Origin of the sequence: Pseudomonas sp. GD04091, from assembly GCF_029836165.1 — a bacterium.
In the GTDB taxonomy this organism is placed as follows: Bacteria; Pseudomonadota; Gammaproteobacteria; order Pseudomonadales; family Pseudomonadaceae; genus Aquipseudomonas.
The window spans coordinates 1-57,015 of sequence record NZ_JAOEBG010000012.1 but is presented as its reverse complement, the minus strand read 5'-3'; the positions used below and the strand labels follow the sequence as shown (position 1 = coordinate 57,015).

Sequence of the window (57,015 nt, the reverse complement as noted above, 5' to 3'; positions counted from 1 at the left end):
ACCAGCGAGGGCACCCAGTCCTACGCCGCGCGCGCGGTGACCATCGGCAAAGGCGTGCATACGCTCAAGGAGACGCCGCAGGCGGTCACCGTCATGACCCGCAAGATGCTCGACGACCAGAACCTCAACACCCTGGAACAGGTGCTCGACAAGACGCCCGGCATCACCGTCTACGACTCGCCCATGGGCGGCAAGTATTTCTATTCCCGCGGCTTCAACCTCGACGGCCAGTACCAGTACGACGGCGTGCCGCTGGACGTGGGCGGCAACTATGTGCAGGCCAACAGCTTCTCCAGCGACATGGCGTTCTACGATCGCGTCGAGATCCTCAAGGGCGCTGCCGGCATGATGAAGGGGTCAGGATCCTCCGCCGGTGGCGTGAATTTCGTGCGCAAGCGCGGTCAGGAGAAGGCCCAGACCACGCTCACCCTGTCCGCCGGTACCTGGGACAACTACCGTGGCCAGGTGGACGTGGGCGGTCCGCTGAACGAATCGGGCACCGTGCGCGGCCGCGCCGTGGCGACCCTGCAGGACCGCCAGTACTTCTACGACAACGCCAAGCGCCAGGACCAGGTGCTGTATGGCGCCATCGACTGGGATATGACACCCGACACCAGCCTGGGCGTCGGCCTGGCCTATGAAGACATCGACGCCTCGCCCTGCTACACCGGGCTGCCCCGCTACGCGGACGGCAGCGACCTCAAGCTGTCGCGTTCCACCTGCCTGGGGGCCCGCTGGAACGACCTGCAAAGCCAGCGCATCACAGGCTTCGCTGATCTCAAGCATCGTTTCAACGACGACTGGACCCTGAACTTCGCCTCGGTCTACACCCACAACAACCAGAACATCGAGTACGGCTACGCCGAGGGCGCGGTGCCGGTCGGCACAACCAGCGCTGGTGTCCGTCGTCATGTCGGCCGGTTCGACTATGACCAGGACGACTACGGCTTCGATAGCTACGTCGACGGCAAGTTCGAGGCGTTCGGCCTCGTGCACGAACTGATCGTCGGCGCCAACGCCAGCCGGCAGAAGACCCACGATTACTTCGCGCTGATGCCGCTCGGCGGCACACAGAACCCCTTCGACCCGTCACCGGCCTTCCCGCACCCGTCCAAGGACGAGTTCCTGGCCAATCCCAGCCGTGGCGGCAGCGAGCCCACCGACTCCACCACCACGCAATACGGCACCTACGCCACCCTGCGCCTGAAGCTGGCCGAGCCGCTGACTCTGGTGCTCGGCACCCGGGTCAGTTGGTACCGCAACCAGAGCGATTCCTATACCCAGGCCTGGGATTACTGGGTCCACAACCGCAGTCAGGAAAACGGCCAGGTCACGCCGTTCGCCGCCGTGCTCTACGACCTCGACGACGAGTGGACTGCCTACGCCAGCTACGCCGACATCTTCCAGCCGCAGAGCAACCTGGTGAATGCCCAGGGCCAGGCCTTGCAGCCCAAGACCGGCGCCAACTACGAGCTGGGCATCAAAGGCGAACTGTTCGGCGGCGCCCTCAACACCGCCTTCAACCTGTTCCGTACGATCGAGGAGCACCGTGCGGAAACCGACTTCGCCAACACCTGCCTGGGCTCGGGTGACCAGTACTGCTACACCGACAGCGGCAAGGTGCGCGCCCAGGGCTTCGAGGCCGAAGTCAGCGGCGCGCCCATCGAGCGCTTGCAACTGCTGGCGGGCTACACCTATACCCAGACCAAGTACCTGAGCACCATCAACCAGACCGACCCCACCGAGCTCAACTTCACCTCCAGCTTCATCCCGCGGCACATGCTCAAGGTCTGGGGCGACTACCAGCTCGCCGGTGCGCTCGAACGCTGGGCCGTGGGCGCCGGGGTTTCCAGCCAGAGCGACAACTTCCGCCGCCAGGGCAACCTGAGCATCGAGCAAGCAGGCTACACCCTGTGGAGCGGCCGCGTGCAGTACCGCCTCGACGAGCACTGGAGCCTGGCGCTGAACGGCAACAACCTGCTGGACAAGCGCTACTACAGCACCATAGGCGCAACAGGCTGGGGCAACTTCTATGGAGAACCGCGCAACTTCATGCTGACCCTCAAGGGCAGTTTCTGACGAACGCGGACTTGCCGCGCGCTGCGCCTGGTATCGGCGGGACGGGCCGTGCGGGCGCGGCAACGCTGCACCGCCCTGCCCATCCGTCGCGACCAAACCACGGTCGCGACGGGGCCCCGCTTTCAGACCGCGACGCCTGAAACAGCATTGACCCCCTCCAACGTCGCAAAGGACATGTCCTTTGCGGTGAGCAGGAAATCGCTCACATACGGCACTTCGAGCATGTCGCTGCGGATAGCCGCGTAAAGCTTGGCCTGCAGCCCTTTCTCCCCCAGCCGCTTGGCGGTCACGTAGCCACGCGAGCTGTACTCGTGCACGGCCCAGTTCGGCAGGCAGCACACACCACGGCCGCTGGCCACCAGCTGCATCATCATGATCGTCAGTTCCGAGGTGCGTACCTGGGCCGGCTCGATGTCGGCCGGGTCGAGGAAGCGGGTGAAGATATCCAGTCGGTTTCGCTCGATCGGATAAGTGATGAGGGTCTGGGTGGCGATGTCAGTGGGCTCGAGGTAGGGCCTTTCGCGCAAGACGTGATGGTTATCGATGGCCAGCAATGCCTCGTAACCGAACAGTGGCACGTAGGTGATCCCCGGCAACTTCACCGGGTCTGACGTCACCACCAGGTCGAGGTCCCCGCGCTCCAGCGCCGGCAGTGGAGCGAATGCAAACCCCGACGCCAGGTCCAGTTCAACCTCCGGCCAGGCGCCGCGGAATTCGTCCACCGACGGCATCAGCCACTGGTAGCAGCTGTGGCACTCGATCGCGATATGCAGCCGCCCGGCCGTGCCGACCGCCAGCTTGCCCAGGTCGCGCTCGGTCGCGCGCATCAGCGGCAGCACCTGCTCGGCCAGCTGCAGCAGCTTGAGCCCGGCACTGGTGAAGCGCACCGGCTTGGACTTGCGCACGAACAGCGGCATGCCGATGCGATCCTCCAGCTCCCGGAACTGATGCGACAGCGCCGACTGTGTCAGGTACAGGCGCTCGGCGGCTTCGTGCAGGCTGCCGGTTTCGCGCAGGGCGTGAATGGTGCGCAGGTGCCTCAAGTCGATCATGAGAAAAACTACATTTGAATGCAAAAAAAATGAGTTTGTCTCATGACGACCAGATCCTGACAATCCCCCTCATTGAATTTTCCGTTAGCGAGACAGGGCATCGTGACACTGGCACACAACCTCCGCTTTTCGCGCAGCGGTCCCGACCGCCTTTGCGGGGAATGACCGTGAGCATCGTCGTTCGACCAAGGCTGACCCTGCCGGGTGGCGCTGATCGCCTGCTGCTGCACTCCTGCTGTGCGCCGTGCTCCGGTGAGGTGATGGAGGCCATCACCGCTTCCGGCATCGACTACACCCTCTTCTTCTACAACCCCAACATCCACCCCGAGCGTGAGTACCTGCTGCGCAAGGAAGAGAACATCCGCTTCGCCGAACAGCACAACGTGCCGTTCGTCGATGCCGACTATGACACCGACAACTGGTTCGTCCGTGCCAAAGGCATGGAACACCTGCCAGAGCGTGGTGAGCGCTGCACGATGTGCTTCGACATGCGCTTCGAGCGCACCGCCCTGTACGCCCATGAACATGGCTTCCCGGTGATCAGCAGCTCGCTGGGTATATCACGCTGGAAGGACATGCAGCAGATCAACGGCTGTGGTCATCGCTCGGCGGCCAGGTACCCCGGAATCAGCTACTGGGATTACAACTGGCGCAAGGGGGGTGGGGCCGCCCGCATGGTAGAGATCAGCAAGCGTGAGCATTTCTATCAGCAGGAATACTGCGGTTGCATCTACTCGCTGCGAGATACCAATCACCACCGCAAGGCTCAAGGCAGGGACATCATCCGCATTGGCGTGAAGTACTACGGCGATGAAGAAGATGAGCAAGGCAGCCACTGAGCGTTGGCAACATCGGTGTGGAACATCTCCATTGGCCCTCATGCCGTGGGGCTGCGCAAAACACTTATCAGACCCAGCGTGCGCAAAAGCCTGATCCGCCGAACATCAGCGAGAAACATCAGGGCGCACGAAAAATCACAGAGCAGGTCAGGCCAACATGAATAACGCGTTCACCTTCGCCATCAAGCGTATCTGTTTCGATGAAAGCTATCGCCCGTCGGACAATACACGTATCACAACGAACTTCGCCAACCTGGCGCGGGGTCAACGTCGCCAGGAGAATTTGCGCAACACCTTGCAGATGATTGACAACCGTTTCAATTCCCTGGCGCATTGGGACAACCCAGAAGGCGATCGCTACACGGTGGAGCTCGAGATCATTTCCGTCGAGATGAATCTCGATACCGCAGCGAACGACCCGGCACTCCCCTTGATTGAAATCTTGAAAACGACGGTTGTCGATCGAAAAACCAATACGCGCATCGACGGCATTGTCGGGAACAATTTTTCATCCTACGTGCGCGACTACGACTTCAGCGTGCTGTTGCTGGGCCACAACAAGGACCAGTCGACATTCAGTACGCCCGAAGGTTTCGGCGACCTGCATGGAAAACTATTCAAGTGTTTCATAAACTCGAGCGCCTACCAGGATCACTTCAACAAGCCGCCGGTCATATGCCTGAGCGTTTCGAGCAGCAAGACCTACCATCGCACTGAAAACCAGCACCCTGTACTGGGTGTCGAGTACCAGCAGGACGGATACTCGCTGACCGATGAGTACTTCAAGAAAATGGGCTTGAAGGTACGTTACTTCATGCCTGCCAACAGCGCCGCGCCCTTGGCCTTTTATCATGTCGGCGACTTGCTTGGTGATTACACCAACCTCGAACTTATCAGCACCATCAGCACGATGGACACCTTCCAAAAGATCTACCGGCCCGAGATATACAATGCGAATTCCGCAGCCGGTCAATCCTATCAACCCAGCTTGCAGCACCAGGACTATTCGTTGACTCGTATTGTTTATGATCGAGAAGAACGCAGCCGCCTGGCCATCGAACAGGGGAAGTTTGCCGAGGAGCACTTCATCAAGCCCTACCACGCTGTTCTTCAGCAGTGGTCCGCCCACTACGCGCTCTGACTCACGCCAGTACAAGGTCATTCACCATGAAAAAACTGCTACCCACTTCAACTGCCGGCAGCTTGCCCAAACCCTCTTGGCTTGCGCAACCCGAGACAATCTGGTCGCCGTGGAAACTGCAGGAAGAGGCATTGATCGAGGGCAAGCAAGATGCCTTGCGCCTGGCATTGCACGAGCAACAGCAAGCCGGCATCGACATCGTCAGCGATGGTGAGCAGACGCGCCAACACTTTGTCACGACCTTTATCGAGCACCTCAGCGGCGTTGATTTCGAGAAACGCGAGACGGTCAGAATCCGTGATCGCTACGATGCCAGCGTGCCGACGGTCGTGGGTGCCGTGGCTCGTCAAAAGCCGGTTTTCGTCGAGGACGCCAAGTTCTTGCGTCAGCAGACCAGACAACCGATCAAATGGGCACTGCCTGGCCCCATGACGATGATTGATACGCTCTACGACAGCCACTATAAAAGCCGTGAAAAGCTGGCCTGGGAATTTGCCAAGATTCTCAACCAGGAAGCCAGGGAGCTGGAAGCCGCCGGCGTCGACATCATCCAGTTTGACGAGCCCGCCTTCAATGTCTTCTTTGACGAGGTGAATGACTGGGGGGTGGCCACATTGGAGCGGGCCATCGAAGGGCTCAAGTGTGAAACCGCTGTGCATATTTGCTACGGCTACGGCATCAAGGCCAACACCGATTGGAAAAAGACGCTGGGATCAGAGTGGCGGCAATATGAAGAGGCCTTCCCCAAGCTGCAGAAGTCCAGTATCGATATCGTCTCGCTGGAATGCCACAACTCGCATGTGCCCATGGAGCTCATTGAACTCATCCGAGGCAAGAAAGTGATGGTGGGCGCCATTGATGTGGCGTCCCATACCATCGAAACACCGGAGGAAGTCGCCGCCACCCTGCGCAAGGCACTTCAGTTTGTCGAGGCCGACAAGCTCTATCCTTGCACCAACTGCGGCATGGCGCCCTTGCCTCGTAAAGTAGCGAGCGGCAAGTTGAATGCGTTGAGCGCAGGCGCGCAGATCATCCGCAGCGAGCTCTCGAACCGCTGCTGAGCCAACGGCGAACGTGGTACGCGGCAGTTTGAAGACGGTGCCGCTTTCAAAGCGGCACCGGACGGTTTCAGGCCCGCCTTGGCACTTTCGAGCGGCACCCAATACCCAGGACCTACCATGTCACTTCCTAGCACTGCCATCGCGCCATCGCGCTTTCGCCAAGCGCTCGGGCACTACGCCTCCGGGATCACGGTGATTACATCCCGCATCGATGGCGACCCCCTTGGCTTCACGTGCCAGTCGTTCTACAGCGTGTCGATGAGCCCGCCGCTGGTGTCCTTCAGCGTCATGTCCAGTTCGGCCAGCTATCCCCACATTCGCCAGGCAGGTCGATTCGCGGTCAACATCCTGTCGGACGAGCAGGTCGATATCTCCAACCAGTTCGCTCGACGCGGCACGGACAAATGGCACGGCGTCGAATGGCAGGAATCACCGCTGGGCAACCCGATCATTGCTGGCAGCCTGCACTGGCTTGATTGCGAAATTCACGCCGAACACACCGCAGGTGATCACCTGATCGTGATTGGTGAAGTAAAAGCGTTGAATCTGCAGGAAGCGGCGGCTACGCAGCCGCTGCTGTATTTCAAGGGACAGTATTGCAACCTCGCCGCGCTTGGCGCGGTTTAAGCCCTTAGCCTTCTCCCTCTGAACTGTTCACCAGCGGCCGCGGGGACCAGCAGCGGCCGTTCTACTCAGGGCCTGTCATCGATCTTGCTGATGATGACTATCGAGCAGCCCGCCTGTGCGCTGGTCGAAGCCGACACCTATAATCGCCCCCCATTTTTCCCTTCTCCCTCGCCTGCCCAGGCGACATTCGCCCTTTGGAACCCAGACCCATGCCGAGCGCCAGCCAAGCCCCCCACAGCCCCCCCGAACATAATCAACAGAGCGTCAAGCAGCAGTGGCTGGCGATTCTCTCGGTCGCCGTGGGCGCCTTCGCCCTGGTGACCAGCGAGTTTCTCCCGGTGGGCGTGCTCAACGACGTCGCCAGCGATCTGGGCATCAGCGCCGGCCAAGCCGGCCTGATGGTGACCCTGCCCGGCATCATGGCGGCCCTCGCCGCGCCCTTACTGTCGGTGGGCATCGGCGCCATGGACCGACGCTACCTGCTGATCGCCCTGACGCTGATCATGATCGTCGCCAACACGGTGGTGGCCTACGCCAGCGACTTCAGCCTGCTGCTGTTCGGCCGGGTATTGCTGGGCATCAGCATCGGCGGTTTCTGGGCGACGGCGATTGCCCTGAGCGGGCGTCTGGCGCCCAAGGGCGTGGGCGTGGCCCAGGCCACCTCGATCATCATGGTCGGCGTGACCCTGGCTACCGTGCTGGGCGTGCCCGTTGGCACCTGGCTCAGTGGCTTGATGGGATGGCGCATGACCTTCCTGGTCACCGCGCTGCTGGGCGTGCCGGTGCTGCTGGCGCAAGTCCTCCTGCTGCCGCGGCTCAACCCGGAGAAGGCCATCCGCATCAGTGACCTGCCGGCGCTGTTCGTCAATCCACAAGCGCGGATCGGCCTGATCGCGGTGTTGCTGATCGGTCTGGCGCACTTTGCCGCGTACACCTATGTCGCGCCCTTCTTCAAACACAGCGCCGGCTTCGATGGGCCGACCATTGGTTCGTTGCTGCTGCTGTATGGCGTGGCCGGGGTGCTGGGCAATGTCTTCGCCGGTTTCGCAGCCAACCGGAGCGTGCGTCACACCCTGTTGCTGGTCGCGTTGATGATCGGCGTGGGCACCGCGCTGTTCCCCCTGTTCGCCACCAGCCTGACCGGCGCCGCGATGCTGATCGCGCTGTGGGGCTTCGCCTTCGGCGCCTTCCCGGCCTGCGCCAGCATCTGGATGTTCGTCGTGGCGCCCAAGGACGTGGAACGCGGCATGCCGCTGTTCGTCGCGATGTTCCAGGTGATCATTGCCCTGGGCTCTTTCTTCGGCGGGCGGATCGTCGACCAGATGGGCAGCGCGGTGCTGTTCAGCCTGGCCACGGCCCTGGTGGGCTGCGGCTTCGTCACGGTGCTGGTGCTGGGGCGCAGCGTCAGTAATCGTCTGGCGGCGCAACCTTCCTGAAACATCGATGCCACCAACCGGGCGGCCCGTTCGAAGCTGGTTTGAGTGGCACCCTGTGGGAGCGGGTTCATCGGGGCGCCGAACCGCCGCGAAGCAGGCAGTGCGGTGGATGGCACCGGCTTTGCCGGTGCTCGCGGGTAAACCCGCTCCCACAGGGGCAGGAACAGGGGAGGAAACGGTGGGTCGGGGACGATCTTGAGCAGAAACACCTCGCAATGCAGATTCGCTTATGTAGGACCGCACACATCAACTGCCCGATTTATCTGCGCGGCGCTCGACTTGCCGACGCCATTTCCGTCTGCAGAAACTCCAGCAACCCCTGCGCCGCCGGCGACAGGCTCCGCCCCTTGCGGGTCAGCATGCCGATCCGTCGCTCCACCTTCGGCTCCGCCAACGGCAAGAACGCCAGCTTCTCGTTCTCCAGGGGAAACGCCAGATACGGCAAGGTGCTGATCCCCACCCCCTGCTCCAGCATCGCGATCAGCGAAATCATGTTGGACACGAACAACCGGCTATCTTCCAGCAACCCTTCGGCCTCGGTGCCTTCGAGCAGCCGCGAGGTGCCGTTGCGGATCATCGGCAGCCCGCGCAGCCGCGACCAGTGCAGCGCCCCGCCCGCCTGCAGCAGCGGATGGTCGGCCCGGCACACCACGCCCACCTGATCATTGACGATGGGCGTCATCGCCAGCTGCCCATCGTCCTGCCACAGGCTGCCGATGCCGAAGTCCACCAGCCCCTGGGCCAGCAGTTGCTGCACGCTTTCGGCCGTGCCGTCCTGAATGCTCACCTGCACGTTCGGATGCTGCGCGACGAAACGCGCCAGCGGCCCGGGCAACAGGCGGCTGGCCACCGACGGCACGGTGGCGATGCTCACTTGGCCGATCTCGTGACGGGCCAGCAACGTGGCCTCGCGGGCGATGCGGTCGTGATGCTCGATCAGGCCCCGGAACAGCGGCAGGCAGTGCTGACCGAACGGCGTGAGTTCCAGGCGCCCGCCGCCCTTCTCGATCAAGGCCTGATCGAGCTTCTGTTCCAGTTCGCGCACCGCCAGGGAAATCGCCGGTTGGGTGCGGCACGCCTGGCGGGCGGCGGCGTGGAAACTGCCAAGTTCGGCGACCAGCACGAAGTAGCGCAGTTGGGCGATCTTCAGCTCGGGCAACATGGTTAGCGATCCTTATCAAAGCATATTTTTTATTAATTTTATTTTGCTCGATATTGCTCGCAAGATGACAGCCAGGCAATCGGAGGCTTCATCCATGTCACTCAATACCTACAAGAACTACATCGATGGCCAGTGGTGCGAAGGCCACGCCACCCTGGCCAACCACAGCCCCTCGGACACCCTGGATGTGATCGGCGATTACCACCAGGCCAGTGCCGAGCAGACCCGCCAGGCCATCCAGGCCGCCCGCGCCGCACAGCCGCGGTGGGCGCTCACCGGGCTCGAAGCGCGCCAGCAGGTGCTGATGGCTATCGGCGACGAGCTGATCGCGCGCAAGGACGAACTCGGCCAGCTGCTCTCCCGCGAGGAAGGCAAGCCACTGGCCGAGGGCATCGGCGAGGTCGCCCGCAGTGGCCAGTTCTTCCACTACTACGCCGCCGAAGTGCTGCGCCAGATGGGCGAGACCGCCGCTTCGGTGCGCCCGGGCATCGACATCGAAGTGCACCGCGAACCGGTGGGCGTGGTGGGCATCATCACCCCGTGGAACTTCCCCATGGCCACCGCCGCCTGGAAGATCGCCCCGGCCCTGGCCTTCGGCAACGCCGTGGTGTTCAAGCCGGCCAACCTGGTACCGGCCAGTGCCTGGGCGCTGACCGAGATCATCAGCCGCCAGGGCCTGCCTGCCGGTACCTTCAACCTGGTCATGGGCAGCGGCGCCAGCGTCGGCGAAACCCTGGTCAACTCTGCCGAAATCGACGCCCTGACCTTCACCGGCTCGCTGGCCACCGGTCGCCAGGTGGCGGTCGCCACCGCAGGCAACCTGGTGCGCTGCCAGCTGGAGATGGGCAGCAAGAACGCGCTGGTGGTGATGGACGACGCCGACCTCGACCTGGCCGTGGACTGCGCGCTCAACGGCGCCTTCTTCGGCACCGGGCAGAAGTGCACGGCGTCGTCGCGGCTGATCGTCTGCGACGCCATCCACGACCGCTTCGTCGAGGCCCTGCGCCTGCGCATGCGTGCGCTCAAGGTCGGCCATGCGCTGGAGCCGGGCGTGCAGATCGGCCCGGTGGCCGAGGCCCGTCAGTTGGAACAGAACCTGGAGTACCTGCGCCTGGCCGAGGCCGAAGGCGCGAGGCTGGTAGAGGGCGGCGAGCGCCTGCAACTGGACAGCGACGGCTACTACATGCGCCCGGCGCTGTTCATCGACAGCCGCAATGACATGCGCATCAACCGCGAGGAAGTGTTCGGGCCGATAGCCTGCGTGATCCGCGTGGCCGATTTCGAGGAAGCCCTGGCCACTCTGAACGACACCCCGTACGGCCTCACCGCCGGCATCGTCACGCAGTCGCTACGCCATGCCAGCGCCTTCAAGCGCCGTGCCCAGACCGGCTGCGTGATGGTCAACCTGCCCACCGCCGGCACCGACTACCACGTGCCTTTCGGTGGGCGCAAAGCTTCCAGCTTCGGCCCGCGTGAACAGGGGCAGTACGCCCGCGATTTCTACACCGTGGTCAAGACCACCTACGTGCGGCCTTGAAGGAGTGCTTGCCATGCAGGACCTACTGATGATCGATGGCTTGCAGTATTCCAACTGGAGCCCGGAAATCTTCCAGCAGATGCGCGACGGTGGCCTGAGAGCGGTACACGCCACCATCGCCTACCACGAGAACGCCCGCGAGACCCTTTCGCGCCTGGGCGAGTGGAACCGGCGCTTCGAGACCTGGCCCGAGCTGATCCGCCCGGTGCGCACCGCCGGCGACATTCGCGCGGCGCAGCAAGAAGGCCGGGTCGGGATCTTCTTCGGCTTTCAGAACTGCTCGCCGATCGAGGACGACATCGCCCTGGTGGAGGTGTTCCGCCAGCTCGGGGTGTTCGTCATGCAGCTGACCTACAACAACCAGAGCCTGCTGGCCAGCGGGTGCTACGAGCAGGAAGACAACGGCATCAGCCGCTTCGGCCGCCAGGTGATCGCCGAGATGAACCGGGTCGGCATGCTCATCGACATGTCCCACAGCGCCGAGCGCAGCACCCTGCAGGCCATCGAGCTGTCCAGCCGGCCGGTGATCGTCTCCCACGCCAACCCGTCGAGCTTCCACGCCGCCAAGCGCAACAAGTCCGACGCGGTGCTGCGCGGCATCGCCGAATCCGGCGGGCTGCTCGGTTTCAGCACCTATCCGTTCCACCTCAAGGGCGCCTCGGCGTGCAGCCTGGAGAGCTTCTGCGACATGGTCGCGCGCACCGCCGACCTGATGGGCGTTGCGCATATCGGTATCGGCACCGACCTGTGCCAGGCGCAACCGCTGTCGGTGCTGGAGTGGATGCGCAACGGCCGCTGGAGCAAGGAGAAGGACTACGGCGAAGGCTCCAAGGACAACGCCAACTGGCCGGCGCCGCTGCAGTGGTTCCGCGACAGCCGCGATTTCCCCAATATCGCCCGGGGCCTGCGCGCCCGGGGCTTTGCCGAAGACGATGTACGCAGGATCATGGGACTGAACTGGTTGCGCCTGCTGGAGACCGCCACCGCGGCGCAGGCCTGACCCACCCCGCACGGACGGCTGAACAATAACAACAAACGCAGGTTCCGGAGGCTTCATGAAAAACCCAACCACCCTGCCAGCGCAAGGCCAGACCGTGCCCCTGCCCTTGGCGCGGGACATCGACTGGCCGCTGTTCCTGATCAGCGGCGGTTTCCTCGGCGCATTCCTGGTCGCCGCGCTGGTCGACATCGACGCGGTGTCGGCGCTGGTCAACACTTTGTTCGCCTGGTCGACCCGCTTCTTCGGCCTGTACTGGCAGGTGCTGATGCTGGCCACCTTCGCCGTGAGCCTGGTGATCGGCTTCTCGAAATGCGGGCGCGTGCGCCTGGGCGGCGTCACCCAGCGCCCGGACATCAGCACCTTCAACTGGATCGCGGTGATCATGTGCGCCCTGCTGGCCGGGGGCGGGGCCTTCTGGGCCGCGGCCGAACCCCTGATGCACTTCGCCAGCCCACCGCCGTACTTCGCCGGCGTGGCACCGCACAGCGAGGCGGCGGCGACCGCGGCGCTGGCGCAGTCCTTCGTGCACTGGGGCTTTCTCGCCTGGGCGGTGCTCGGCAGCCTGCTGGCCATCGTGCTGATGCACCTGCACTACGACAAGGGCCTGCCCCTGGCGCCGCGTACCCTGCTCTACCCGCTGTTCGGCGAGCGCGCGCTGAAGGGGCCGATCGGCACCCTGGCCGACGCCAGCTCGATCATCGCCGTGGTCGCCGGCACCATCGGCCCGATCGGTTTTCTCGGCCTGCAGATCAGCAGCGCCCTGCACGCGGTATGGGGGGTGCCCAACGACCTGCTGACCCAGTCACTGACCATCGTCCTGGTCACCTTGATGTACACCGTGTCCTGCCTGGTGGGGCTCAAGGGCATCCGCTTCGTCAGCGAGATCAACGTCTGGCTGATGCTGGGCCTGGCGCTGTTCATGGTGGTGTTCGGGCCGACGCTGTTCATCCTCGCAGGCTTCCCCTCGGCCTTCGCCCTGCACCTGGAGCACTTCATCCCGCTGACGCTGTACCACGCCGATCCGAAGTGGCTGGACTGGTGGACGGTGTTCTACTGGGGCTGGTTCATCGGCTACGCACCCATGGTCGCGCTGTACGTGGCGCGGATCTCCCGGGGCAGGACCATCCGCGAGATCATCGTGACCCTGTCGATCGTCGCGCCGCTGGTGACCATGTTCTGGTTCACCGTGGTCGGCGGCAGCGGCATCGGCATGGAGCTGCAGTCGCCCGGCATCGTCACCGCCCATGGCGCCCAGCCCGAAGACCTGCTGCTGGGGGTCACCCAGAATTTGCCACTGGGCGGCCTGATCAGCGCGCTGTTCCTGTTCCTGAGCTTCATCTCGGTGGCCACCAATGGCGACGCCATGGCCTTCACCGTGGCGCTGGCGATGTCCAGCAGCGACAAGCCGAAGAAGTGGCTGCGCGGCTTCTGGGCCATCGGCATGGGCCTGGCGGCGGTGGTGCTGATCACCATCGGCGCGGGCGGCGTCACCGCCCTGCAGTCCTTCATCGTCATCACCGCGGTGCCGGTATCGCTGGTGATCCTGCCGGCGCTGTGGGATGCGCTGCGCATCGCCCGGCACATGGCCCGTGAACAAGGCGTCTGAACATGATGCATCCTGGTACGACAACAATGACCGACACCGTGCTTGCCCCCTACCCGCTGCGCCGCGCCGGCCAGGTCATGGACCTGGCCCGGCTGGGCAGCCACTTCCAGAGCCCGCTGAGCTTCGTGCGCGCCAGCATGCGGCGGATGATGAACCAGCACTGGCAGATCCGCCGCGCCCGCTTCGACCTCGACGGCGAGGGCTTTGGCACCGCCATCTACCGCATCGACACGCCGAACGCCCACTACCACTGCGTGATCTTCTCGGCCTACCTGCCGCCGGAGAAACGCAGCGACCGGGTCATCGCCGACCAGTGGGACGTCACCTTCGTGCTGGTGGCCGGCGACGTGGATGCCGCGCAACTGGCCGACCTGCAACGCAACGTGCCGCTGCAGGAGGCCGGCCGCTTCGATGCCCGGGTGCTGGTGCTGTCCCGTGCCAACCGCAGCCTGCGCAACTTCGACCGGTTCCTCGCGGCTCTGGCCGAGGGGCAGCAGCCGGACCCGCGCCAGCTGGCCGAGGTGGGCTACCTGTATCGCACCACCGCCGTGTACGGCAACGGCAAGTTCGGCATCGCCGACTTCGCCTGCCTGCAGGGCAACGAGGACTTCGCCCAGCCGTTCAGCGCGCAGATGTTCACCGTCTACCTACTGCGCCACTTCAGTATCGAGCAGATCGAACACATGGCCCGGGCGCTCGCCCCGCAACGGGCGGTGCGGCTGGCCCCTGCGCTGCAGCGCTACCTGGGGGTCGGCAACGCCACCGGGCTGGGCATGGCGCCGTTCCTGATCAACCATCCGCAACTGCTGGAACGCTGGATCGCCATCCGGGAAACCGCCCTGGCCCAGGTGCTGGCGCAGCCGGCACAGCCTGCCTTGCTCGTGCGCATGCAGGCCTTGCTGGCACGTGCCGAGCAACACCTGGCCCAGACCCAGACCGAAGATCCGCGCCAGCACGCGCAGAACCGGCAGACCCTGGCCGAACTTGCCGCGCTGACCGACTGGCTGGCCCGCCAGCCCTGCCGCGATGACCTCTGGCCGCGCTTGCTGGCCTGGAGCGAAGCCCATGGCGGCGTCGGTTGCCAGGAGCTGCTGGTGAGCGTGTTGCTGGAACTGTATCCCGATCAGGTCACGCCCCTGGCCGAGCAGATGGGCGTGACCGAAGGCTGGCGCCTCGATGCGCAGATGCCCCTGGCGCAGCTGGGCGAGCTGATCGAGCAGCAGTACGACTGGGCCTTGGCCTATGACTTCAGCGACCTGCGGGCCGAGCACTTCTTCTGGTATCGCTCCGCCGAAAAAGAAGAGCCAAGGCTGGGCATGCGCCACGAAGAACCGGGGGCCGAGAAGGAAATGCAGCTGGGCATCGCCCGCAATATCCAGCGTTGCCACACGGCGCTGCGCGAGTACCTGCACAGCCACCCGCAGGCGTTGACCGCGCACTTCCTGATCGCCCATCCGGCGTTCAAGGGCACGGTGCGTCGCCTGCAGGGAATGGCCGGCACCGCCTATGGCGAGATCCGCACCAACCTGCTGGCCCAGGACCTGCTGCCGATCCACCTGCTGCGCTGCAAGCTGGCGTTCTTCGGCGCCGGCAAGTTCGACCCCAAGTCCAGCCGCTGGGTGCGCATCACCCTGTTCCAGGGCGCGCCGCTGGTCAGCGACATCGGCCAGCCGTTCGCCGACGACTGGAACTTCGCGGTGCTGCCGCAGGGGGACCACTGACATGCGCGTTTCGCTCAACGAAATACAGGTGATGTGCCGCAAGGCCTTCGAAGGCATGGGCTTCGCCGCAGGCGATTGCGAGGACGCCGCGGACCTGGTCGGCTGGCTGCAGCTGCAAGGGCTGGACGGTATCGGCACGCTGGCAAAGGCCCTGGACTACCTGCAGCGTGAAACCGCCCGGGACTTTGCCCTGCGCTACGAAGACCGCGCCCTGCTGGTGCTCGACGCCAATGGCCAGAGCGTGCTGCGCTGCGCCGCCACCGCCGTGGAAATGGCACTGGCCAAGGCGCTGCGCGGGGGGCAGGCGGTGCTGCGTATCCATCACTGCCACAACCGCATCCTGTTGCTGGGCCTGCTCAGCCGGGCGGCTGAAACTGGCCTGGAGGTACAGGCCCACTGGCACGATGCGCGCCAGCGGCACCGGGCGGCATTTGCCGCCGGCGCCGCACAGCTGCAACTGGACAGCGCGGCCAACGCGAACGACGGGTTCGAGCAGAGCATCACCGTGCTGTTCAGCAGGCAGGCCGCTGGCCCTCGACCGCTGGCCAGCCCCCTGCCCGCCTCCCCTCAGGGCTTCGTCGTCGATGAGGCCGTCTGGCAACGACTCAGGCAGCTGGCCGAACAGATCCTGGTCGAAAGCAGCGAAGCCTCGCGCCGGCACGGTGCCGGAGGGGGTAGCGATGCCGACTGACCTTCATTCAGGAACAAGCCCCATGAAACATGCGATCAAGACCGACCTGTACGCCTCCAAGGCCCCGCTGGAATGGGCCGTGATCGGCAACGGCACGCTCTATACCGCGCAGATCCCCATCGATGCCCAGGGTCAGGTGGTCGAAGGTGGCATCGAAGCCCAGACCCGCCAGACCCTGGACAACCTGCGCCACACCCTGGAGGCCGCCGGCAGCTCGCTCGATGCGGTGACCCAGGTGCTGATCTACGTGACCGACCGCAGCTACCTGGCCTCGGTCAATGCCTTGTACGCGCAGTATTTCCAGGCGCCCTACCCCAACCGCGCGGCGCTCGTGGTGGCAGGGCTGGCGCGGGAGGAAATGCTGGTAGAACTGGTGGTGTACGCCTGCGTGCCGATGCCGGCCTGAAGCGGCAAATTTTCTGTAGGAGCGGCCTTGCGTCGCGAAAGGGCTGCGCAGCAGCCCCAGCAATTTCGATGGTGGCTCGGAATCTGGGGCCGCTGCGCGCCCCGTTCGCGACGCAAGGCCGCTCCTACAGCGGTGCGACGCAATGATAGCGTTATGCCTTCAAGCACATTACTCTTGCGCCGGTTAAAGGCCCAGTTCCGTTCGCTGGGCCTCTACCTGAACCCCGTATCCACACGCTTTTACAGGAAGTGATCCGTGCGCAAAGTGCTCGCCAGCTTGTCGCTGGGCATGGCCGTTCTGCTCTCCGGCTGCAACACCACCCCCTATGACCGGGCCACCATCTACTACGACCGGGCCCAGTTCGCGACACAGGTCACCAAGGACTTCCCGGATATCAAGGGCCCGATCCTGCAGCACGGCCGCTGTTCGTTGCTGATTTCCACCCCCGGCTCCACCACCGGCACCTACCATTTCTGCACCTTCGCCCTGACCCAGGACGAACTCCGCGTCCTCGGCTGGGATGCTTCGACCCTCAAGTACACGGAACTCCTGCGAGTCGACCTGACGACACTGAACAAGGTCGCGCTGGAGTCGTATTTCCGGACCAATCAGGTACAGCTCATGGAAGAGCGCCGCCAAAGCGCGTTGAGCGTGATGATCGATGACGGCGGGTATCACGACACCGGCGCCACCGAGCGCGTGTATGAAACCCTCCGCAAGCGCGGAATCCAGGTGGTGAAAAGTGAAGGGATGATGACACCGCCGGCGCCGCCTACGCCGATCATCGTTCCGGTGGTCCTTCCTCGCTGAGCAAAGCACTTAACCACTCTCGCCTCCTGCAACTGGCGAAGGTGAAAATCAGACGACCTTCGATTGCGCCTACGTTTCATAGAAGAGTTCTGCGATCATCTGCTTATGGAAAATTTGACATCAATCCTCTCTGCTTATGAGCGAGAGGAATCGCGCAGAGCACTCGGCGGCATCTATGCCTTGGCTGGATTCGATTACCAGTTGCGTTGCTACCTGGCCGAGTTTGCCGAATCTCTTGGAGGTGAAGGGCGGGCGCTCGATGAGGGCGGCCAGCTGTTCCTGGAAGCGCTTTCAGACCTGGCCAGACAGACCGAAGGTGAGCGTTTGGTGTGCATCCAGGTCAAGCGAACCTTGACGGGGGAAACCCTCAAGGATGCCGCCGCCGAAGTCAAAGCCATCGACAGTTTCCTGGCGAAGCAGTACCCGGACCTGCGCGATCAGGTGAAGTTCGAGCTTGTCGCGTCCAAGGGCGATGCCGCGTTGCAGTGGAGCCATGTTTCGCACTCGCACCCCGCACGTTCGACTATCGATGCACTTCTTCAAGAAGGTCGGCTTTTACCACCACGTCTGGAGTCTGATCCATGGTGGAGAGCGATTGTCACTGTATGGAAGCACTTGGAAGATCCTTACGGCTTCCTGCGTTTCGCGCTGGATCGTGCCTTGAGTCGTGCACCCAATCCTGCAGACGCACAGCGTCTTCGTGACGAAATTTTCGAACGTTTCACGCAAGCTCGGCAGAGGCCGGGGCTACCAGGGCAACTGCTGACTTCAGCGGATTTTCGATGCAGCGATAAACCCAGCCAGTCGCTGGAGATCGGGCGTGAGATCACATTGGCACGAATGCGCGACCAGCAATACATGCCGCGCTCCCATCGTCTGGATGCACTGCATGCCACACTACTGGCGCGCAAGGACCTTAGCCTGCGCGACCTCAAGAGCGAGGCGCGCGTCTTCTGGCTGAGCGGTCGCTCCGGTGTCGGCAAGAGTGTGTTGCTGTTGCAGGCAGTAGAGCGACTGGTCAACGAAGGTTGGCGAGTTCTCTGGCTCAAAGGGCAAGCCGAACTGTTGGAACCTGCCATGCGGGCCATCGCCAAAGCTCCTGCCGATTGGTGGCCGGACTTCATTGCCATCGATGATCTTTACGACCGCGATGCGCGTACTCGGATTGATCTAGGTCGCCTGGGCGAGTTCATCGACGAACGTGGTCACCAGGCATGGCCGATGATCCTGACGTGTGGCCCTGCTGAGTTCGCGGACGCGTTCAAGGAGGACTCCGCCTACCGTGGTTTCGATCTTCATCGTGAAACCGTGGAAACCATTGCCGCAAACGAAGCAGCCGAAATCGAGGTTTGGTATCGCGAACGCACCGGTCAGGCGCCACGACACGGCCCAGCCTTTTCCCAAGCGTCAAGAGACGATAATGGCCTGTTCGTCTCGCTGGCAGTGGAGCTGGCGCACGGTGATCTGCAAGCCTTTGCAAAGCGTTTTGCCGAGCGGGTGCATCTCAATGGTCTCGATGAAGCGCTACGCCTGCCTTTGGCGATGAATCGACTCTACCTTCGTGCGCCCTATGATTGGTTATCCGACAAAGACCGCGAAAATCTGGCGACCTTGAATGGAGAAGGCGACTTCAGCCTGCTGGAGGCAGAAACTGAAGGAAAAATCGTTCGCCTTACCCATCCGCATCTGGCCGATGCCTTGTATCGTTCATTGCGCAAGCCAGCCAATGCCGAAGCTTTCACCAACGATCTGATAGCCATCTTCCGGCGGGCGCTCGCCGAGCGTGGGAAAAGCTTGATATCACAACTGCTGCGCGTGTTTTCTGCGCGCGAGGACGCTCTGACAAGTGAACGCTTGAACACCGTGGACCGCACCCGCTTGGCCCGCGAATGCGCCAGGTCATGGGCTACCGAACATGCGCAACTGGCACTTGACGAGGACGGCGTAGCGGACGCAACCACCAGCTGGGCATGTTGGGCGACGACAACACCCTGTATTGCCGAAGTGCTAGGCGCAGATTTGCTCGACAAGGCGCTGATTAGCCTGGATTCAGCATACAAGGTCTGGTCAAGCTGCTGGAGTCGCCTGGCCGAAAGCTATCCGCATCATGATGAGCTGTTTGCTTGGGCTTCTGAACACTTAGCGGACCCATTGAAGATTTCCCATCCTAATTGGTCTTTGGATTGGGAACATTGCCTACAGCACGATCCTGGTCGTAGTTCTGCCTGGCGGGAAATGGGACTGGGTTGGCTTCAAAGCCATCTCCACCGTCCTGATTGGCATTTTGTGTGGAAGAAACTACTGCCTGCTAACAGTAGATTGGATTGGGAAGCCGATCCTGTACTGACGTTGGGTCTTGTTCGTCTGCGTGCGAAAGACGGCCCCGACTGGGCTTATGTATTCGAAGATCTGTATGCCCTGGCGCAACAGAGCAAGCTACGGGTAGATGAACTGGCGGCTTTGGCACGGACATGGCTGATCGGCCGCGAAGACCGGGCCGAATGGAACTATGTCTGGCAAACCTTGCTTGCGCAGCCAAAAGGCATGCTGCTCAACGAGTTGCTACGCCTGGGCGCAAGATGGCTGGAGGGGCGTGAAGACCGGACTGAATGGCGCCATGTCTGGTGCGCCTTGCTGACGCAGTCTGAATCTCTACCCGATGATATGCCGCTCGACGAGTTACTACGCCTCGGCGTGGCCTGGCTGGCCGGGCGTGAAGACTGCGCCGAATGGAGCTACGTCTGGCAAGCCATGCTAGAACAGGGTGAGTCACTGCCCATAGACAACGACGAGCTCCTGCGCCTCGGCAGAGGCTGGCTGCCTGGACGCGAAGATTGGGCAGAGTGGAGCTATGTCTGGCGAGCCTTGGTGGACCAAGGTGAGGTCTTACCAAAAGACATGCCACTCGACGAGTTACTGTGCCTCGGCAAAAGGTGGTTGGCCGGCCGTGAAGACCGAGCCGAGTGGAGCTATGTCTGGCGAGCCTTGGTGGACCAAGGTGAGGTCTTACCAAAAGACATGCCACTCGACGAGTTGCTATACCTCGGCAAAAGGTGGTTGGCCGGCCGTGAAGACCGAGCCGAGTGGAGCTACGTCTGGCAAGCCATGCTGATACAGGGTAAGTCACTACCCCAAGATACTCCACCCGACGATCTGCTTCGCCTCGGAGTAGATTGGCTGCCTGGACGCGAAGATCGGACCGAGTGGAGCTATGTCTGGCGAGCTTTGCTGGCACAGGGCGACTCTTTGCTTGAAAGAATGCTATTCAGCTACGTGGTTCGTCTCGGAGTGGAGTGGTTGGCCGGGCGCAACGACAGGGCCGAGTGGAGCTTTATCTGGCAAGAATTACTAACTCAGGAAAAGTTCCTGCCGAAAGAAATGGCGCTCGGCGAGCTACTGCGCCTCGGCGCAGGATGGCTGGTCGGACGTGAAGACCAGGCCGATTGGGCACATGTCTGGCAAGATTTACTGGCGCAGGGTAAATCCCTACCCCAAGACATTTCGTTCGAAGAACTATTGCGCCTTGGTGCAGGGTGGCTGGTCGGGCGAGAAGATACCAAGGAGTGGGGATTTGTTTGTGAAACGATGCTCACTCAGCGCTTCGAAGCTACTGACTTCATCGAGCAGGCTGCAGCTTGGCTTGAAGGCACCAAAATCAAACCCGAGTGGCCACTCCTCGCTGCAAAATTCATTGCCGTAGCCCCCCGGCATCCAGCATCCACGGATTTCGCTCGAAACTTGGGAGATCGCATAAAAGCTTGTCCAAATAGCGGGCACTGGTTCAGAACGGTGACGTTGGTAAGTCACCTGAAGACTGACACCGGGCTTCTGCCCGAAGTCCGTGATTGGTTACAAGTATTACACTCACGTAGAGAGTTACCGGCGTGGGCTGAAGCACACCGCTGCCTAGATGAGCAGCTACCCGTGAAAGGGACTGTAATGGCTGTCAAGCCTAGTGCTTGTTCCGTTGAACTGGAGATCGGGCTGGCGGCAGTTTGGCCAAATAGTCGCGGTAGCGTTCGCCGAGTAAAAGGACGTGAATATTCCTTTTTTGTCCATGCGCTAAATCCGGATAGAGATTTTGTTCAGGTCAGTATGGACAAGCCTGGCTTGACGACGGACAACAGCCCAGAGCCTCTGACCATCGGCGACACCTACGAAGGGCATGTGACGGGTGTAAAGGACTATGGCATATTTCTGCGGATTGGCGGTCATAACGGTCTGCTCCACCGCAGCAAACTGCCTGCCTCTCCGACTGTGCTAAGCCATTACTCCGTGGGGCACATACTTCGCGTTCAACTGACCGAAATCCGAGCTGATGGAAAACTTGAGTTTTCCTTGCCAGCTCGCAAGTGCGCCGGCGATACCTCAGACGCAACCTAAAGGGTGCGGACCAGAACCATCGAACGGCCTGGTGTGATAGCCCGGCCTATACATCAGCTATCTGGAACGCCCCCGAACTGCCCCAGCCAATACGCCACATCCACCTCATCGATCTGCTCGGGCCGCAAGAACCGCTCGGCATACGCCCGGTGCACCCCGCTGCCGAGAAACAAGCGCAACAGCTGCCCATCGATGTGGCCGTCCCGTGCCATGCCCACCAGGATCTTCACCGACTCCGACAGCGTCTTCGGCGCTTTGTACGGCCGGTCCGCCGCGGTCAGCGCTTCGAAGATATCGGCAATCGCCATCACCCGTTCGGGAATGCTCAGGTCGGCCTGGCCAAGCCGGCGCGGGTAACCGCTGCCATCCATCTTCTCGTGGTGGTTGCCGGCGATCGCCGGCACACGCCGCAGTTGGCGAGGGAACGGCAGCGCGCTGAGCATGATGATGGTCTGCACGATGTGCTCGTTGATCTTGAATCGCTCCTCGTCGTTCAACGTGCCACGGCGGATCGACAGGTTGTACAGCTCGCCATGATCGCTAGCATGGGCGGGCAGGCGCATGTCGAAACCCCAGGTGTTGCGTGGGTCGTCCTTGCTCACCGGCGGTTTGCGCGTTCCCCACGGCACGCGGTGTTCGGGACGGTCGGCCAGCAACGGCTCGTCCACCGGCAACGGCAAAGGTGACGCGCCGGCAAAACGTGCCTCTTCGTCGCGAGAAATGCCCAAGCGGTTGTCGAAGTGGCGCCGCCAGCGCCGCTCGCCGATCTGGCGCAGGCGCTCGATGTCCTGCTCCTGCATGAACTCACCACCGATATTGGCTTTGGCGACGAAGGCAAATTCTTCCCGCAGTTGCGCATGGCAGTCGTCGAGCGTGCGTTGCAGCACCGCTTGATCTGCGCCGCTGGCCAGGCCCTGCCAGTAGGCCAGTTCGGCGTCGCGCCAGAGCACCTCGAAACGCATGCGGATTTCGTGAATGCGGTTGTACAGGGTCTCCAGCTTGGTCGCCTTGTCCACCACGTACTCGGGGCTGGTGACCTTGCCGCAGTCGTGCAGCCAGGCCGCCACGCGGAACTCGTAGCGCTCGGCCTCGTTCATGGTGAAGTCGGCGTAGGGGCCGCTGTCGGCCTGCACCGCCTGGTCCAGCAGCATCTGCGCCAGCTGCGGCACACGCTCGCAGTGGCCTCCGGTATAGGGGCTCTTGGCATCGATGGCATCGGCCAGCAGCTTGATCATCGCGTCCAGCAGCCGCTGCTGGGCTTCGACCAGCTGGCGGGTCTCGATGGCCACCGCGGCGGCACCGGACAACTCCTCGACGAAGCGCCGGAAGGGTTCACCGACCTGCTCCTGTGCCTGGCGCAGAACCAGAATGCCGAGCAGTGCCTGGCCTCGGTCCTGGAGCACGATCGCCAGGCCACACCCCTCCAGCCCGAGGGTCTGCATCACCGTGGCCGGCAGATCGACCGGGGCCCCCTCGCCCACCGGCAATTGCTCTGGGTAACCCTCGGCCCGGCAGGCGGCGGCCAGGCGCAGTCGCACATGCTCGGCATCGAACAGGTACACCGCGCCCGCACTGACGCCGGCAGCGTCGACCAGGTGGCTCAGCACGCCATCGAGCATGCGCTCGAGCTGGCTTTCCCGGCTGAGCGTGAAGGTGATCGCCTGCAGGCTGCGGATCGTGCCGGACATGCGGCTGAGCACGCGGCTCAGTTCGCGCACCTCGGACACCCGCGAGACCACGCCGACCTCGCGACTGAAATCGAAGTCGGCCAGGCCTCGCACCTGCTCGGTCAGCAGCCGCAGCGGCCGGCCGATACGTTGCCCGAGCAGCGCGCCGAACAGCAGCAACACCGCCGCCAGCGCGCCCGTCCAGAGCAGTTGCTCGAACAGCACCTTGCGCGCGCCGGCCAGCAGTTCCTGGGCCGGCACGGCGATCAGTACCTGCAGGTGCTGCCCGGCAACGGTGGTCAGCGGCTCGCGCATGCCGTACCAGGTGTGGCCGTCAACCTGGTACGCCTGGGGGCGGTCGCCCTGGGGTGGCTCGGCATGGATCTGCGCCAGGCTGGGCACGCCCAGCTCGCCGATGTTCGACAGGCGGGCCCCGTCACCCTCGCGCACGATGATCCGCCGCAGCTGCGGATAGGCCACCACGTTGCCCTGGTCATCGACCACGGCGATCTCGGTACCGGCGGTCATGCGCAGGTCGCGGCTCTCGCTGGCCAGGTCATCGACCGCGACATCCATGCCGATCACCGCCGCGCCGTCGGCACTGCGCTGGGCCATGGTCAGGCCGATCTGGCGGGTGGTGAAGAACACATAAGGACGGGTGAGCACGGTGTCGGCACGCGCGCTGGCCTCGATGAACCAGGGGCGCGTGCGGGGATCGTAGCGGTAGTCCGGCCGGGCCTGCGTCTGCAGCAGGTTCAGCGCCTGGTCATGGAAGTACCATTCGCCCTGCAGGGTACCGCTCGCGTCCAGGCTGACACTCTGCACCAGGAACGCGGTGCCCGGCGGCGCCGCGAAATGCTGCAGCAGCTGTGGGTCGCGCAAACGCCGGACCAACAGGAACTCGCCGTTGGGAAAGCCGATGTAGGCGGCGCTGAGCATGCGGTTGGCATTCAGGCTCTCGGCCAGTTGCGGCAGCCATTCCAGACGCTGTGCCAGGTTGTCGGCGACCGGATTGAAGGCGAGCAGCCGAATGCTGCTCTGCACCGGGTCGACCAGGCGCCTGGCGCGTTCGTCGATGGTCCGGCCGACCTGCTGGGCAGCGTCGCCGGCAGCGGCTACCAGCGTCTGCCGGACCCCGAGATAGCCCTGCCAGGCCAGGGCGGCGCCAAGCAGCGACATGCCCAGCACGATGGCCAGCGCCACCAGCAGTTGCAGGGAGATTCCGCGCCCGTGGTTGTTCATGATCGCCCGCCCCAGGCAGGCGCCGATCCAGCAGCATGATCCCTCGATGCGCGGCCCATTGCAGGTACTCCGTGTGGCGGTTTTCACAGTGTAATCAGCCGCGGCGATCATGCCGCGCCAGCACCCTGGGCAAACCGCGAAATTTATCGTATACAAAAAAACGGAATTCTGGTTACATTGCCCCGCGCCTACGACAGCGGTATTCGCCGTTGCGTATTGCGACAGGCTCCAGCCATGCGAGACCCACTGCCGCTCGATCCCCTCGGGCACCTTCTGCGAATGCCGTTCGCCACCTGTGCCATGAACGCCACATTCACCCTGCTACCGTTTACCCACACGCCTGCCACCGCCCCCCAGGAGCGGAACCTGCGCGTGCGCGGTACGCCGATCGCCCCCGCCGTGCTTCGCCGCGGCGCCTGACGACAAAGGCGCGCCCGGCATGATCACCCTGAGCCTAGGCACCTCCGGTACTCTGGCCGCCTACGCCGACCAACCCCACGTCAGCGCCCAGGGCGAAGTCGCGACCTTCTGCGCCTCCAGCGGCGGCTGGCTGCCGTTGATCTGCACCATGAACCTGACCAGCGCCTGCGCCCTGGTCCGCGACCTGCTGGAACTCGACCTCGACCGTTTCAATGAGCTCGCCGCGCAAGCCCGGATCGGCGCCGACGGCCTGCTGATGCTGCCCTTCTTCAACGGCGAGCGCGTCCCCGCGTTGCCCGAAGCCACCGCCAGCCTGCACGGCATGACCAGCGCCAACCTGACCCGCGCCAACCTCTGCCGCGCCGTACTCGAAGGCACCTGCTTCAGCCTGCGTTACGGCCTTGACCTGCTGCGCGCCAGCGGCCTGCAAGGCAGCGAAATCCGCCTGGTCGGCGGCGCGGCGAAAAGCCCGCTGTGGCGCCAGATACTGGCCGACCTGCTCGGCCTGCCGGTGGTGTGCCCCCAACAGACCGAAGCCGCCGCCTTGGGCGCCGCGATCCAGGCCGCCTGGAGCCTGGGCCGCCAGCTGCGCCAGGGCGACAGCCTCGATACCCTGTGCCAACGCTGCGTCGCCCTCGACGAACGCACCCGAACCCAGCCCCGCTCGGCGCAACAAGCCGAGTACGAGGTCGCCTATCAACGCTACCGGGAACAACTGCCTGCACGCTGAGTGCGGGTATCCTTCCCCAATCTTTCGTTCTGGAGAACTGCATGTACCTGGTGTGTGGCGAGGCCCTGTTCGATGTCTTCAGCCTGGAAAACAGCACCCGCAGCAGCGAGCTGGGGTTTACCGCGATTGCCGGCGGGTCGCCGTTCAACGTAGCCGTCGGCCTGCGCCGGCTGGGCGTGGCGTCGGCGTTGTTTGGCGGGTTATCCAGCGACTACCTCGGCGCCCGGCTACGCCGGGTGCTGGAAGAGCAACGGGTGGACTGCCGCTACGTGGTGACCAGCGATGCGCCGACCACCCTGGCCATGGTCGGGCTGGATGCCAATGGCTCGGCGCAGTATCATTTTCGCGGTGAAGGGTGTGCGGATCGGCAGGTGACGCTGGCGCATCTGCCGGAGCTGGATGAGCGTGTGCGGGGAATCCATGTGGGTTCGTACACCCTGGTGGTGAAGCCCGTGGCCGATACGCTGATGGCGCTGGTGGAGCGCGAGCGTGACCGGCGGCTGATCAGCCTTGATCCGAATGTGCGGCTTAATCCGCAGCCGGATGTGGCGCTGTGGCGGCGGCAGGTGGAAGCGTTTGCCGGGCATGCGCATGTGATCAAGGCCAGTGAGGAAGACATTACCCTGCTCTATCCAGGCCGAGAGACTCGTGACGTGGCACGAGGCTGGCTTAACGAGCGGTGCCGACTGGTTTTCGTCACTCATGGAGCAGAGGGTGCCAGCGTGCATTGCACGCACGGCTCATGGCAGCGCCCGGCGGACACCTCGTTGCCGGTACAGGACACGGTGGGTGCCGGTGATACCTTCCAGGCGGCTTTGCTGGCATGCCTCGCTCGCCTCGGCGTATACAGCCCGGCCGATGTGGCGATGCTACCCCGTGATGCCATCGATGCGATCCTTGCGTACTCAATCCGTGCTGCAGCGATCACCTGCTCTCGAGTGGGCCCTGATCTGCCCTTTGAACGTGAGCTTCAACCGAGCCCCTGAAACCACTAAAAACCCCAGCCGCAGCCCTCTGCATGCGTCATCGCAAAGCTAGCTTACTGGCGTCTACTCATGCGCTTCAGGCGCTGTCCGGTTCCGCATGTCGACATGGTTGCTGATTTCCCTTGGGCTGGCACAACTTTGCAAGTTTGGGTCCATATCGCAATTAAACTGTCGTTCGTGATTGTATTGATAGAAACTTGGCTTGCCGCACTATTGCCAATGCAAATATAAATTTCATTCTGGCATCCACTTTAATCAAATCGATCGATGAAGCTTTAGTTCGCAGCACCCCAAATTTTTCACGAATTTTGGTTCGGACGCAATGCGATTCTCCGTGAGAAGAATCAGTGAATATCGTAGTCTCATTTTTACAAATTCCATTTATGGGCTTCACTGACGCGGATTATCTCTGCATTGGGAAATCAGGGCCAAGCTAGCTTCCTGTCGAATCTCAACAGGAGCCGCGTGATGACGATAGAGTATCAACCCTTTACGCACTCAGGTGGAGCAGTGCTCCCTCCCAACCAAACAATGCGCGCAGGTCAGTACCTGTCGTCTCAGAATGGCCGATTCAAACTTCGTCTCAGGGATGACGGCCATTTGGTTCTTGAGGAGGGCGGCGTCGTGGCGTGGGTCGCAGATGGGAATCAGCCATACAGCCTTACCTTCCATCGCAGGAGAACGCGCGAGCCACTTCAGTTTGTCGTAAGCAACTCGGGATTTTTGTATGACCCCTCTCGCGGTAGGGTATGGTCTGCTCAAAGCACCGAAACGCTGGACAAGTCCTATTGGTACAACAATTTTCTTACTGTAACCGACACAGGCAATGTGGTGATCTACGACGGTCGAAATGGTGGGATTCGGTGGCCCGAGTAGGTTTCCTGCCGGGGAGAATTCCGCGCCTGCCAAAGCTTATTGGCCATGTTTATCCAGCCGTACCTTCGCCACTCTGGACTTGGCAACATGACTACCCGTGAAGAGTCTTTGCGCTTAACAGCATGAACCAATTCCCTCATAGAACAGGCAGTGAAAAGCTGATTGCCAAATTCCTACGAAACATTGGCCATTGCTGGCTAACGCTCTAGGCACAGACGAGGTATTCGAAGATCGATCAAAGAGACAAAGGATGCAGCCTACAAAAATGACAATATTCGCTGCTCGCAAAACTCTCTGTTTACTGCCCCTAAGTGCTACAGGCCCTTAGCCATTAGCACAAGCGTGCTAATCGATCCTGCTACCCAAGGCCTCGTATAGTCCCCCTGGATTACAAAAACCGGGAAAGAACTCGATGGATCACAAACTTCCACCCGCCTGTCGATGGCTGGCCATCCTGGCGATGGCCTGTAGCACCTCGACCCTGGCCGAACAAGCCTCGGGCGACTACTGGATCATCTACGGAAAAGGGGAACGCCTGCACAACGAGGTGTACGTCGCCGATGCCGCCGGCATCATGGAAAAGCCCGGTGGCGTGCAATCGGCGCAGGTCATGCAGCTATTCGAAGACCCGGCCTTCCCGACCCTCGCCGCCTACGAGGTGCAGGTCAAGTGCAAACAGCGCCAGATCCGCCTGGACAGCGCCCGGGCGATACGTCGCTTCGATGGCGCCGTGCGCGACGTGAAAACCAACGCCAAAGACTGGGTCGCACCCAAGGACTACTGGCTGCAGCGCACCTTCGCCTTCGTCTGCGCCCCCGACAACCGCGCGCGCAACCAGATGCTGTCGATCGGCAAGATGCCGGCGGCGCAGATGGTCGCCACTATCCAAGCGATGTTCATCGAGTTGATTGGCGTCCAGGCCAACAGCCAGGCGGTGCAGGAACTGGACGACATGCTTGCGAACACCCCACGATGAGTACACGCCCTCTGCTGGTCCTTGGCCTGTTGCTGCCAGCGCTGGCCGGCTGCATCCCCACCCTGCCGGAGCTGATGGCGGGCAACCAATGGCAAGGGCGCGACGCCAAGCAGGCCATCGACTTCTTCGGCCCGCCCATGCGCATGGAGCCGTTGCCCGACGGCGCTGGGGTGCAGTTGGGCTGGTACCGCGATACCACCTACGTGCAAAAGGAAGTGGTCGGCAGCACCGCCGAGATGCAAGGCAACGTGATGGTCCATACCAACTACTGGGACGACGTGGCCCATCCTGGCGGCTGCACGATCCTGATGTCGGTAAACAAGGCGCGGCAGATCAACGATTTCTCCACCAAGGGGCGCTGTAACGGCGTGAACCTGGCGCCGTAGCGACAAGGCGTAAAACAAATCCTGTGGGAGCTGACCAGCAACCCATAGACGTAAACGGCTCTGAAAAACCCTTAATCACGGATTTCGATGTACTAAGCAGCCCGCGAAATCTAATCAACATCTCGGTGGGCAGAAAGTGAGGCAAAATTTCTATCAGCAGCAAAATGTGTAGGCATAAAAAAATCCAGTCACCGCTAAGTGACTGGATTCTTTGGAGTATTTTGGTCGGGACGGAGTGATTCGAACACTCGACCCCTTGCACCCCATGCAAGTGCGCTACCGGGCTGCGCTACGCCCCGACATCATTCTCGATACCGCTGAGAACGTTGAAGAATTTAACCTAACCTTTTGAATAATGGAAGCTTTTTTTCAAAAATTTCCACTCGTCGCCAACCAGGTCACTTCTTCAGTACCACCAACACATCCTCCAACTCCGCAATCATCTGCCGAATCAGCTGCTTGTACTGGCTGGACTCATCCTTGACCTCATCACTGGAGAGCCTTAACCGCGCCCCGCCAATGGTAAAGCCTTGGTCATACAGCAAAGCGCGGATCTGGCGGATCATCAGCACGTCCTGGCGCTGATAATACCGCCGGTTGCCACGGCGCTTCACCGGGTTGAGCTGCGGAAATTCCTGCTCCCAGTAGCGCAGCACGTGCGGTTTTACCGCACAGAGCTCGCTGACTTCACCGATGGTGAAGTAGCGCTTGCCCGGGATGGGGGGCAGCTCGTCGTTATGGCTTGGTTCCAGCATAGGCCTCTACCCGGGCTTTCAGCTTCTGCCCTGGACGAAAGGTGACGACGCGGCGCGCGGTGATCGGGATCTCTTCCCCTGTTTTAGGGTTGCGGCCCGGCCGCTGGCGTTTGTCGCGAAGGTCGAAGTTGCCGAAACCGGACAACTTGACCTGCTCGTTGTCTTCAAGCGCGTGCCGAATTTCTTCGAAAAACAGCTCGACCAGCTCCTTGGCCTCACGCTTGTTAAGCCCCAGCTCCTCGTACAGCCTTTCGGCCATCTCAGCTTTCGTCAGAGCACCCATGCCGTTATTTCCTTAACGTGGTGTTCAACCTTTGTTCAAGCGAGGTGAGGATAGTTTGCAGGGTTTCATTCACCTCATCGTCGTTAAGAGTGCGCGATGGATGTTGCCAGGTCAAGCCGACGGCCAGGCTTTTTCTATCAGGATCAATGCCTTTACCCTGGTAGACGTCAAACAGCCTGAGGTCTGTGAGCCATTCGCCTGCATTGTCACGAATTACTTCAAGCACCGAGCTAGAAGCTACATCACGATCCGCGATCAAGGCCAGGTCACGGCGGGTTTCCGGGAACTTGGACAGCTCGCTGAACTTCGGCAGGCGGCCTTCCACGACATCACCGAGCACCAGCTCGAAGACGAACACCGGGCGGTCGAGGCCGAGGGTCTTGGCCAGCTCTGGGTGGATGGCGCCGAGGTAGCCGACTTCCTTGCCGTCGCGTTCGATGCGGGCGGTCTGGCCGGGGTGCAGGGCTGGGTGCTTGCCGGCGACGAAGCTGAAGTCGCTCAGGGCGCCCGAGTAGCCCAGCAGGGCCTCGACATCGGCTTTGACGTCGAAGAAGTCGATGCCGTCGCGGCCGTTGGCCCAGCCTTCTGGGTGGCGGCTACCGGTAACGACGCCGGCGATCATCGGCTGCTGCTTGAGATCACCCAGCTGGCCGACGAAATGCAGGCCGCTTTCGAACAGGCGCACGCGGTCTTGCTGGCGGTTGAGGTTGTGCTGCATCGCCTTGACCAGGCCCGGCCACAGCGAGGCGCGCATGGCGGCCATGTCGCTGGAGATGGGGTTGGCCAGCAGCAGCGGCTCGACGCCTGGGGTGAACAGCTCGAACAGTTTCGGGTCGATGAAGCTGTAGGTGATGGCTTCCTGGTAGCCGCGGGCGACCAGCAGGCGACGCAGGTTCGGCAGCTCGCCGCGGGTTTCCGGGCGGGCTTGCGGGGCCAGGCGGGCCTGCGGGTAGCGGACCGGCAGGTTGTTGTAGCCGTACAGGCGAGCCAGCTCTTCGATCAGGTCGACTTCCAGGCTGACGTCGAAGCGGTGGCTTGGGACGGTGACCGTCCACTCCCCTGCCCCATTGGCGCTGGTTTTCAGCTCCAGGGCGTTGAGCAGTTGCTCGACCTGGGCGGCGTCCATCTGCATGCCGAGCATCTGGGCGATGCGTTCGGCGCGCAGGGTGATCGGCGCGATGTTCGGCAGGTGCTGCTCGCTCACGGTCTCGATGATCGGGCCGGCTTCGCCGCCGACGATCTCCAGCACCAGGGCGGTGGCGCGCTCCATGGCTTCACGGGCCAGTTGCGAGTCCACGCCGCGCTCGTAGCGGTGCGAGGCGTCGGTGTGCAGGCCGTAGGAACGGGCCTTGCCAGCAACGGAGATCGGCTCGAAGAAGGCGCTCTCGAGGAACAGGTCGCGGGTCTTCTCGGTATTGACGCCGCTGTGCTCGCCACCCATCACGCCGGCAATGGCCAGGGCGCGGGTGTGGTCGGCGATCACCAGGGTGTCGGCGCGCAGGGCAACTTCCTGGCCGTCCAGCAGGACGAGCTTCTCGCCCTCCTCGGCCATGCGTACGCGGATGCCGCCGTTGATTTCGGCGAGGTCGAAGGCGTGCATCGGCTGGCCGAGCTCGAGCATCACGTAGTTGGTGATGTCGACGGCGGCGTCGATGCTGCGCACGTCGCTGCGGCGCAGGCGCTCGACCATCCACAGCGGGGTCGGCTTGCTCAGGTCGACGTTGCGGATCACACGGCCCAGGTAGCGTGGACAGGCGGCCGGGGCGCTGACTTCGACCGGACGCACTTCGTCGTGGGCGGCCGGTACGGCCGGCACGACTGGGCGGGTGACCGGCACGTCGTACAAGGCGCTGACGTCACGAGCCAGGCCCGCCAGGGACAGGCAGTCGCCGCGGTTCGGGGTCAGGCCGATCTCGATGCTGGCGTCGTCCAGGTTCAGGTACTGACGGATATCCTGGCCAACCGGGGCGTCGGCCGCCAGTTCCAGCAGGCCATCGTTCTCTTCGCTGATCTGCAGCTCGGAAGCCGAGCAGAGCATGCCGAACGACTCGACGCCGCGCAGCTTGGCTTTCTTGATCTTGAAGTCGCCCGGCAGTTCGGCGCCGATCATGGCGAACGGGATCTTGATGCCCGGGCGGGCATTCGGGGCGCCGCAGACCACTTGGAAGGTCTCTGCGCCATTGCTCACCTGGCACACGCGCAGCTTGTCGGCGTCCGGGTGTTGTTCGGTGGTGAGGATCTCGCCCACCACGATGCCGCTGAACTGGCCGGCAGCGGGGGTCACGCTGTCGACTTCGAGGCCGGCCATGGACAGGCGGGCGACCAGTTCGTCACGGGAGACTTGCGGGTTTACCCAACCGCGCAGCCACTGTTCACTGAATTTCATGCTGTTCTCCTGAAAGTTGCGTCGATTGGGCCTAGCGGAATTGAGCCAAGAACCGCAGGTCGTTGTCGAAGAACAGACGCAAATCGTTGACGCCATAACGCAGCATGGCCAGGCGCTCGGCGCCCATGCCGAAGGCGAAGCCCTGGAACTCTTCCGGGTCGATGCCGGACATGCGCAGCACGTTCGGGTGGACCATGCCGCAACCCATCACTTCCAGCCAGCCGGTCTGCTTGCACACTCGGCAGCCCTTGCCGGAACACATCACGCACTGGATGTCGACTTCGGCGCTCGGCTCGGTGAAGGGGAAGAACGACGGGCGGAAGCGCACGGCCAGTTCTTTCTCGAAGAACACCCGCAGGAACTCTTCGATGGTGCCCTTGAGGTCGGCAAAGTTGATGCCGCGGTCGATCAGCAGGCCTTCGACCTGGTGGAACATCGGCGAGTGGGTGATATCCGAGTCGCAGCGGTACACACGGCCTGGGCAGACGATGCGGATCGGCGGCTGGGTGCTTTCCATGGTGCGCACCTGTACCGGCGAGGTGTGGGTGCGCAGCAGCATGTTGGCGTTGAAGTAGAAGGTGTCGTGCATCGCCCGGGCCGGGTGGTGGCCGGGGATGTTGAGCGCTTCGAAGTTGTGGTAGTCGTCTTCGACCTCGGGGCCTTCGGCGATGCCGTAGCCGATGTGGGTGAAGAACTGCTCGATGCGCTCGAGAGTACGGGTGATCGGGTGCAGCCCACCGGTGGTCTGGCCACGGCCTGGCAGGGTGACGTCGATGCATTCGGCGGCCAGGCGAGCGTTGAGCTCAGCCTCTTCAAAGCCGGCCTTGCGTGCGTTGAGCACGTCGGTGACGCGTTCCTTGGCGTCGTTGATCAGCGCGCCGACCTTGGGGCGCTCTTCGGCTGGCAAGTTGCCCAGGGTCTTCATCACCTGGGTCAGCTCGCCTTTCTTGCCGAGGTATTGGACCCGGATCTGTTCCAGGGTAGTGATGTCTTCAGCGCGTTCCACCGCCTCGAGGGCTTGGGCAACCAGCGCGTCCAGGTTTTCCATGTACAGACTCCAGATACGAAAATAGGGGAAGAGCTTTTGAAGGCTCTTCCCCTATCCGATGACGTTTTACACCCGACGGCGCAGGCGCCGCCGGATGATTGTCGTGGGTACTTAAGCCAGTACGGCTTTAGCCTTCTCGACAATCGCAGCAAACGCCGCTTTTTCGTTCACTGCCAGATCGGCCAGAACCTTGCGGTCGATTTCGATCGACGCCTTTTTCAGGCCAGCAATCAGACGGCTGTACGACAGACCGTTGGTGCGGGCACCGGCGTTGATACGAGCGATCCACAGTGCGCGGAACTGACGCTTCTTCTGACGACGGTCGCGGTAGGCGTATTGGCCTGCCTTGATGACCGCTTGCTTGGCAACGCGGAATACGCGCGAGCGTGCACCGTAGTAGCCTTTAGCCAGTTTCAGAATTTTCTTGTGACGCTTACGAGCGATGACGCCACGCTTTACACGAGCCATGAGTAACTTCCTCTATCTTTGACCGAAATTAACGTACGCGCAGCATGCGCTCGACTTTTGCCACGTCAGACGGGTGCAGCAAGCTGGCACCGCGCAGTTGACGCTTACGCTTGGTCGACATTTTGGTCAGGATGTGGCTCTTGAAAGCGTGCTTGTGCTTGAAGCCGGAAGCGGTTTTCAGGAAACGCTTCGCAGCACCGCTCTTGGTTTTCATTTTTGGCATGTTGGAACTCCGCATTCGATAAAATTACACAATAATCATCAGGCCTGCCGTGCCCGGGAGATTACTTCTTCTTTTTGGGGGCGATGACCATCATAAGCTGGCGTCCTTCCATCTTCGGATGCTGCTCAACGGTGCCGTATTCGGCGAGGTCGGTTTCGACCCGCTTCAACAGCTCCATGCCCAGCTCCTGGTGGGCCATCTCACGGCCGCGGAATCTCAGAGAGATCTTGGCCTTGTCCCCATCGCTAAGGAAACGTACCAGGTTGCGTAGTTTTACCTGGTAATCCCCTTCTTCCGTCCCTGGACGAAACTTGATTTCTTTGATCTGGATCTGCTTCTGGTTCTTCTTGGCTTCGTTGGCCTGCTTCTTCTTCTCGAAGAGGTGCTTGCCGTAGTCCATCACCTTGCAGACGGGCGGTTGCGCGTCTGCAGAGATTTCCACCAGATCCAGCTTCGCTTCATCAGCGATACGCAGCGCTTCATCAATCGAGACGATGCCAATCTGCTCGCCGTCAGCACCAATTAACCGAACCTCGCGTGCCGAGATATTCTCGTTGATCGGGGCTTTCGGTGCAGTTCGTTTATCGTTTCTCATTTCACGCTTAATAGTCATTACTCCGATTCTTGGCGACCACGCCGGGACACCGCTTGCGACAGCAGCTCAGCGAACTGCGCGACGGGCATCGAGCCCAGGTCTGCGCCTTCGCGGGTGCGCACAGCGACGGTTTGCGTTTCGACTTCGCGGTCCCCTATAACCAAAAGGTAAGGGACCCGCAGCAACGTATGCTCGCGGATTTTAAAGCCGATCTTCTCATTTCTCAAGTCAGACTTGGCACGGAATCCGCTTCCGTTCAGCGTTTTTTCCACCTCGAGGGCGAAATCGGCCTGTTTGTCGGTGATGTTCATGATCACCGCCTGGGTCGGCGCCAGCCACGCCGGGAACACACCGGCGTAGTGTTCGATCAGCATGCCGATGAAACGCTCGAACGAACCGAGGATGGCGCGGTGCAGCATGACCGGGCGAACACGGCTGTTGTCTTCGGCGATGTAGCTGGCGTCCAGACGCTCCGGCAGGTTCGGGTCGTACTGCAGGGTGCCGCACTGCCAGTTACGGCCGAGGCAGTCGCGCAGGGTGAACTCGATCTTCGGGCCGTAGAACGCGCCCTCGCCCGGCTGGTATTCCCACTCCAGGCCCGACTCGTTCAGGGCGTCGGCCAGCGCGCCCTCGGCGCGATCCCACAGCTCTTCGGAACCGACACGCTTGGCCGGACGGGTCGACAGCTTCATGGCGACATCGGTGAAGCCGAAGTCCTTGTACACATCCAGGGTCAGCTTGATGAAGTCGGCGGCTTCCTTCCTCACCTGCTCTTCGGTGCAGAAGATATGCGCGTCGTCCTGCACGAAGCCACGCACGCGCATGATGCCGTGCAGGGCGCCGGACGGCTCGTTGCGGTGGCAGGCGCCGAACTCGGCCAGGCGCAGCGGCAGGTCGCGGTACGACTTCAAGCCCTGGTTGAACACCTGCACGTGGCACGGGCAGTTCATCGGCTTCACCGCGTAGTCACGGTTTTCCGACGAAGTGGTGAACATGTTCTCGGCGTAGTTGGTCCAGTGCCCGGAGCGCTCCCAGAGGATGCGGTCGACGACTTGCGGAGTCTTGATCTCCTGGTAGCCATTGTCGCGCTGAATCTTGCGCATGTACTGCTCGAGCACCTGGTACACGGTCCAGCCGTTGGCGTGCCAGAACACCATGCCCGGTGCTTCTTCCTGCAGGTGGAACAGGTCGAGCTGCTTGCCGATCTTGCGGTGGTCGCGCTTCTCGGCTTCTTCGATGCGCTGGATATACGCGGCCAGCTGCTTCTTGTCGGCCCAGGCCGTGCCATACACGCGCTGCAGCTGCTCGTTCTTGGCATCGCCGCGCCAGTAGGCGCCGCTCAGCTTGGTCAGCTTGAACGCCTTGAGGAAGCGCGTGTTCGGCACGTGCGGGCCGCGGCACATGTCGACGTATTCTTCGTGGTAATACAGGCCCATGGCCTGTTCATCCGGCATGTCCTCGACCAGGCGCAGCTTGTAGTCTTCGCCACGCTGGGTGAACACGTCGATGACTTCGGCGCGCGGGGTCATCTTCTTGACGACGTCGTAGTCCGTGTCGATCAGCTGCTGCATGCGCTTTTCGATGGCGGCGAGGTCGTCCGGGGTGAAGGGACGCTCGTAGGCGATGTCGTAATAGAAGCCTTCGTCGATCACCGGACCGATCACCATGCGGGCGGTCGGGTACAGCTGCTTCACCGCGTGGCCGATCAGGTGGGCGCACGAGTGACGGATGATCTCCAGTCCCTCTTCATCTTTGGGGGTGATGATCTGCAGGGTGGCGTCGTGGTCGATCTTGTCGCAGGCATCGACGAGCTTGCCGTCGACCTTGCCGGCCAGGGTGGCCTTGGCCAGGCCTGCGCCGATCGAAGCGGCGACTTCGGCCACGGATACCGGCTGGTCGAACGAACGTTGACTGCCATCGGGAAGAGTAATAATGGGCATGGCGCCTCCTCTCCTAGTGGTGACCCCTACCAAAGGTCACGTGGGTTGGGATGAGCCAGTACAAGATCCGCCCTGCCTTTCCCACGGGAAAGCCTGCCTCACAGTGGCAGAGACCTTTCGGCCTGCCAGGGACGAACCAGAGTGACTGGAAGGTAAAAAAAGAAATGCGCCCGCACAGGGCGTGGCGCAAGGGCGCATGCTAGCACGGGGCTAGAACGGCCGGCAGAATTATTTGGAAATTACGCCTTGGCGGTGAACTTGTACGGAAAATTTCCTATCAGACCCTCTGAAGCAACCTACTCTTGATGAGACCTTTACCCAAGGAGTGTCCGGTTATGCGACTTCAGTCCCTTCTGGCCGCCTGTGCCGTGAGCGCCCTGCTGCTGCCGCTGACAGCCAACGCAGGCAGTTTTCCCGCCGGCAAGGAAGCGTCCTACATGGAGCAGTGCCAGCAAGTGGCGAGCGGCCAGGGCGTGGACGCGGCGACGGCGAAGAAGCACTGCGAATGCGGCGCCAAAGTAATCAAGGAGAAATTCAACGACAAGGAAATCAATGACCTCACCACTGCGGAGGATGGCGTTGACGCCAACCTGATGCAGAAGGCCCAGCAGGCAGTACGGGCCGCCTGCACCGCAAAATAAACAGGGTTAGCTGGCCATTGCACGCATCTTTTGCCCTAGATCAACATCCTGCGAAGGTAAAAGGCGCTAGATGCGCAGAAATGGACTATGATGTTGCTGGTGCACCTGTGGCCTCGGCAACATCGCACCTCGAAAAAAAATCATGTTTCTGGAGATTCATCCCATGTCCAATCGCCAAACCGGCACCGTCAAATGGTTCAATGATGAAAAAGGCTTCGGCTTCATCACCCCACAAGGCGGCGGCGACGACCTGTTCGTACACTTCAAGGCCATCGAAACCGACGGCTTCAAGAGCCTGAAAGAAGGCCAGACCGTTTCCTTCGTTGCCGAAAAAGGCCAGAAGGGCATGCAGGCTGCACAGGTTCGTCCGGAGTAATTCGGGTCGCAACAAAAAAACCCGCCACTTGTGGCGGGTTTTTTATTGGCTGCGTTTCAGCCCGTCGGGCCCAACCCTGCACGCAAAAGGGGCGCAAAGCGCCCCCCCTGGGCGTTCGATCAGGGTGCCTCGATACCCGTGGTATCGCCAATCAACGACTCGGCCTTGAGCGGCACCGGCGCCACCTTGCGCAACGCTGCCACCTGCCCCGCATCCACCGCCGACGCCTGGTTCCCCCAGCTGCCGCGAATGAAATTGACCACATCGGCCACCTGCCGATCCGACAACCGCCAGCCGAAGCCCGGCATGCTGAAGGTCGAAGGCGCCGTCGCCGTGGCCGGCAGGGTCGCCCCCTCCAGCACGATATGGATCAGCGAGGTGGCGTCCGCACCCTGCACCACCGGATTACCGGCCAGCGCCGGGAACACCCGGGCGTAACCTTTGCCGTCGGTGCGGTGGCAGGCCCCGCAGTTATCGACGTAGAGCGCCGCGCCGGCCTTGCCGTCATTGCCCTGCCATAGCGCCTCGGCGACCGCGCGGTCCTCCTGGAAGGGCCTGTCGTCCGGGCTCACCGGTGGCAAGGTCTTCAGGTAGCGGGCGATAGCTGTCAGGTCGGCGTCGCTCATGTATTGCATGCTGTGCTCGACCACGTCGCTCATGCCGCCGAACACCGCCGTGCGCTCGTTGCGCCCGGTCTTGAGGAAGGCGACGATCTGCGCCTCGTCCCAACTGCCGAGACCATCCTTGTGGTCGCCGCGCAGGCTCTTGGCGATCCAGCCCTCCAAAGGCGCGCTGCCGGACAGGAAGGCATCGCCGTCGGCGGCATCCAGGGCCTTCTCCTGCATGGTCAACGCCCGCGGCGTATGACAGGCACCGCAGTGGCCCAGCCCTTCGACCAGATAGGCGCCACGCGCCACCACCGGGTCGCGCCCGGCGGCCTCAAACGGCTGCACCGGCGGCGCGAACAGCCCGCGCCAGAACGCCAGCGGCCAGCGCATGCTCAGCGGCCAGGGAATGTCACTGTCCTTGTTGCGCTGCTCCACCGGCTGCACGCCCTGCATGAAGTAGGCATAGAGCGCCCGCATGTCCTGGTCGCTGACCCGCGCATAGGACGGATACGGCATGGCCGGATACAGCGTGCTGCCGTCCTTGCCGATGCCCTGGCGCACGGCGCGCTCGAAGTCCTCGTAGCTGTACTGGCCGATACCCGTCATATCAGGCGTGATGTTGGTCGAGTACAGGGTACCGATGGGCGTCTCCATGGGCAGCCCGCCAGCGAACGGCTTGCCACCCTTGGCGGTATGGCAGGCCACGCAGTCGCCGGCGCGGGCCAGGTACTCGCCCTGGCGGACCAGCGCCGGGTCGACCGCGTCGGCGGCCTGCAGCGCGGTGCTGGCGCCCAGGCCCAGCATGGCGATGAGCAGTGTCTTCATGTTGGCCTTCCTCATGCCTGCACCAGTGGACCGGGATTCTTCAGGTAGCGCTCGCGGATCGCCCGCGCCGACCAGTAGGTCAGCGCCGCCACCAGCCCGGTGGGGTTGTAGCCCAGACCCTGGGGAAAGGCCGAGGCGCCGGGGACGAAGACGTTGTGTACGTCCCAGCACTGCAGGTAGCGGTTGAGCGCGCTGGTCTTGGGATCGGTACCCATGATCGCGCCACCATTGAGGTGAGTGGTCTGATAGGTGGACGCATCGAAGTGCTGGCCGAACGCCTTCCTGCCCGCGCTGATCGCCTTGGGGCCCATGGCTTCGGCGATCTTGCCCATGCGCTCGACCATGAATCGGTTCATCTTCACGTCGTTGTCCTTCCAGTCGAAGGTCATGCGCAGCAAGGGCTGGCCGTAGGCGTCCTTGTACACCGGGTCCAGGTCGAGGTAGTTGTCGCGGTAGGACTGGTGCGCGCCATGGGCGTCCATCGACAGCATGTGCCGGTAGCTGTCGGCCACCGCGGCCTTCCAGCCACTGCCCCACTTGGGTGTGCCCGGCGGCACCTTGGTGCCGGAGATCGGCTTGGCGCCGGCCTGGTTGACCCAGAACGGCGAGCCGCCGACGAAGCCGTGAGGCCCATGGTCGAAGTTGTCAGCGTTGAAATCGTCCACCGCCACGCCATTGCCGCCGGCGCCGATGAAGGGGTTGGTGTGGTGGCTGTCGCGGTCGAAGAACGCCGTTACGGTGGAGATGTTCTGGTAGGCGAAGTTGCGCCCGACCACGCCTTCATTGGTAACCGGATCATAGGGTTTGCCGATCCCCGAAAGCAGCATCAGGCGCACGTTGTTGTACTGGAACGCGCCGAGGATCACCAGGTCGGCGGGTTGCTCGACCTCGCGCCCCTGGCTGTCGACGTAGGTCACGCCGGTGGCCAGGCGCTGGTCGGCGCTCAGGTTGACCCGCAGCACGTGGGCGTTGTTGCGCAGCTCGAAGTTCGGCACCTGGCGCAGGGCCGGGAGGATGTTCACGCTGGGCGACGCCTTGGAATACATGTAGCAGGCGTAGCCGCTGCAATAGCCGCAGAAGTTGCACGGCCCCATCTGCGCGCCGTAGGGGTTGGTGTACGGCCCGGAGGTGTTGGCCGACGGCAGGTTGTAGGGGTGGTAGCCGACTTCGCGGGCGGCTTTCTCGAACAGCTGCGCCGACACCGTGTTCTTCTGCGCCACCAGCGGGAAGTCGCTGGAGCGGTCGGCGGCGAACGGGTTGCCGCCCTTGTCGCGCCCCACCACCTGGCCGTTGATCGACCAGGCCGTGCCGGAGGTGCCGAACACCTTCTCGGCGAAGTCGAAGTACGGTTCCAGCTCTTCATAGCTCACGCCGAAGTCCTGGATGGTCATGCCCTCGGGAATGAACGCCTTGCCGTAGCGCTCCTCGTAGTGGCTGCGCAGGCGCAGTTCCACCGGGTCGACGCGAAAATGCACGCCGGACCAGTGCAACCCTGCCCCGCCCGTGCCGGTGCCAGGCAGGAAGGCGCCGAACTGGCGATACGGCACGGCCACGTCGTTGACGCTGTGGCGCAGGGTCACGGTCTCCCGGGAGATGTCCATGAACAGCTTCTTGCGCGAGTTGTAGGTCAGCTCGTCCATGGTCTGTGGGTAGACGCCGTCCGGATAGGTGTCGCGGGCCGGGCCGCGCTCCAGGGCCAGCACCTGCAGGCCGGCCTCGGTCAGTTCCTTGGCCATGATCGCCCCGGCCCAGCCGAACCCGACGATGACCACATCGACTTTCTTCATCATCTGGCTCATGGCTCAACCTCGCTCGCCGCTGATGGACACTGGCGGGAAGGGATAACGCTCGTCGCGTTCCACCCAGTCCATGAAATCGGCGCGAGCGCCGGGGAAGCCAACCAGCTTCCAGCCGGCCAGGCCCTGGTTGCCACCGTGCAGTGGATCGCTGAAGAAACCCTCACGGGTGTTGAGCCAGAGCATGCCGAAGAAAGTGGCCGCCGGCACCGAGGCGAACGGCGCCTGGCCGCCGTCCAGCGCCTCCAGCGCCCGCTGCTGTTGTGCAGGGTCCAGCGCCGCGAAGGCCTTGCCGAACCGTGCCTGGCACCAGGCGTCGGTTTCGGCGATGCCCAGCCGGTAGATCTCCTGCGGGCTGAGCTTGAGCTGGTAGCCCAGCTCGCTGGGCGCATCGGGATGGAACGGCCCCTGCATGTACCACAACCCGCCACTGCCGTAGCGGGTGTTGAGTTGGCGGTCGATGAACTCGGGCACGCCGGCATCGGCCGCGCCGGGGCCCAGGGCATCGGTGGGAATGAGCACGGCGACGGCGGCACTGACGAAGGCCCACTCCTGCCGGGTGAAGAAGGTCGGTTGGTAGGCGCGCGCCGGGGCCGGACGGGCCGACTCGACGGGGGCCGGAGTGGCGCTGTCGGCGAGCACTGCGCTGCCCAGCCCCGAGCTGGCGAGGGTCGCCACCGGGATCAGGGTCAGGGATTGGCGCAGGAACGCCCGGCGCGCCGGTTGCACGGAGGCGGGTTGGTCCTTGGACATGAGGATGTCTCTCTGTTGATCAGGTCATACGGAAGTCGTCGCCCTTTTCACCCATGGAAATCCCGGGGGCGCCAACGAGATAGCGCTGTCTCGCGACGGCGGCCTCGTTTCGCGAAGGAGTCGCGTTGCGACCCCGGGATTTCGCATCAGGCAAGGGCTGTTGTTATGGCAAGCATGGGGCAAGCGAACGGCTCGCCCGGTTCATTTTTTTCGCCACGACCAGGCGTCGGGGTTGACCAGGTTTTGCGGCCGTTCGCCGGCCAGCGCGGCCAGCAGGTTGTCCACCGCGCAGCGGGCCATGGCCTCGCGGGTTTCCACCGTGGCCGAGCCAATGTGCGGGGTCAGCACCAGGTTGTCCTGCTGCAGCAGCGCAGAATCGGCCGGCAGCGGCTCCTGCACGAACACATCCAGCCCGGCGCCACGAATGCGCCGCTCGGCCAGGGCACGCAGCAACGCCGGCTCGTCCAGCACCCGGCCTCGGGAGATGTTCACCAGGATCGCCGAGGGCTTCATCAGCGCCAGCTGCGGCTCGCCGATCAGGTTTTCGGTCTCGGCAGTCAACGGCAGGCACAGGCAGACGAAATCCGCCTCGGCCAGCAACGCCTCCAGGCTGCGGTAGCCGGCCGCGAATCGCGCCTCCACCTCAGGCCGGGGCTGACGGGTGTGGTACAGCACACGCATGCCGAAACCAGCATGCGCGCGACGCGCCAAGGCCTCGCCAATGCGGCCCATGCCGACGATACCCAACGTCTTGCCGTGGACGTCGCAACCGAATTGCGCCGGCCCGATCCCGGCCTGCCAGTGGCCGGCGCGGATCCAGCCATCGAGCTCGGCCACACGGCGGGCGCAGGCCAGGATCAGGGCGAAGCCGGTGTCGGCGGTCGTCTCGGTGAGCACGTCGGGGGTGTTGGTCAGCAGCACGCCCTTCTGGTTCAGGGCGTCGATGTCGTAGTTGTCCACGCCGACCGACACGCTGGAGACCACTTCCAGCTGCGGTGCCAGGTCGAGCAGCGCGCGATCCAGACGCAGGCTGGCGCCGAGCAGTCCATGGGCGCCCGGCAGCGCGGCGCGCAGGCGGACCAGGCCATCGGCGTTGGGCGACTCGACCAGGGTTACCTCGGCGTGCGCCTGCAGGCGGGCCATGAGCTCATCGGACAGGCGTTTGTAGAGGACGATGCGTTTTCTCATTGCGCGATACCTATCGACTGGGCGCCAGGCATTGCTGCCGCGCCTGTTGCAAGGGGTTGAGGACAGCGGTCAGGGCCACGGCCGCCAGCAGCGCGCCGCACATGAACAGGTAGGACGCGCCGGGGCCGCCGGTCACGCCGTTGAGGTAGCCCACCAGCCAGGAGCCTGAGAACGAGCCCAACGCCCCCATGCTGTTGATCAGCGCCATGGCGCCACCGGCGACGTTGGCCGGCAGCAGCTCGGGCACGATGGCGAAGAATGGCCCGTAGGGCGCGTACATGCAGGCCCCGGCGATCACCAGCAAGGCGTAGGACCACCAGAAGTGCTCGGTGCCCAGGCTGTACGAGCCATAGAACGCCAGCGCGGCGATCAGCAGTGGCGGCCAGACGAAACGCTTGCGCTTTTGCAGGCGGTCCGAGGCCCAGGACACTCCGAGCATGGCCAGGACCGCGCCAAGGTAAGGCAATGCTGACAGCCAGCCGGCGGTGACGATGTCCAGCGCCGCCGCCTGCTTGAGGATCGACGGCAGCCAGAGGACGAAGCCGTACACGCCGATGCTCCAGCAGAAGTACTGCAGCGACAGGATGATCACCGTCGGCGAACGGAACGCCTCGCGGTAGTTCTTCACCGGCTTGATGCCCTGCTGTTCGGCGGCGAGCGCCTCGCGCAGCGCCGCCTTCTCCTGGGCATCCAGCCACTTGGCCTGCTCCGGGCGATCGTCCACCAGGCGCCACCAGATGAAGGCCCAGAGGATCGCCGGCGCGCCCTCGATGATGAACATCCAGCGCCAGTCGAACTGCTGCACCAGGTAGCCCGAGACCACCGACATCCACAGGATGGTCACCGGATTGCCGAGGATCAGGAAGGTGTTGGCCCGTGAACGCTCGGCGCGGGTGAACCAGTGGCAGAGGTAGATGAGCATGGCCGGCATCACCGCCGCCTCCACCACGCCCAGCAGGAAGCGGATGACGATCAGCAGGTAGACGTCGTGCACCACGCCGGTCAGGGTGGCCAGCCCGCCCCAGAGAATCAGGCTGGCGAAGATCAGTTTCTTCACGCTGCGCTTCTGCGCGTAGATCGCGCCCGGCACCTGGAAGAAGAAATAGCCGAGGAAGAACAGCGCGCCGAGCAACGACGACAGCGCCGGGGTGATCTTCAGGTCGTCGGCCATGCCCGAGGCCGCGGCGAAGCCATAGTTGGCCCGGTCGAGGTAGGCCAGGCTGTAGGTGATGAAGACGATGGGCATGATGTACCACCAGCGTCTGGGGGCGAGTCGGTCGATCTGCATGAGGGTTCTCCTGGTCTTGTTGTTCTTGTCACATCAGGTTCCGGACGAGCCGGTGGTTCAGCATGGGTTGAGCGCAGCGTCTTCATGACGGTCCAGCTCATGGCGTCGCGGCAGGCCTTCCATGTCGCCGCGGCTCTGCACCGCGCGGCTGCCGCACCAGTTGCCCCGGGACACCGCGCGGCGCAGCGGCAGGCCCTCGAGCAAGGCGCTGATCACGCCGACGGCGAAGGCATCGCCCGCGCCCACGGTGTCCACCACTTGGGCCACCGGCTGACCGGGCACCACGCCATGCTCGCCCCGGGCATCGCGCCAGTAGGCGCCTTGGGCACCGAGCTTGATGGCCACGCACTGCACGCCCTGCTCGAGGTAGAACTCGGCGATGGCCTGCGGCGACTGGCGACCGGTCAGCAGGCGCCCTTCCTCCAGCCCCGGCAGGACCCAGTCGGCCTTGAAGGCCAAGGCATTGATCTCGCGCACCATGGTCGGTCGGTCCGGCCACAGCGAGGGGCGCAGGTTGGGGTCGAAGGAAATGCTGCGGCCATTGGCGCGCATGCCGTCGAGCAACTGGTGGCACAGCGCGCGGCAACTGGCCGACAGCGCCGGTGGAATACCGGTGGCATGCAGGTGGCGGGCCTGCAGCAATCCAGGTTGTAGTTGCCTCGGTGCCAGGCGACTGGCCGCCGAGCCTCGACGGAAATACTCGACCTTGGGGTCGCGGCCATCGTCGCAGCGCTCCTTGAGCTGGAACCCCGTCGGGTGCTCGGCATCGATCTCGACGTTCGAGCAGTCCAGGCCCTCCTGGCGCAGGGTGTCGAGCACGAAGGCGCCGAGCGAATCGTTGCCCACCCGGCTCAGCCACTGGACCCGCAAGCCCAGGCGGGCCAGACCGATGGCCACGTTGCTGTCGGCACCGGCAATGCGTTTGCCGAAACCGTCGACCGTTGCCAGATCGCCCGGCTGCGCCGCCACGAACATGGCCATGGTTTCACCGAAACACAGGACGTCGCGCTCAACCATGGCACACCTGCCCTTCCAGTTGCGCCAGTTGCGCGACCTGCCGTGCCGTCAGCGTCAGCAGATCCTCGCCGGCCAAGGGGTACTCGATGGCGCGCGGCAGGCCGGGGGCGAAATGCCTCATCAACTCGCGCCATTGAGCCAGATCCAGGGCCTGCGGCACCACGGCCACCAGGCGCCCGTCGGCACGCCGGGCCACCGCCTTGCAGTGCACATAGCGCACCCAACGGCCGAGCAATTGCGCGGCCAGCAGCGGCGATTCGTCATGCCAGTACCAGTTGCCGATGTCGAAGGTCAGGCCCGGTGCCACACCCTGTGCCTGCGCCTCGCGCAAGAAACGCAGCAGGATTTGCAGCCGGCCGCCGTGCGCGGTCTGGTCGTTTTCCACGTACAGCGCCGTCTTGTGCCGCAACAGTGGCGCCAGGGCCTGCAGATCGCAGCCCTCCTGGTAGTGCCCCAGCGAAACCTTCAGGGCCACCGCGCCGATCGCATCCGCCAGGTGCAGGCGCTGGGTGATGGCTGGCTCCAGGCTGCCATCCTCGCGCCACAACTCCAGTGGCGTCGAGTAAAGACTTTGCAGACCATGCTCGGCAGCCAGGCTGGCCAGGCTGGCGGCATCGGGCTCGGCGTCGAACAGTTCCTCGCGCCATTCCACCCGCCGCGCACCGGCGGCGGCCAGCAGCGGCAGGTAGCTGGCCTGGCCCAACTGCCTCACGGCATCGGCACCGAAACTCGACAAGCTGATGGAGACAGTGTTCGTGTGCATCGTGATAGTCCTTGTTCTTGTGGATGAAACCGGTTTCATTTCTGGCCGAGGCAAACGGCGTCCAGGACGCCGTCATCGTTGCAGTCGAGTGGAGCCCCGCGGTATGAGCTCGGCACGCAGGTCCAGGCGCCGGGCCGGCGAATGGCTGCCTTGCAGGCGTTCCAGCAGGCGCTGGAATGCCGCGGCGCCGATACGCTCGGTGGGCTGGGCCAGGGCGCTGATGCCATTGCCCACCAGCGGATACCAGTCCAGTTCGTCGAGCGCGATCAGCCCCACTTCCTGGAACAGCGGCCCGCCTCGCGCGTGCAGCACGCGCACCACTTCGAGCGTGGCGACGCCGTTGCAGGTGAACAGTGCCTGGGGACCGTGCCCTGCCCCGGCGATGAAACCCGCCAACTGCTCGCGCAGCTGCTCGCCCACCTCCAGTACTTGCCCGCGTACACCACGGCGACGGGCGATGGAGGCCTGGAAGGCATCGACGCGCTCCTGGCGGGAGCTGGTGCCGTCGAGCGGCTCGGTCACGGCGAGAATGTCGCGATAGCCGCTGAGCACCAGATGATCGAGCGCCTGCTCGACGGCATCGCCGTTGTCCAGGCCCACCAGGTCGACCGGCAGCCCGGCCAGCTGCCGGTCGACCAGCACCATCGGCAGTTCGCGGGCCAGGCTGGCCAGTTCATCGGCGCGATGACCCAGAGTGTTCACGATCAGACCGTCGACGTTGTACGACTGCAGGGCCTGCAGGTGGCTGCGCTCCTGGTCGTGGTCGCAGTCGGTGTTGCACACCACCAGGCTGTAGCCATGCTGGTGACAGGCGGTTTCGACACCGTGCATCACCGCGACGGAATAGGGGTTGCGGATGTCCGCCAACAGCATGCCGATCAACCCGGTACGGCCGCGCTTGAGCGCGCTGGCCATGCGATTGGGGCGGTAGCCGAGGCGTTCGACCACCGCTTCGATGCGCTGGGCGGTCGCTTCGGCCAGCAGCTGCCGGTCTTCGCCCATGAAGCGTGAGACCGTCGCCTTGGAGACGCCGGCCGCCTTGGCGACCTCGCTGATGGTGACTCTCCCGCGAACGGGAACCGTCTCTTTGTCCACCCCTGAGCCCTTCTTGTTTGCGTATGTGCAGGGTTGATGAAACCGGTTTCAATGAAATCAGGGATGCATCGGGGCGTCAAGTGACGCCCGTTCTGCCAAAGCGGGTGAATGAATGGCCATGCTGCTGTACAGCCGGCGCCAGAGCGTTATGGTAGTGCCCAAGGATTTTTTGGCACTGCCCTGGAGACGGCCATGACTGCACTGTTTCGCCTCAGCTTGCTGCTACTGGTCATCGGCATGCTGCTGGGTGACATCGTGCTGGCCAGCCTGGGATTGATCGGCTTGTGCGGGGGCGCCATCTATCTCGATATCCGCCAGGACAGCCAGGCGCCAGGGGCCGGCGAGTCGGAATTCACCGCGTAGCGCGCACCATGTCCTCCCACTGCGCCGCGAGCTCCTGCGCCGATTGCGCCACGACCCCGCGCAGATCCCGTGGATATTCCACCCCCATCGCCTCTTCGAAGCGCGCCACGCTGAATTGCCCGTTACTGGCCCGCAGCACGAAGCCACTGACCTTGCACGCCTCGGAGACGAGGAAGGCAAACCCAGGCGCCACCCACTCCGGTTTCAGGTCCTCCGGTTCCCCCTGCTCGCCCCACATGCGTGTGCGTGCCACCGGCGACAGCGCGTTCACCAGAATGCCATGGGGCGCACCCTCGGCCGCCAGGGCATTCATCAGCCCCAGCTGCGCCATCTTGCCAGCCGAGTAGGCTGCCAAGCCGGGCCGGGCATGGCAGCGATACATCGCCCGGTCGGAGGTCCCCAGCACGATACGCGGCGCGGTGGATTGCTTGAGGTACGGCCAGGCGTGCTTGCATAGCCACAATGGCGCCTGCACGTTGATGCCCAGGGCCCGATCGAGGAACTGCGCGGTGGTCTGCTCGACCATCTGGTAGTCCACCCAACCCGCGTTGTGCACCAGCGCATCGAGGCTACCGAAGCAGGCCACGCAGGCCTCCACCAGTTCCCGGCACTGGACCTCATCGGTCAGGTCACGGCACAGACCTTCGACCCGATAGCCCATGGCCCGCAGCTCGGCCGCCGCGGCGGCCACCACCAACGGATCGCTGCCACGCCCCTGGTTGTCGGTCCCCAGGTCACTGATCATCACCCGCGCGCCACTTTCAGCCAATGCCCGGGCGGCCGCCAGGCCCAGGCCACGGGCGCCGCCGGTGATCAGAACGGTCTTCGCTTGCTTCATCCAGGTCTCCTTGTCCAGCCACGAGCCTAGCCAGCGAATGCCGCAAAGTTGAATACTATTGGCCGTCGTCAGCGATATCGAACCGATATCGCCCCCGCCAAGGACGCCTTGCCGTGATCGAAACCCGTCTGCTGCGCCAGTTCGTCGCGGTTGCCGAAGAGCTGCACTTCCACCGTGCCGCCGAGCGCCTGCACATGGCCCAGCCACCGCTGAGCCAGGCGATCGCCCGACTCGAGCAACGCCTGGGCTTCGCCTTGTTCGTGCGCCACTCCCGTGGCGTCAGGCTGACCCCGGCCGGCTCGCACCTGCTGGACACCGCGCGTGCCACCCTGCACGCCCTGGAGCAGGGCGTGCAGCAAGCGCGCGGTATCGCCAAGGGCCAGACCGGCGAGCTGCGCATCGGCAGCCTTGCGCTGGCCGGCCACCCGGAGCTGCTCGCCAGCCTCAAGCGCTTTCGCCAGCAGTGGCCACAGGTGCAACTGACCTTGCAACAGGCCAGCTCCGCGCAACTGGCGCGCGCTCTGCTCGACGAACGATTGGACCTGGCCGTGTTGCGCGACGTGCCGGAGCTCGACGAACGCCTGCACTGGCGCCTGTGGCACGAAGAGGCGCTGCTGCTGGCCTTGCCGGCCGACCACCCGCGCGCCGGCGAACCTAGCGTCGCCCTGGCCGGGTTCGCCGAGGAACCGTTCGTGTTCACTCCCAGGAGCCTGGGCAGTCGCTATCACCAGCACCTGCTCGAGCTGTGCCAGGCCGCCGGGTTCAGCCCGCGCATCGTCCAGGAGGCGGCGCAACTGCAGACGGTCGCCAGCCTGGTCGCCTGCGGTTTCGGCGTTGCCCTGCTGCCGGCTTCCGCGGCCCACGCCAATCGCCAGCCAGACGTCTGCTTCGTGCCCCTGGACGATGTCTCGGCACCGCTGCCACTGTACCTGGCCTGGCGTGCCGGTGACGGTTCCCTGGCCCGCCAGCGCATGCTCGAGCTGCTTACAGGCTGACCCCCAACGCCTGGCGCAACTGCTCGCCACGGCTATCGTCCGCCGCGCTGACCAATGCAAAGTTGTAGTCGCCGTGGGACCAGTAGCGGGCCTGCAACTGGCCATCGGTGCGCTGGCCGCTGGGCATGCGCTCGAAATGTTCGCCAGGCGAGCGCAGGAACAGGCTGATGCGTTGCCCTTGGCGATCCTGGAACACCAACAGCGCCGCCGGCCCCGCCTCGTTGCTCAGCAAGCGTGCGCCCACCGGCTGGAAACCGTAGCCGGCCAGGTCCGGCAGCTGCCCGACGCGGTTGAAGTGACGCCCAAGCCAGGCTTGCAAGCGGGCCGGGTCGCTGGCCTGCAGATCCAGCGAGGTGGTGTCGGCGAACAGGCGGTGCGCCTGTACCGCGTCGGCCATCGGCAGGTTGCCGGCCACCAGTGTCGCTTCACGCGCCTGCCAGCCCCCCAGCCCACCTACCCCCAGGGCGACCAGCAGCACGGCGGCCGAGGCCAGGCGACGTTGGCGCCGCTGGCGCACGCGGCGGCGCAGTGGTGCAAGATCGAGTGCCGGATCGCTCGGACGCTCGCCAAAGCCCGCCAGCGCCGCACGCAAGCGCCGGGCATCGCTGCGCCAGGCCTCGATCCGCGCCGCCTCCTGTGGGTTGGCGGCCAGCCATGCCTCGACCTCGGCCCGGCGCACGGGCTCCAGGCGCTCGTCGACATAGGCGTGCAGCTCGTGCTCGGTGGGGATAAGACGCGTCATTTCAGTCTCCGCAGGGCCGGTGGCGTCGGGTTGCCTTCGGTCAGTTCACGCAGGGCGGCGCGGGCGCGCGACAGACGCGACATCACGGTGCCGATGGGAATGCCCAGGGTCTCGGCCGCCTCCTTGTAGCTCAAGCCTTCGACGCTGACCAGCAGCAACAGTGCGCGCTGCTCGGCCGACAAGCGGGCGAACGCCTGCAGGTCGACCTGGGCCTGGACGATGCTCTCGATGTCGCCACCGACCGGCTCCTCGGCCTGCTCCCTGCCGAACCAGGCGAGCCAGCGCGCATGCAGGCGCTCGCGGCGTTTGCCATCGAGAAACAGTCGATAAAGGATGGTGAACAGCCATGGCCGCAGGCTGTCGGCGTCACGTTGCTGGCCACCCCTGCTCAGGGCTCGCTCGGCGGTGGCCTGGACCAGGTCGTCGGCACTGCCGGGCTCGCGGGTGAGCCACAAGGCGAAACGGCGCAGGCGCTGCAGCAGTTCGCGCCATTGTTGGTCGTCCAGATCGTGCATGGTCGGGTCCCAGGCCCCAGTGGGCAGTCAGTGTAAAGGGCAGACGCACCGGCACGAAATCTATTCCCGCCCGCGCATCATTCAGGCCCCAGCGTGAAAGCGCGCGGCGTTGCGACGCGGAATAAACCCGCCGCCCATCCGTCGTACCGGCTCATTCCACTCGATCGGACCGTCCCCATGAGCACTCCCCTGCACGGCCCCGCCAAGGTCCTGCGCCTGGCCGCCATCGGCGCCACCCTCGCCGCCCTGGGCGCAGGCTTCGCCTACGCCGCCGGCTGGATCGGCACGCCCGGACTGACCCCACAGCGCATCATCGACACCTTCGAGGCACAGGCCGGGCACCATCCCGGCTACCGGAAGAACCACGCCAAGGGCCTGTGCGTCAGCGGTTATTTCCAGAGCAGCGGCCAGGCCGCGCAGTGGTCTTCCGCTCGGGTCTTCAGCCAGCCAATCGTCCCCGTGATCGGACGCTTCGCCATCGGCGGCGCCAACCCGTTCGCCCCCGACACCGCAGTGCCGGTACGCAGCCTGGCGATCCAACTGAGCAGTGACGACGGCCAGATCTGGCGTAGCGGCATGAACAACCCGCCCGTGCTCGCGGTGAGCACGCCGCAAGCCTTCTACGAGCAGGTCCTGGCCGGCGCCCCCGACCCGGCCACCGGCAAGCCGGACCCGGCGAAGCTGCAGGCCTTCTTCGCCGCCCACCCGCAAAGCGCGGCATTTCGCCAATGGGCCGCCAGCTACAGGCCCAGCGACAGCTTCGCCAGCACCGCCTACAACAGCATCAACGCGTTCCGCCTGATCGATGCCGGCGGCAAGGCACATCCGGTGCGCTGGACCCTGGAACCACAAACCCCCTTCGCCGCCCTGCCCGGCCAGGTCGACGACAGGCAGTTCCTGCAGCACGACCTGCAACGGCGTCTGGCCCAGGGCCCGCTGCGCTGGACCTTGCGCCTGACCCTGGCCGAACCGGGCGATCCGGTGGACGACCCGGCCCGCCCCTGGCCGGCCGGGCGCCGCAGCATCGACGCCGGTACCCTGGTGCTGGAGCAGGTCGACGGTCCCGAGCAAGGCGCCTGCCGCGACCTCAACTTCGACCCGCTGATCCTGCCCCACGGCATCGAACCCTCCGCCGACCCGATCCTCGCCGCCCGCTCGGCCGCCTACTCGGTGTCGTTCAACCGTCGCAGCCACGAAGCGCTGAGCGAAGGAGCCCGCCCATGACCCCTACCGCCTTCCACCCCCTGGCCCGGCTGCTGCACTGGCTGATGGCCGTGCTGATCCTGGCCATGCTGTTCATCGGCGTGGCCATGGTCGGCGACCTGTCGCCCCGGCATCCGCTGCTGGTCGAGCTGCACAAGGCCACCGGCCTGGCCCTGCTGGTGCTGGTGCTGGTGCGCATCGCCCTGCGCCTGAGCCTGCCGCATCCACCGCTGCCCGCCGGCCTGCCCCGGCTGCAGCGCCTGGCCGCTGGCGCCTCGCACCTGCTGCTGTACGGCCTGATGCTGGCCATGCCGCTGCTCGGCTGGGCCATGCTCTCGGCCGGCGGTTACCCCCGCCCTCTGCAGCTACCTGCCATCGCCCCACACGACCTGCCGTTGTATGCGCTGTTGCGCCAGGCCCATGGTTGGCTGGGCTACTTGTTGTTCGCCACGGTGCTGTTGCACCTGGGCGCGGCACTGATGCATGCGCTAGTACGCCGCGACGGCGTGTTGCGTAGCATGTGGCCAGGTCCGCTGCGTCGCAGTGATTGAGCACTGTCGGGGTCGACAAATGTAAACAGTTGTTACTAACATCGGCGCTCTTTTTGTCGAACTGCCTTGGACTGCTCATGAACGTTGCAAAGGATCCTGCCGCATTCACCCCGACCAGCACCCTGGACTTGCGTCCACTGATGCTGGTCAGCGTTGCCTGCACCATGTCGATGATGGCCTTCGCCGCCTTGATCGGACCGATCGCTCGCCTGCTGGGCATGGCCACCTGGCAGGCCGGCGCGGCCGTGACCGTGGCCGGCGTGGTCTGGGTGATGCTCGCCCGCCCCTGGGGGCGCCTGGCCGACCGCTATGGACGGCGCCGCGTGCTGCTGCTGGGCAGCGGCGGTTTCACCGTGGCCTACTGGGTGCTGTGTCTGTTCATCGATGGCGCACTGCGCTGGCTGCCGGGCGCGACCCTGGCCTTCTTCGGGCTGATGGTGGCCCGAGGCCTGATCGGCGCCTTCTATGCCGCGCTGCCAGTGGGCGCCAACGCGCTGATTGCCGACCACATCGAACCCCAGCGCCGGGCCCGGGCCATGGCCGCGATGGGCGCCGCCAATGCCATCGGCCTCGTGCTCGGCCCGGCCGCCGCCGCGCTGCTGGCGCGCTACAGCCTGAGCATGCCGTTCTATGTGCTGTCGCTGCTGCCGGCTACCGCTTTCATCGTGCTGCTGTTCAAACTCAAGCCACAGCCCTTGGCCCAGACACAAGCACCGAACCCGGTGCGACTGTCCGACCCACGCCTGCGCCGACCGCTGCTGGTGGCCTTCAGCGCCATGCTCAGCGTGACCGTGTCGCAGATCGCCGTCGGCTTCTTCGCCCTCGACCGCCTGCAACTGGAGCCGGCCGCCGCGGCCCAGACCGCCGGCATCGCCCTGACCACCGTGGGCGTGGCGCTGATGCTGGCCCAGGTGTTCCTGCGCCAGCTCGAATGGCCGCCACTGAAGATGATCCGCGTCGGCGCCAGTGTCTCGGGGCTGGGCTTCGCCGCCGCAGCCCTGGCCACCAGCGCGCCCTGGTTGTGGGGCACGTTCTTCGTCGCCGCGTTCGGCATGGGCTTCGTGTTCCCGGCGTTCTCCGCCCTGGCCGCCAACGCCATGCATGCCTCCGAGCAAGGCGCCACGGCCGGCTCGATCGGCGCGGCCCAGGGCATGGGCGCGGTGGTCGGGCCGCTGGCCGGGACCTTGGTCTATGCCCTCGACCCACGCCTGCCATTCCTGGCCATCGGCGCCCTGCTGCTGGTGGTCGGCCTGTGGCCGGCACCCGCCGACCAGCGTCACTGAGACGTACAGCGCGCAACCTGTGCAGAGTGTGTTTTAATGCGTCGCCCATTATTTTTGACACCTCTGCAAACAAGGCGGCTATGGACACGGGGACACGACTCAAACTGGTGCGTGAACGCAACAACCTCTCCCAACGGGAACTGGCCCGCCGCAGCGGCCTGACCAATTCGACGATCTCGCAGATCGAACAGAACCGGGTCAGCCCTTCGGTCAGTTCCCTCAAGAAACTGCTCGAAGGGATCCCCATGTCCCTGGCGGAATTCTTCAGCTTCGACGAGCCGGTGCGCGAAGAACGCTTCGTGTTCCGCGGCGGCGAACAGCCCGACCTGGGCCGCAATGGCCTGCGCATGCTGCTGATCGGCGCCAGCGTCGAAGGCCGGCAGATGCGCATGCTGCGCGAGCTGTACGCGCCGGGTGCAGATTCCGGCGAGCCGATCGTGCATGCCGAGGGTGAGGAATGCGGCCTGGTGACCCGTGGCACCATGGAACTGTGGGTCGATGGCCAGGTAAGCATCCTCAACGCTGGCGACGGCTACTACATCCCCACTACCCTGCCCCACAGCTTCAAGAACATCGGCCCCGACGAGGCCGAGATCATCAGCGCCAACACCCCGGCCAACTTCTGATCCCATCATACCCGACGTTGGCAGCCGCGAGGTTTACCAGTGCCTGCGTGACGCGGCCCTTGGCGTCCAGCCATTGATGCAAGGCGCCCGCCACGCAGGCGGGTGCGCCGTCGACGTGTCGATCGACGGGTGGCGACTGACCCTGGTGCTGGACGGCGACGGCCTGGTGCATTGCAGCGGCTGCCACTGCCCGGATGGGCGCCAGGCGAGCCTGGAAGACTGGCACCGGTATGGCACCAATCCAGTCGATTACCTGAGTATCTGGGAGCGCGGGCGGATCGAGCGACTGCTCGTGTCCGAGGATGTCTGAGCCGGAGATAATCTTGCGCCCCGCGAAGCAGGCACTGCGGTGGATGGCACCGGCTACGCCGGTGTTCGCGGGTGAACCCGCTCCCACAGAACTCCAGCCTAATCCTTGACGCGCTCACGCCTGCCGGTCTAACGCATCCTCGACAAAATCCAGACGATCCTGACCAAAGAACATCTGCTCACCGACAAAGCAGGTCGGCGCACCGAACAGCCCACGCTCCACAGCCTGCTCCGTGGCCTGCTTGAGGGCCTCCTTGACCTCCGGCCGCGCCGCCAGCGCCAGAAATGCCAGGGGATCGAAACCGCCCTCGACCAGGGTCTGCTCCAGCACTGCCGGCTCCGACAAGTTGCGCCGCTGCACATACAACCCCTCGAACAAGACCTTGAGCAGCGCCTCGAACCGCTCCGGTGCCTGTAGCTGGGTGCCCATCACCCCACGCATCAAGGTCAGCGTATTGACCGGAAACCCGGCCGGCAGCCCCAGCGGCACGCCATAGCGATCGGCATAACGCTTGAGATCGATGCGCATATAGCGCCCCTTGGCCGGGACCATTACCGGCGATGCATTGCCGGTGGCCTGGAACACCCCGCCCAGCAGCATCGGCCGATACACCAGCTGGGCACCTTTGCCCGCGCAGAGAGCGGGCAGCTGGGTCCAGGCCAGGTAGGTGGCCGGGCTGCCCAGGTCAAAGTAGAACTCGACGATCTTGCTCATGCTGCAGTCCTTTTATGAGTGAAGGGATCACCAGCGCTCCATCCACGGGCGCAGGTCCAGTTCGAAGGTCCAGGCGTCACGAGGTTGCGCATGCAGGAACCAGTAACTGTCGGCGATGTGCGCGGGGTCGAGGATGCCGTCCTGATCCTTGAGCGCATAACGGTCGGGGAAGGTGTCGCGGATGAACGCGGTGTCGATGGCGCCATCGACCACCACATGGGCGACATGGATGTTTCGTGGCCCCAGCTCCCGCGCCATGCTCTGGGCCAGGGCGCGCAGGCCATGCTTGGCGCCGGCGAAGGCGGCGAAACCGGCCGCGCCACGGGTGCCGGCGGTGGCCCCGGTGAACAGAAGGGTGCCGCGCTCGCGGGTCACCATGCGCCGGGCCACCGCCTGGGCGGTGAGAAAACCGGCGAAGCAGGCCATCTCCCAGATCTTGAAATATTTACGCGGCGTCTCTTCGAGGATGCTGCAAGGGACATTGGCGCCGATATTGAAGACAAAAGCCTCGATCGGGCCTATATCGCGCTCGATGGTTTCCACCAGTTCGGCCACCTCCTCCTCCTTGCGCGCGTCGGAGCCGAAACCATGGGCCTGGCCGCCCTCGGCGCGGATCTCGTCGAGCAACGGTTGCAGCTTTTCAGCCTGGCGGCGTGTCACGCAGGCGATATAGCCCTCGCGGGCGAAGCGCTTGGCGATTTCGCCACCGGTGGCGTCACCTGCGCCGATCACCAGCACGACCTTTTGTTGTTCTGCCATGGACCGTTCCATTGATGAATGATCGTTTAGTAAACGAACGCTATGCTACGATCCCCCTCATCGTCAAGCCCGCACGAGAGGTTCCGCGGATGCGCTACACCACCGACCACAAGCAACAGACCCGCGAGAAGCTGCTGGCCAGCAGCGGCGCGCTGGCCAAGCGCGGGGGCTTCGCCGCCACTGGCGTGGCCGGGCTGATGAAAGCCATCGGCCTGACCGGTGGCGCCTTCTACAACCACTTCCCGTCCAAGGACGACCTGTTCAGCGAGATCGTCCGCCGTGAACTGGCCAACAGCCCGTTGGCGCGCCTGGTCGAACGCGGCACCGACCGTGCCCGGCTCAAGCGTCTGCTCGACCAGTACCTGAGCCTGGCCCACCTGCACAATGCCGAAGGCGGCTGCCCGTTGCCGCCGCTGGGGGTGGAGATCGCCCGCGCCGAGCGGCCAGTGCGCGAGCAGGCCGAGCACTGGCTGGTGGAACTGCACCAGGCGTGGAGCGAGACTCTCGATGACCCCGAACTGGCCTGGGCCTTGCTCAGCCAGTGCGTCGGCGCCTTGGTGGTCGGCCGCATGCTGGCCAGCGAATCGGTGCAGGCGCAGGTGCTGGCGGCCAGCCGCGATTGGGTCGACCGGGTCTTCGATGAAGCTCGCTAGCGCGCTGTTGGGGCTGTTGCTGGCCCTCCCCGCCTTCGCCCAGGACGCCTGTCCGACCGGGCAGTACCAGGTGTGCCTGGTCGTGTGCTTCTGCGCCCCCATCGACCCCGGCCAGGGCGGCCAGGTGTTGCAGGATGTCGAGCGCATGGCCACCGGCAGCCTGGTGTTCGCCCTGCGTCAGGCCCGTGACGAGGCCGTGGCCAGCGGCAGCGAGCCGATTCCACTGCATATCCGTGCCCAGCTCGAGCCGTGGTATGACTTTGCCGTGCTGGATGCGGCGCGCTACCGAGTGGGCGATGAACGGCAGATCAGCGCCGCCAATGCACTGCTGCGCAACCCCGACGTGAATGCCGTGACGCTGATCGACACCATCATCTTCCGCCGCCCCGCCGATGCCGAGGACAACGTGGCGCTGTGGGCCCATGAGCTCAAGCATGTGCAGCAATACCAGGACCTGGGGGTGGAAGAATTCGCCCGCCGCTATACCCGGGATTACCAGGCACTGGAGGGACCGGCCTACGAGATCGAGGCGAAAGTGGCCAAGGCGTTGCGCGAAAAGGCATCCGGCGGGCCGCGCTGAC

52 protein-coding genes, 1 tRNA gene and 1 pseudogene (1 of these 54 only partly in view) are annotated in these 57,015 nt (G+C 64.0%); 29 read left to right on the top strand and 25 right to left on the bottom strand.

Features of this window, described 5'->3' with window-relative positions:
- On the top strand, positions 1-2,079 hold the 3' portion of the coding sequence (locus N7422_RS15940; protein WP_279807410.1) for a TonB-dependent siderophore receptor. It extends 405 nt beyond the left edge of the window; 2,079 of the gene's 2,484 nt are visible here — the last part of the coding sequence; its start codon lies off the left edge, out of view; the stop codon is at positions 2,077-2,079.
- 122 nt (positions 2,080-2,201) lie between these two features.
- Here the strand turns inward: N7422_RS15940 and N7422_RS15935 are convergent, their stop codons facing one another.
- A complete protein-coding gene (locus N7422_RS15935) occupies positions 2,202-3,131 on the bottom strand; it encodes a LysR family transcriptional regulator (RefSeq protein ID WP_279807409.1) in 930 nt (309 codons plus the stop codon).
- Between the two features lie 167 nt (positions 3,132-3,298).
- On the opposite strand from N7422_RS15935, the gene N7422_RS15930 reads away from it, so the two are divergent.
- The 5 genes from N7422_RS15930 to N7422_RS15910 all read left to right on the top strand — a co-directional run bounded on the left by N7422_RS15930 (position 3,299) and on the right by N7422_RS15910 (position 8,235).
- Positions 3,299-3,970, top strand: coding sequence for an epoxyqueuosine reductase QueH (locus tag N7422_RS15930; protein ID WP_279807408.1), 672 nt, complete (start codon positions 3,299-3,301; stop codon positions 3,968-3,970).
- A 157-nt stretch (positions 3,971-4,127) separates the two neighbouring features.
- Positions 4,128-5,111, top strand: coding sequence for a DUF1852 domain-containing protein (locus N7422_RS15925; RefSeq protein ID WP_279807407.1), 984 nt, complete (start codon positions 4,128-4,130; stop codon positions 5,109-5,111).
- Between the two features lie 26 nt (positions 5,112-5,137).
- The gene (locus N7422_RS15920; RefSeq protein ID WP_279807406.1) at positions 5,138-6,172 is read left to right on the top strand and encodes a methionine synthase; all 1,035 of its coding nucleotides are present in this window, start codon (positions 5,138-5,140) and stop codon (positions 6,170-6,172) included.
- Between the two features lie 117 nt (positions 6,173-6,289).
- Entirely contained in the window at positions 6,290-6,799 is a 510-nt protein-coding gene (locus N7422_RS15915) for a flavin reductase family protein (protein ID WP_279807405.1), read from the top strand.
- A gap of 209 nt (positions 6,800-7,008) precedes the next feature.
- Complete coding sequence (locus N7422_RS15910; protein WP_279807404.1) at positions 7,009-8,235, top strand: MFS transporter; 1,227 nt, start codon at positions 7,009-7,011, stop codon at positions 8,233-8,235.
- 259 nt (positions 8,236-8,494) lie between these two features.
- Here N7422_RS15910 and N7422_RS15905 read toward each other — a convergent pair whose 3' ends face one another.
- Positions 8,495-9,397, bottom strand: a complete 903-nt coding sequence (locus N7422_RS15905) for a LysR family transcriptional regulator (protein ID WP_279807403.1) — start codon at positions 9,395-9,397, stop codon at positions 8,495-8,497.
- A gap of 94 nt (positions 9,398-9,491) precedes the next feature.
- Here N7422_RS15905 and N7422_RS15900 point away from each other — a divergent pair, with 94 nt between their 5' ends.
- The 8 genes from N7422_RS15900 (at position 9,492) to N7422_RS15865 (ending at position 21,551) form a co-directional block, all read left to right on the top strand.
- Entirely contained in the window at positions 9,492-10,934 is a 1,443-nt protein-coding gene (locus N7422_RS15900) for an aldehyde dehydrogenase family protein (protein WP_279807402.1), read from the top strand.
- 13 nt (positions 10,935-10,947) lie between these two features.
- On the top strand, positions 10,948-11,934 hold the full coding sequence (locus N7422_RS15895) for a dipeptidase (protein WP_279807401.1): 987 nt from the start codon (positions 10,948-10,950) through the stop codon (positions 11,932-11,934).
- A 55-nt stretch (positions 11,935-11,989) separates the two neighbouring features.
- Positions 11,990-13,540 carry a BCCT family transporter gene (locus tag N7422_RS15890; RefSeq protein ID WP_279807400.1) on the top strand — a complete coding sequence of 517 codons (1,551 nt, stop codon included), beginning with the start codon at positions 11,990-11,992 and terminating at the stop codon, positions 13,538-13,540.
- 26 nt (positions 13,541-13,566) lie between these two features.
- The gene (locus N7422_RS15885; protein ID WP_279807399.1) at positions 13,567-15,261 is read left to right on the top strand and encodes a hypothetical protein; all 1,695 of its coding nucleotides are present in this window, start codon (positions 13,567-13,569) and stop codon (positions 15,259-15,261) included.
- A 1-nt stretch (position 15,262) separates the two neighbouring features.
- Entirely contained in the window at positions 15,263-15,952 is a 690-nt protein-coding gene (locus N7422_RS15880) for a DUF3726 domain-containing protein (protein WP_279807398.1), read from the top strand.
- A gap of 22 nt (positions 15,953-15,974) precedes the next feature.
- A complete protein-coding gene (locus tag N7422_RS15875) occupies positions 15,975-16,358 on the top strand; it encodes a RidA family protein (protein ID WP_279807397.1) in 384 nt (127 codons plus the stop codon).
- A gap of 255 nt (positions 16,359-16,613) precedes the next feature.
- Positions 16,614-17,168 carry a hypothetical protein gene (locus N7422_RS15870; RefSeq protein ID WP_279807396.1) on the top strand — a complete coding sequence of 185 codons (555 nt, stop codon included), beginning with the start codon at positions 16,614-16,616 and terminating at the stop codon, positions 17,166-17,168.
- Positions 17,169-17,231: 63 nt separating this feature from the next.
- A complete protein-coding gene (locus N7422_RS15865; RefSeq protein ID WP_279807395.1) occupies positions 17,232-21,551 on the top strand; it encodes a S1 RNA-binding domain-containing protein in 4,320 nt (1,439 codons plus the stop codon).
- Between the two features lie 53 nt (positions 21,552-21,604).
- On the opposite strand, the gene N7422_RS15860 is transcribed toward N7422_RS15865, so the two are convergent.
- Positions 21,605-24,460, bottom strand: coding sequence for an HD domain-containing phosphohydrolase (locus N7422_RS15860; RefSeq protein WP_279807394.1), 2,856 nt, complete (start codon positions 24,458-24,460; stop codon positions 21,605-21,607).
- A gap of 433 nt (positions 24,461-24,893) precedes the next feature.
- Here N7422_RS15860 and N7422_RS15855 point away from each other — a divergent pair.
- The 4 genes and pseudogenes from N7422_RS15855 to N7422_RS15840 form a co-directional block, all read left to right on the top strand.
- Positions 24,894-25,610 (top strand): annotated as a pseudogene (locus N7422_RS15855) (FGGY-family carbohydrate kinase); the annotation flags it as partial.
- Between the two features lie 41 nt (positions 25,611-25,651).
- Entirely contained in the window at positions 25,652-26,596 is a 945-nt protein-coding gene (locus N7422_RS15850; protein WP_279807393.1) for a carbohydrate kinase, read from the top strand.
- Between the two features lie 1,288 nt (positions 26,597-27,884).
- Positions 27,885-28,448 (top strand): hypothetical protein, encoded by a 564-nt coding sequence (locus N7422_RS15845; protein ID WP_279807392.1) that lies wholly within the window; start codon positions 27,885-27,887, stop codon positions 28,446-28,448.
- Positions 28,445-28,834, top strand: a complete 390-nt coding sequence (locus N7422_RS15840; protein ID WP_186715410.1) for a hypothetical protein — start codon at positions 28,445-28,447, stop codon at positions 28,832-28,834. Before N7422_RS15845 ends, N7422_RS15840 begins: the two co-directional genes overlap by 4 nt.
- A 222-nt stretch (positions 28,835-29,056) precedes the next feature.
- On the opposite strand, the gene N7422_RS15835 is transcribed toward N7422_RS15840, so the two are convergent.
- The 9 genes from N7422_RS15835 to thrS form a co-directional block, all read right to left on the bottom strand.
- Positions 29,057-29,133, bottom strand: a tRNA-Pro gene (locus N7422_RS15835).
- 99 nt (positions 29,134-29,232) lie between these two features.
- Entirely contained in the window at positions 29,233-29,589 is a 357-nt protein-coding gene (locus N7422_RS15830) for a MerR family transcriptional regulator (RefSeq protein ID WP_011533210.1), read from the bottom strand.
- Positions 29,570-29,872 carry an integration host factor subunit alpha gene (gene ihfA, locus N7422_RS15825; RefSeq protein ID WP_009394049.1) on the bottom strand — a complete coding sequence of 101 codons (303 nt, stop codon included), beginning with the start codon at positions 29,870-29,872 and terminating at the stop codon, positions 29,570-29,572. Before ihfA ends, N7422_RS15830 begins: the two co-directional genes overlap by 20 nt.
- A gap of 4 nt (positions 29,873-29,876) precedes the next feature.
- Positions 29,877-32,258: a phenylalanine--tRNA ligase subunit beta gene (pheT, locus tag N7422_RS15820; protein WP_279807391.1), complete on the bottom strand. Its 2,382-nt coding sequence runs from the start codon at positions 32,256-32,258 to the stop codon at positions 29,877-29,879.
- A gap of 31 nt (positions 32,259-32,289) precedes the next feature.
- A complete protein-coding gene (gene pheS / locus N7422_RS15815; RefSeq protein ID WP_279807390.1) occupies positions 32,290-33,306 on the bottom strand; it encodes a phenylalanine--tRNA ligase subunit alpha in 1,017 nt (338 codons plus the stop codon).
- Between the two features lie 111 nt (positions 33,307-33,417).
- Complete coding sequence (rplT, locus tag N7422_RS15810) at positions 33,418-33,774, bottom strand: 50S ribosomal protein L20 (RefSeq protein ID WP_003250671.1); 357 nt, start codon at positions 33,772-33,774, stop codon at positions 33,418-33,420.
- 28 nt (positions 33,775-33,802) lie between these two features.
- On the bottom strand, positions 33,803-33,997 hold the full coding sequence (gene rpmI / locus N7422_RS15805; protein WP_003250667.1) for a 50S ribosomal protein L35: 195 nt from the start codon (positions 33,995-33,997) through the stop codon (positions 33,803-33,805).
- A gap of 61 nt (positions 33,998-34,058) precedes the next feature.
- Positions 34,059-34,610, bottom strand: coding sequence for a translation initiation factor IF-3 (infC, locus tag N7422_RS15800; RefSeq protein ID WP_011533207.1), 552 nt, complete (start codon positions 34,608-34,610; stop codon positions 34,059-34,061).
- Entirely contained in the window at positions 34,610-36,532 is a 1,923-nt protein-coding gene (gene thrS, locus N7422_RS15795) for a threonine--tRNA ligase (protein WP_279807389.1), read from the bottom strand. Before thrS ends, infC begins: the two co-directional genes overlap by 1 nt.
- Before the next feature lie 335 nt (positions 36,533-36,867).
- Here thrS and N7422_RS15790 point away from each other — a divergent pair, with 335 nt between their 5' ends.
- Positions 36,868-37,173 carry a hypothetical protein gene (locus N7422_RS15790; protein ID WP_279807388.1) on the top strand — a complete coding sequence of 102 codons (306 nt, stop codon included), beginning with the start codon at positions 36,868-36,870 and terminating at the stop codon, positions 37,171-37,173.
- A gap of 163 nt (positions 37,174-37,336) precedes the next feature.
- A complete protein-coding gene (locus N7422_RS15785; RefSeq protein WP_007956027.1) occupies positions 37,337-37,549 on the top strand; it encodes a cold-shock protein in 213 nt (70 codons plus the stop codon).
- Between the two features lie 119 nt (positions 37,550-37,668).
- Here the strand turns inward: N7422_RS15785 and N7422_RS15780 are convergent, their stop codons facing one another.
- From N7422_RS15780 to N7422_RS15745, 8 genes are all read right to left on the bottom strand, one after another.
- Positions 37,669-38,982, bottom strand: a complete 1,314-nt coding sequence (locus N7422_RS15780; protein WP_279807387.1) for a cytochrome c — start codon at positions 38,980-38,982, stop codon at positions 37,669-37,671.
- A gap of 11 nt (positions 38,983-38,993) precedes the next feature.
- Positions 38,994-40,781 (bottom strand): GMC family oxidoreductase, encoded by a 1,788-nt coding sequence (locus tag N7422_RS15775; protein WP_279807386.1) that lies wholly within the window; start codon positions 40,779-40,781, stop codon positions 38,994-38,996.
- Between the two features lie 3 nt (positions 40,782-40,784).
- On the bottom strand, positions 40,785-41,531 hold the full coding sequence (locus N7422_RS15770) for a gluconate 2-dehydrogenase subunit 3 family protein (RefSeq protein WP_279807385.1): 747 nt from the start codon (positions 41,529-41,531) through the stop codon (positions 40,785-40,787).
- A gap of 201 nt (positions 41,532-41,732) precedes the next feature.
- Positions 41,733-42,719: a D-glycerate dehydrogenase gene (locus N7422_RS15765; protein WP_279807384.1), complete on the bottom strand. Its 987-nt coding sequence runs from the start codon at positions 42,717-42,719 to the stop codon at positions 41,733-41,735.
- 10 nt (positions 42,720-42,729) lie between these two features.
- Complete coding sequence (locus tag N7422_RS15760) at positions 42,730-44,007, bottom strand: MFS transporter (RefSeq protein ID WP_279807383.1); 1,278 nt, start codon at positions 44,005-44,007, stop codon at positions 42,730-42,732.
- Between the two features lie 57 nt (positions 44,008-44,064).
- A complete protein-coding gene (locus tag N7422_RS15755; RefSeq protein WP_279807382.1) occupies positions 44,065-45,024 on the bottom strand; it encodes a sugar kinase in 960 nt (319 codons plus the stop codon).
- The gene (locus N7422_RS15750; RefSeq protein WP_279807381.1) at positions 45,017-45,787 is read right to left on the bottom strand and encodes an AP endonuclease; all 771 of its coding nucleotides are present in this window, start codon (positions 45,785-45,787) and stop codon (positions 45,017-45,019) included. The genes N7422_RS15755 and N7422_RS15750 overlap by 8 nt, the downstream gene beginning before the upstream one ends.
- A gap of 72 nt (positions 45,788-45,859) precedes the next feature.
- Positions 45,860-46,882 carry a LacI family DNA-binding transcriptional regulator gene (locus N7422_RS15745; RefSeq protein ID WP_279807380.1) on the bottom strand — a complete coding sequence of 341 codons (1,023 nt, stop codon included), beginning with the start codon at positions 46,880-46,882 and terminating at the stop codon, positions 45,860-45,862.
- A 192-nt stretch (positions 46,883-47,074) separates the two neighbouring features.
- Here N7422_RS15745 and N7422_RS15740 point away from each other — a divergent pair, with 192 nt between their 5' ends.
- Complete coding sequence (locus N7422_RS15740) at positions 47,075-47,245, top strand: hypothetical protein (protein WP_279807379.1); 171 nt, start codon at positions 47,075-47,077, stop codon at positions 47,243-47,245.
- On the opposite strand, the gene N7422_RS15735 is transcribed toward N7422_RS15740, so the two are convergent.
- Positions 47,235-48,083, bottom strand: a complete 849-nt coding sequence (locus N7422_RS15735) for an SDR family NAD(P)-dependent oxidoreductase (RefSeq protein ID WP_279807378.1) — start codon at positions 48,081-48,083, stop codon at positions 47,235-47,237. The genes N7422_RS15740 and N7422_RS15735 overlap by 11 nt on opposite strands.
- Before the next feature lie 113 nt (positions 48,084-48,196).
- Between N7422_RS15735 and N7422_RS15730 the strand changes: the two genes are divergently transcribed.
- Entirely contained in the window at positions 48,197-49,078 is an 882-nt protein-coding gene (locus N7422_RS15730) for a LysR substrate-binding domain-containing protein (RefSeq protein WP_279807377.1), read from the top strand.
- Here the strand turns inward: N7422_RS15730 and N7422_RS15725 are convergent.
- Positions 49,068-49,820 carry an anti-sigma factor gene (locus N7422_RS15725; protein ID WP_279807376.1) on the bottom strand — a complete coding sequence of 251 codons (753 nt, stop codon included), beginning with the start codon at positions 49,818-49,820 and terminating at the stop codon, positions 49,068-49,070. The two genes, N7422_RS15730 and N7422_RS15725, sit on opposite strands and share 11 nt — an antisense overlap.
- The gene (locus N7422_RS15720; protein ID WP_279807375.1) at positions 49,817-50,335 is read right to left on the bottom strand and encodes a sigma-70 family RNA polymerase sigma factor; all 519 of its coding nucleotides are present in this window, start codon (positions 50,333-50,335) and stop codon (positions 49,817-49,819) included. The genes N7422_RS15725 and N7422_RS15720 overlap by 4 nt, the downstream gene beginning before the upstream one ends.
- Positions 50,336-50,512: 177 nt before the next feature.
- On the opposite strand from N7422_RS15720, the gene N7422_RS15715 reads away from it, so the two are divergent.
- The 5 genes from N7422_RS15715 (at position 50,513) to N7422_RS26875 (ending at position 54,308) form a co-directional block, all read left to right on the top strand.
- The gene (locus N7422_RS15715; RefSeq protein WP_279807374.1) at positions 50,513-51,559 is read left to right on the top strand and encodes a catalase family peroxidase; all 1,047 of its coding nucleotides are present in this window, start codon (positions 50,513-50,515) and stop codon (positions 51,557-51,559) included.
- Positions 51,556-52,089: a cytochrome b gene (locus N7422_RS15710; RefSeq protein ID WP_279807373.1), complete on the top strand. Its 534-nt coding sequence runs from the start codon at positions 51,556-51,558 to the stop codon at positions 52,087-52,089. Before N7422_RS15715 ends, N7422_RS15710 begins: the two co-directional genes overlap by 4 nt.
- Before the next feature lie 77 nt (positions 52,090-52,166).
- Positions 52,167-53,372: an MFS transporter gene (locus N7422_RS15705; protein WP_279807372.1), complete on the top strand. Its 1,206-nt coding sequence runs from the start codon at positions 52,167-52,169 to the stop codon at positions 53,370-53,372.
- 80 nt (positions 53,373-53,452) lie between these two features.
- The gene (locus N7422_RS15700) at positions 53,453-53,998 is read left to right on the top strand and encodes a cupin domain-containing protein (protein WP_279807371.1); all 546 of its coding nucleotides are present in this window, start codon (positions 53,453-53,455) and stop codon (positions 53,996-53,998) included.
- Positions 53,999-54,113: 115 nt separating this feature from the next.
- The gene (locus N7422_RS26875) at positions 54,114-54,308 is read left to right on the top strand and encodes a hypothetical protein (protein ID WP_347815268.1); all 195 of its coding nucleotides are present in this window, start codon (positions 54,114-54,116) and stop codon (positions 54,306-54,308) included.
- 114 nt (positions 54,309-54,422) lie between these two features.
- Here N7422_RS26875 and N7422_RS15690 read toward each other — a convergent pair whose 3' ends face one another.
- Together N7422_RS15690 and N7422_RS15685 are read right to left on the bottom strand one after the other, a co-directional pair.
- Positions 54,423-55,022: a 2-hydroxychromene-2-carboxylate isomerase gene (locus N7422_RS15690; protein ID WP_279807370.1), complete on the bottom strand. Its 600-nt coding sequence runs from the start codon at positions 55,020-55,022 to the stop codon at positions 54,423-54,425.
- Positions 55,023-55,049: 27 nt separating this feature from the next.
- A complete protein-coding gene (locus N7422_RS15685) occupies positions 55,050-55,781 on the bottom strand; it encodes an SDR family oxidoreductase (protein WP_279807369.1) in 732 nt (243 codons plus the stop codon).
- 89 nt (positions 55,782-55,870) lie between these two features.
- Here N7422_RS15685 and N7422_RS15680 point away from each other — a divergent pair, with 89 nt between their 5' ends.
- Both N7422_RS15680 and N7422_RS15675 read left to right on the top strand, forming a co-directional pair.
- Positions 55,871-56,434, top strand: coding sequence for a TetR/AcrR family transcriptional regulator (locus tag N7422_RS15680; protein ID WP_279807368.1), 564 nt, complete (start codon positions 55,871-55,873; stop codon positions 56,432-56,434).
- Positions 56,421-57,014: a DUF4157 domain-containing protein gene (locus N7422_RS15675; RefSeq protein ID WP_279807367.1), complete on the top strand. Its 594-nt coding sequence runs from the start codon at positions 56,421-56,423 to the stop codon at positions 57,012-57,014. The genes N7422_RS15680 and N7422_RS15675 overlap by 14 nt, the downstream gene beginning before the upstream one ends.
- Position 57,015 lies beyond the last annotated feature (1 nt).

Bases quoted from the DNA above. Each gene is read 5' to 3' on its own strand.
- N7422_RS15935 (WP_279807409.1), bottom strand. From the start codon at position 3,131: ATGATCGACTTGAGGCACCTGCGCACCATTCACGCCCTGCGCGAAACC.
- N7422_RS15925 (WP_279807407.1), top strand. From the start codon at position 4,128: ATGAATAACGCGTTCACCTTCGCCATCAAGCGTATCTGTTTCGATGAA.
- N7422_RS15920 (WP_279807406.1), top strand. From the start codon at position 5,138: ATGAAAAAACTGCTACCCACTTCAACTGCCGGCAGCTTGCCCAAACCC.
- N7422_RS15915 (WP_279807405.1), top strand. From the start codon at position 6,290: ATGTCACTTCCTAGCACTGCCATCGCGCCATCGCGCTTTCGCCAAGCG.
- N7422_RS15910 (WP_279807404.1), top strand. From the start codon at position 7,009: ATGCCGAGCGCCAGCCAAGCCCCCCACAGCCCCCCCGAACATAATCAA.
- N7422_RS15905 (WP_279807403.1), bottom strand. From the start codon at position 9,397: ATGTTGCCCGAGCTGAAGATCGCCCAACTGCGCTACTTCGTGCTGGTC.
- N7422_RS15900 (WP_279807402.1), top strand. From the start codon at position 9,492: ATGTCACTCAATACCTACAAGAACTACATCGATGGCCAGTGGTGCGAA.
- N7422_RS15895 (WP_279807401.1), top strand. From the start codon at position 10,948: ATGCAGGACCTACTGATGATCGATGGCTTGCAGTATTCCAACTGGAGC.
- N7422_RS15890 (WP_279807400.1), top strand. From the start codon at position 11,990: ATGAAAAACCCAACCACCCTGCCAGCGCAAGGCCAGACCGTGCCCCTG.
- N7422_RS15885 (WP_279807399.1), top strand. From the start codon at position 13,567: ATGACCGACACCGTGCTTGCCCCCTACCCGCTGCGCCGCGCCGGCCAG.
- N7422_RS15880 (WP_279807398.1), top strand. From the start codon at position 15,263: ATGCGCGTTTCGCTCAACGAAATACAGGTGATGTGCCGCAAGGCCTTC.
- N7422_RS15875 (WP_279807397.1), top strand. From the start codon at position 15,975: ATGAAACATGCGATCAAGACCGACCTGTACGCCTCCAAGGCCCCGCTG.
- N7422_RS15860 (WP_279807394.1), bottom strand. From the start codon at position 24,460: ATGAACAACCACGGGCGCGGAATCTCCCTGCAACTGCTGGTGGCGCTG.
- N7422_RS15850 (WP_279807393.1), top strand. From the start codon at position 25,652: ATGTACCTGGTGTGTGGCGAGGCCCTGTTCGATGTCTTCAGCCTGGAA.
- N7422_RS15845 (WP_279807392.1), top strand. From the start codon at position 27,885: ATGGATCACAAACTTCCACCCGCCTGTCGATGGCTGGCCATCCTGGCG.
- N7422_RS15840 (WP_186715410.1), top strand. From the start codon at position 28,445: ATGAGTACACGCCCTCTGCTGGTCCTTGGCCTGTTGCTGCCAGCGCTG.
- N7422_RS15830 (WP_011533210.1), bottom strand. From the start codon at position 29,589: ATGCTGGAACCAAGCCATAACGACGAGCTGCCCCCCATCCCGGGCAAG.
- ihfA (WP_009394049.1), bottom strand. From the start codon at position 29,872: ATGGGTGCTCTGACGAAAGCTGAGATGGCCGAAAGGCTGTACGAGGAG.
- pheT (WP_279807391.1), bottom strand. From the start codon at position 32,258: ATGAAATTCAGTGAACAGTGGCTGCGCGGTTGGGTAAACCCGCAAGTC.
- pheS (WP_279807390.1), bottom strand. From the start codon at position 33,306: ATGGAAAACCTGGACGCGCTGGTTGCCCAAGCCCTCGAGGCGGTGGAA.
- rplT (WP_003250671.1), bottom strand. From the start codon at position 33,774: ATGGCTCGTGTAAAGCGTGGCGTCATCGCTCGTAAGCGTCACAAGAAA.
- rpmI (WP_003250667.1), bottom strand. From the start codon at position 33,997: ATGCCAAAAATGAAAACCAAGAGCGGTGCTGCGAAGCGTTTCCTGAAA.
- infC (WP_011533207.1), bottom strand. From the start codon at position 34,610: ATGACTATTAAGCGTGAAATGAGAAACGATAAACGAACTGCACCGAAA.
- thrS (WP_279807389.1), bottom strand. From the start codon at position 36,532: ATGCCCATTATTACTCTTCCCGATGGCAGTCAACGTTCGTTCGACCAG.
- N7422_RS15790 (WP_279807388.1), top strand. From the start codon at position 36,868: ATGCGACTTCAGTCCCTTCTGGCCGCCTGTGCCGTGAGCGCCCTGCTG.
- N7422_RS15785 (WP_007956027.1), top strand. From the start codon at position 37,337: ATGTCCAATCGCCAAACCGGCACCGTCAAATGGTTCAATGATGAAAAA.
- N7422_RS15780 (WP_279807387.1), bottom strand. From the start codon at position 38,982: ATGAAGACACTGCTCATCGCCATGCTGGGCCTGGGCGCCAGCACCGCG.
- N7422_RS15775 (WP_279807386.1), bottom strand. From the start codon at position 40,781: ATGAGCCAGATGATGAAGAAAGTCGATGTGGTCATCGTCGGGTTCGGC.
- N7422_RS15770 (WP_279807385.1), bottom strand. From the start codon at position 41,531: ATGTCCAAGGACCAACCCGCCTCCGTGCAACCGGCGCGCCGGGCGTTC.
- N7422_RS15765 (WP_279807384.1), bottom strand. From the start codon at position 42,719: ATGAGAAAACGCATCGTCCTCTACAAACGCCTGTCCGATGAGCTCATG.
- N7422_RS15760 (WP_279807383.1), bottom strand. From the start codon at position 44,007: ATGCAGATCGACCGACTCGCCCCCAGACGCTGGTGGTACATCATGCCC.
- N7422_RS15755 (WP_279807382.1), bottom strand. From the start codon at position 45,024: ATGGTTGAGCGCGACGTCCTGTGTTTCGGTGAAACCATGGCCATGTTC.
- N7422_RS15750 (WP_279807381.1), bottom strand. From the start codon at position 45,787: ATGCACACGAACACTGTCTCCATCAGCTTGTCGAGTTTCGGTGCCGAT.
- N7422_RS15740 (WP_279807379.1), top strand. From the start codon at position 47,075: ATGACTGCACTGTTTCGCCTCAGCTTGCTGCTACTGGTCATCGGCATG.
- N7422_RS15735 (WP_279807378.1), bottom strand. From the start codon at position 48,083: ATGAAGCAAGCGAAGACCGTTCTGATCACCGGCGGCGCCCGTGGCCTG.
- N7422_RS15725 (WP_279807376.1), bottom strand. From the start codon at position 49,820: ATGACGCGTCTTATCCCCACCGAGCACGAGCTGCACGCCTATGTCGAC.
- N7422_RS15720 (WP_279807375.1), bottom strand. From the start codon at position 50,335: ATGCACGATCTGGACGACCAACAATGGCGCGAACTGCTGCAGCGCCTG.
- N7422_RS15715 (WP_279807374.1), top strand. From the start codon at position 50,513: ATGAGCACTCCCCTGCACGGCCCCGCCAAGGTCCTGCGCCTGGCCGCC.
- N7422_RS15710 (WP_279807373.1), top strand. From the start codon at position 51,556: ATGACCCCTACCGCCTTCCACCCCCTGGCCCGGCTGCTGCACTGGCTG.
- N7422_RS15705 (WP_279807372.1), top strand. From the start codon at position 52,167: ATGAACGTTGCAAAGGATCCTGCCGCATTCACCCCGACCAGCACCCTG.
- N7422_RS15700 (WP_279807371.1), top strand. From the start codon at position 53,453: ATGGACACGGGGACACGACTCAAACTGGTGCGTGAACGCAACAACCTC.
- N7422_RS15690 (WP_279807370.1), bottom strand. From the start codon at position 55,022: ATGAGCAAGATCGTCGAGTTCTACTTTGACCTGGGCAGCCCGGCCACC.
- N7422_RS15685 (WP_279807369.1), bottom strand. From the start codon at position 55,781: ATGGCAGAACAACAAAAGGTCGTGCTGGTGATCGGCGCAGGTGACGCC.
- N7422_RS15680 (WP_279807368.1), top strand. From the start codon at position 55,871: ATGCGCTACACCACCGACCACAAGCAACAGACCCGCGAGAAGCTGCTG.
- N7422_RS15675 (WP_279807367.1), top strand. From the start codon at position 56,421: ATGAAGCTCGCTAGCGCGCTGTTGGGGCTGTTGCTGGCCCTCCCCGCC.